The organism is Shewanella sairae, from assembly GCF_023283535.1.
Classification (GTDB): Bacteria; Pseudomonadota; Gammaproteobacteria; order Enterobacterales; family Shewanellaceae; genus Shewanella; species Shewanella sairae.
This window is the reverse complement of sequence record NZ_JAKILT010000014.1, coordinates 57,672-110,423: the sequence shown is the minus strand read 5'-3', so window position 1 is coordinate 110,423 and position 52,752 is coordinate 57,672. Positions and strand designations below refer to the sequence as shown.

Sequence of the window (52,752 nt, the reverse complement as noted above, 5' to 3'; positions counted from 1 at the left end):
TTAACGTTTAATAACAGCATGTTATTGAACGGTGACCTTCCTACAGAGGACTTTCACCTCATTAGTTCATGCCCATGCTGGGCGTACACAAGGCGTTTAAACGGAACTAAAACAGTGGGTTACGTTTCGCTTTGCTACACATTATAACCCACGATTTTAGTCCGCTTAACGCGGCGTTAGGCATCACGGAGGATCCATATGCATCTTGCACAATTAAATATTGCTAAAGCTAAATACTCTTTAGAGTCTCCTGAAATTAAAGAATTCGTAGATAACTTGGAACCAGTTAATAATCTGGCAGAATTAAGTGATGGTTTTATCTGGCGACTTCAAGATGAAAGTGGAGACGCAACCAATATTACAGCTTTCTCAGATCCCGATATAATCGTAAATATGTCAGTTTGGGACTCTATTGAAGCACTGAAAAACTTTATGTTTAGAACTCATCACCGTGACTTTCTTCGCCGTAAAAAAGAATGGTTCCATAACATCCCTGATGACAGTTATGTCTTGTGGTGGGTGCCAAAAGATCATGTTCCAACAGTCGAGGAAGCGATTGAAAAGTTAGACTTCCTTAGAAATAATGGTGATACACCATACGCATTTACTTTTAAAAGTAACTTTAGCGCTCAAGAGTTTGTAGCAAGTAATGCCTAACAAGAAAATCAACAAGGACAAAAAACAGTTGGCTTTTTCACTCCTTTCAACATTTTAGCCAACAATTTTAAGCCGCTTATTATGGGGTATACCAATTTTTAATCCAGCACCGAGCATGAGGCCAGTTAATGAAGTATGTGAAGTTAAATGAAACTGAGGTTAAACCAACAAAAGTAGTGTGCATTGGAAGAAATTATGTTGAACACATAAAAGAACTAAATAATGAAACGCCTTCAGAGCCAGTAATTTTTATTAAACCAAATTCATCAATATCAAATAACATTGAAACAAGTAAAACTGATGAAATCCATTACGAAGGTGAAATTTGTTTATTAATTAAAAACGGTGAAATTTCTGGTGTTGGCTTTGGCTTGGATCTTACAAAAAGAAACCTTCAAGCAACGCTAAAATCAAAAGGATTACCGTGGGAGCGTGCAAAATCCTTTGATAAATCAGCCGTATTTAGTGAGTTTGTAAAATGCGAAGATGATATACAGAATTATAAAATGGAATTGTATGTCAATGAGGAGATTAAACAGTTTGCTAATCATGATCTTATGATACATAAACCAGAAGCTTTAGTAGAAGAAGTTCAAAGTTTTATGACACTTGAAGATGGTGACATAATCATGACAGGTACCCCAAAGGGAGTTGGTGCAATAAATTCAGGTGAGATATTTACGGCTAAAATCTTTTGCCGTGAAAATCTAATAATTGAAAAGTCATGGGTAGCACAATAAAAATATAACCAATAAGGATAGGCCGCGCGCAGCCGCGTCCTTACCCCAAGTGTTGAACAAGCTAGCACAAAAGGGTCGGAGCGAATAACCAACATATAATGTTCTGCATTATGATTATAGCTCCGAATCCTCAGAGTAATGCTTGTCTAACCTTGTGCAGATGCGGCTGTGACCGTCCATGATCTGGTGAGAGATAACGAAGTTATCAAGCTATCGAACGAGAGGCAGGATGCCGAACTGGCTTTTAAACATGGATGTTGTTTGTTTTCGTTGAGCCCACATGGCCAATTCTGTTCCATACAGAATTTGGCATTTCCTCCATCCTTGGAGGTCCGATGTGCTTGCGGCGAACCTCAGAAGTATCTGCACATACGCCTGCCGCAGGCAATTAGATCCACTAATGGTTGATTTCAAGCAGTGCTTAAATAACTTTACATTGCCACGCTCCATGCGCAGATAGAAAGTTGCGTTATCAACTAACACCAATAAAAACCCAACAAAAAAGGCTACGGGAAAACTCCCATAGCCTCTTGAAATAGCCTTTTTGAATTATCCTTTGTGATCAAGCTTTTTAGCAAAAAGTTAAATTACACTATTTGCCAGCAATCACTGCCTTAATGCTGTTAAGCATCGAACGGTCAGTTCGCGCTTTCTTCAACTTACGTACACTTTCTTTAAGCGAAGCATCAGCTAGACGAGTGAAAATACCATTGTATTCTTTCTCGGCGATTTCATCGTCGGTCTCTGCCATATCAGCAATATCTTGCGCAACGCGGCTTAACTGGAACCATGCGTTAGCAATGTAGAAACCGTGGAAGTCTTCTCTTGGTAAAAGACCCTTTGCACTTGCAGGTAGCGCATCCCAACCCGCGCTGAATTTTGAATCTTTATCTTCAATAAGTTCATTGCAAAGGTTTGCGTAGGCTTCGAACAAACCTTCAGGAATGTCGTTCATCGGCATTACGGTGTTGCAAACATTTAATGCAACTTGCTCGGCGCGCTCTTTGTAAGCAGGAGTAACTTCTGACATCTCTTTCTCTCTAAATCTGTATGATTAAACTCAACTAGCGCTAAAACGTACCGCTAATATATAAACCGTAATTACCGTTACCCACTATTGGCGTAATGTTGATGCCTTGGTACGGGTCGGTAAAGTATAACCCTGATAACACCCCAATGGCAGCACCGGCTAGTACATCTTCAACATGATGTTTGTCGCTTTCAACCCGGGTATAACCCACATAAGCTGCGCCAATATAGGCAGGTATCGCCCACTGCCAACCATAACGTTGCTGCACAAAAGTGGCTGCGGCAAAACTATCAGCGGTATGGCCTGACGGAAACGAATCATTACCCGAGCCATCGGGCCTGTCTTTATCTATGCTGTATTTAAGGCCTTCGACCACTATGCGCGACACAACGCCAGTTTTAGCCAGCTGCCACGCACCTTGGTAATCCTCTTCATAAATCAAGCTGCCACCTAAGGCTGCTACAGGAATAAGTAAGTGTAAAATATCACCGGACTTTTCTAAATCAGATGCAGCAAATGTGTTGCAACTTGTTAGCGCCAGCACACAAGCAAACAGCTTTTTCATGATAATAACCTTAGCCGTTATCCATTAAAGGCGGTTGTTATACAGGCACCTTAGGGCAAATGCAAAAGACTTGTCTGCAAAGACTTTTATTTACATTATCAATGCATCAAAAAAGCGTCTCATTATTTATGTTTTAGTGTATGCTTAGCCATAGATATCAACGACTTCAATACTAAGCCGACGCTAAATGCCCAAGCCATTTTTACTGTTAAAGACCTTACTAATAGCAAACTTACTTTTAGTCAGTGGTTTACCCTTGGCAAATTCAGACAATACTCAAAGAGCGGATGAAATATTTAGCTTAATTGACAACGGCATCGCGATTAATGAGCATGAACGATATCTGGCACTTATCGATGAGTTAGATAGCGTTGTCGCTGAAAATGATACTTGGCGTCAGTTAAGAAAAGCCCGTGCACGCTGTTGGTCATTTGATATCTTTAAAGAAGGTGAAGTCGATAAGGCTCTGACATTTGTCGAGCATGCATTAACTCACCCGCTTCTTTCTCAATATCCGAGCCATAAACTCGATTTAGCCTTATGCCAAAGCTTCTATACCGAACAAGATGGTGACGTAGACCTCGCTCTTAAAGGCTACAATAAGGCCATTAATGATGCCTATGCATTAGAAGATTTACGCCTCGTTGCCGATGCCCGTTCTATCCGTGGCTACTTACATTCTTATCAAGGCAATTTCACCTTAGCACTTGAAGATCTCATCAGCGCTAAATCACTTTATCAAAATCTTAACCTGTCGGACTGGGCAAGACTCAATTTATATGAAATCGCCAACTCTTATCGCCGTTTTGGCGACCAAAAAAGTGCCATTCGCTATTTTAAACAGTTGGAAATGGATCGACTGAAAAACAACCACTTTGACGCAGCAACAAATATATCTACATCCATTGCCATTGCAGAGGAAGAACTAGGCAATCTTAATGAAGCCAAGTCTCGCTTTGAAAAAAGCTACCAATACTGGCGTACCAAAGGCAATGAGGTAGCGCAAGCGACCGTCGGGGTTAATATAGCAAGAACCTTAATACAACTCGGCGAGCTGGAACAAGCTAAGCAATATCTCGATTTAGCAAAACCCTTTATTCAGGCCAGTGATGAAGCCTTTTATGGTTTTATGCACCTATTTTATGGGCAAACTTACCTTGCTGAAGGCCAGTTTGAACAAGCACTTGAAAGCCTATCGCTGGCGCAAAATGCATTTGTCCGCGTCAAGAACATGAAAGGTCTTGCTGAGCAGCTAAAAATAAAAAGCGATGTTTTTGTTCAACAAGGCGATTGGCAACAAGCTTATGAGTCCCTCAATGCATATGTTCAACAGCACAATGAGCTCGATACTCAATTACTGTCAACCTATACCACAGAAATGCGCACGCGCTTTAATGCAGATCAAATGGAAGAAGAAAACCGCCACTTAATGAAAAACCAGCAGCTCAGGGAAATAGAGCTTGCCATCTTGGAACAAAACAAGCTGCAACAGTGGATCATTATTTTGCTCGGCGGTTTAATCACCATTATCATTTCTGTTTTTGCTTACAAGCAAAAGCAAAAGAATAAGCTTCTATCGGCACTCGCCTTGACCGATGATTTAACGCAACTGCCTAACCGCCGCGATATTTACCGCAAAGCGGAAGAGCAATTTGAACAAGCCATGAAGCAGCAAACCCCGCTATCCGTCATCACATTTGATGCCGATTACTTCAAGCAAATAAATGATAACTTTGGTCATGAAGTCGGTGATGACAGTTTAAAACTGTTGGCAAATATTTGTCGAAGCGTACTCGGGAGCAAATACGAAGCTGCGCGCACAGGTGGTGAAGAGTTTTTAATACTCTTGCCAAATACAGATAAAGATAACGCCTTTGAAATTGCACAAAACTTGGTAAATAAAGTTCGCACCGCCGACTTATCAAACTACCCTCAGCAATTTTCAATCACTATCAGTGCTGGTGTTGCATGTATTACTCGCACTGACGAAAAGCTGTCCCAACTGCTTAAAAGAGCCGATGACGCGCTTTACCTCGCTAAAAAAGAAGGCCGAGATCAAAGCCGCATGCTGTAACAGCTCTTTTTAAGCAACCAGTTATTTTGCCAAGCATAAATATTCAGCAACAAGATATCTAAAAAAGCAATTTAGATATCTTATTTTCAGCCAGCATAGACTACTTTTAAAACGAATAATCCGTTTAAAATCCCCTAGCGCAAAACCAACAGAAATAAAACATCAATAACTGTATTTATTGTTGAAAAAACCACAAAAAAGCAACCGTATTTCACATTATCTAGTGTATGCTCAACGCACAATCATCAATAAATGACTACCAAGAAACAGAACAATGACCAAGTCGTTTTGCCCTATCAAAGCAATTGTTTTCCTCTGCTTATTTTCAATGAGTTCACTAGGCTATGCTAACTCTATAGTTAACCAAGAAGCGGATGCTATCTTTACCCAAATTGAACGTGGAGATGCTATTTATGACTACCAAGTGTATCGCGATTACCTTTCTCAGTTAGATAACTTGATTACGAAAGCGGATATAGAAAGACAGATGCGCTTAAGCCGTGCCCGCTGTTGGTCCTTTGATATTTACGAACAAGGGCAACTCACAAAAGCCCTCAGCTTTGTAAAGCACGCGCTTACCAATCCAGAACTGGCTAACTACCCAAACCACAAACTTGGCTTACAACTATGCCAAACTTGGTACACTGAACGCACAGGTGATGTAGAAACAGCCTTGAAAGGCTATAATAAGCTGCTCAAAAAAGCTTATGCATTAGAAGATCTGCGCTTGATTGCCGACATCCGTGGTATGCGCGGCTATTTATACTCTTTTCAAGGCAACTTTACCCAAGCACTAGAAGATCTCATTACTGCAAAGTCTTTATATAAAAACCTCAAATTATCCATTTACGTTGAAATCAACCTGTACGAAATCGCTAAGGCATACCGCCGCTTTGGCGATCAAAAAAGTGCTATTCGTTACTTTAAGCAACTTGAAGAACTAAAAAAGAAAAGCAAAAACTATAATGCCGCTACCACCATGGTGGTCTCTATGGCGATAGCAGAAGAGGAATTAGGCAACCTAGAGCGCGCTAAGGAGCTGTTCGAAAAAGGCTATGCCTACTGGCAATCTAAAGGTGATGACTTATTGCGTTCAGGCGTTGGGGTCAATATGGCTGGCACTTTAATCAAGTTAAATGAGATTGAAAGCGCTAAAAAATATTTAACCCTCGCTGTGCCTTATATTCAATCAAGCGATGAAGGCTTTTATAGCTATATGCAGCTTTTTTTCGCCCAAGTCTATCTGGCTGAAAATAAGCTTGAACAAGCCCATGAAAGCCTCGCACTTGCACGCACAGCATTTGAGCGCAACAAAAATACCAGCGCTCTAGCCCAGGTACAACAAGTTGAAAGTCAGGTATATCTCAATCAAGGCAACTGGCAACAAGCCTACCTCGCCCAAAGCGAATATATAAAACTGCATTTAAAGCTCGATGACAAGCTACTATCAAGCTATACCACTGAAATGCGTACACGCTTTAATACCGAACAAGTAGAGCAAGAAAACCGACATTTGATAGAGAACCAGCAGCTCAGAGAAATCGAGCTAGCCATGCTTGAACAGAATAAATTTCAGCAATGGATCATCATTGTGCTTGGTGGTTTGATAACAATTATTTTGTCTGCATTTGCTTATAAACAGAACCAGAAAAACAAACTATTATCGGCTCTTGCACTCACTGATGACCTGACTCAGTTACCTAACCGGCGTTACATTTATAATCATGCAGATGAGTGCCTACAAGCAGCAAAACGCTGTGATATGCCATTATCAGTCATCGCTTTTGATGCAGATAATTTCAAAATAGTGAACGACACTTACGGTCACGAAGTGGGCGATATGGCATTAAAGTTATTGGCTAAGACCTGCCGTAAAACATTAGCAGCGGAGCATATTTCTGCGCGTGTTGGCGGTGAAGAATTTCTGGTTATCTTACCCAATATAGATAAGCCGCAAGCCTATAAAATTGCCTGTAATTTAGTTCAGCAAGTGGCAGAAGCTAATTTCAGTTCCTTCCCCTGCGGCTTTAGCTTAACCATTAGCGCTGGTGTTGCCTGCTTAGGTGATGATGGAGACGAGTTACATACAATATTAAAAAGCGCTGATGAAGCGCTATACAGTGCCAAGCATGAAGGTCGCAATCAAGCTAGAATGGCTAACTAACACCAAGTCAGTATCAGCAACACCGTCGCAATCTTGTCGGTGTTGCTCCTCCTTCTGTATCCAGTGTTCTGCGCAATGCATCCTTTCGATTTTGCCAACAATGAGTCCACCGCTATACCTATAACCGCCCAATAACTGCTATCATTAACGGTTAATCCAAGCCGTAAATAGATCTATGTCTGACTCAACTGCACAACCGACACCATCAACTCAACTTGCCCCGCTTCACTCTTTAACGCCAGCCCAGCTTGGCGAGTTAGCTGTGAACATTAAAATTTGGGGTAAGGAGTTAGGCTTTGCGCAAATCGGTATTTGCGATACCGATCTCACAGCAGAAGAACCAAAGTTACAGGCTTGGTTAGACAAAGGCTATCATGGCGAAATGGGCTATATGGCTAATCACGGCATGATGCGTGCCCGCCCACACGAGTTGCACCCCGGCACTAAACGGGTGATTTCAGCGCGGATGAACTACCTACCACCAGAAGCAGGCTTTGCCTTTAACCTTAAAGATCCCAATCTAGGCTATATCTCTCGCTATGCTGGCGGCCGTGATTACCACAAGATGATCCGTAATCGCCTTAAAAAGCTCGGTGACCGAATTGAAGCTGAGCTAAAAAACCTAGGTATAACTAAGCCAAACTCACGCCCTTTTGTCGATTCAGCTCCCATTTTAGAGCGACCACTTGCTGATAAAGCCGGCCTTGGCTGGACCGGAAAGCACAGCTTATTACTCAGTGAAGAAGTCGGTAGTTGGTTCTTTTTAGGTGAGCTGCTTATCGATTTACCACTGCCGGTCGATATTCCTGTAACTGAGGGCTGCAAAACCTGTGTCGCCTGCATTAAATCTTGCCCAACCAACGCGATTGTAGAACCTTATATTGTTGACGGTAGCCGCTGTATCTCTTACCTGACAATTGAGCTACAAGGCGCGATTCCACTTGAGTTTAGGCAAGCGATAGGGAATCGAATTTACGGTTGTGATGACTGCCAACTGGTTTGCCCGGTTAACAGCAAAGCACCAGTTACTGATGAAAATGACTTTCATACCAGAGCGTCACTTAAACAGCCGCAGTTGCTCGAACTGTTTGCTTGGACTGAGCTAGAGTTTTTAAAGTTAACAGAAGGCAGCCCTATCCGCCGCATTGGCCATGCTCGTTGGTTAAGAAACATTGCCGTAGCGCTTGGTAATGCCCCCTGTAGCGAGGCAATTATTACCGCCCTTAAAGCACGCAAATTCAGCGATGAAGCCAATGATATGGTGATTGAACATATTGATTGGGCACTCGCCGAACAAGCGGCTAAGCAAGACGCTATTGCTCAGGATGAACAAACGATAGCACTAGTTAACCGAAAAACTCAAAGGGTGATCCGCAGTGTCGAAAAAGGCCTACCGCGAGACGCCTAGCGCAAACGATAGATTAGAATCAGCCAGCTAAAATAAAAGTAGGTGCTAACTAAGTTAGCGCCTACTTTCTACTCAAGCCATTACTTATGCTTTAGAATCTAAGGTAAAGCCGACTTTAATGGTTACCTGCCAGTGCGCCACCATACCCTCTTCTAGGTGACCGCGGGTTTCAGTTACCTCGAACCATCTCAGATGTTTCAATGACTCATTCGCTGCTGCAATCGCATTTCTAATCGCTTCATCAGAGCTAATTGGCGACGATCCTGTTAGCTCAATAATCTTGTAGGTATGGCTCATTATAACTCCAACCGTGATTCTGAATAATGGTGTTTATCAGTATAGAACAACATCCAAGATTGCAGGGGAAAGGCCAGGTAATCGAGTCAATATTTTACGATTAAAGCAAGATACTATTAACTGCAGACTTCAAAGCTACCAACGCCAAAGTTGAAAGTTTTGGCTAAACGGTTCCAAGCATTTATCTGAATCGTCGCTAATGTCAGTTCACTGATCTGTTTATCTGAAAAATACTGCGTTAGTGCACTTGTAGCCTCTACTAAACGGGTTTCTTCGTAAGCCGTACTCGCTTGAGGTAAGTTAGTTAGCGCTTCCGCCCAATGCAACACTACGCGCTCTTTGTCAGTGTAATAAGGTGCCTCTCGCCAAATAGATAACGAAACTATACGTTGGGCGGTTTCACCAGCAGCAAGCGCCTCTTTAAAGTGCATATCGATACAGTAAGCACAGCCATTGAGAAGAGACACACGGTAACGGATAAGTTCAAGTAGCGTATGGTCAAGCCCACAACTATTGACGTAATTTTCAGTGTGTAACATACAGCCCATTACACCACTTGCTAACTGCGACGCCTCAAGAGCAGCTGTAATGGTAAGGTTGTGCTTAATCGTTTGAGTCATAATTTTGCCTATTAATGAAGAGTTAATTGAACAAACACTATTATCCACAAACAAGAAAAAGCTAGAATACATACATTAACTGCTTTACCTTTGCGTATAGCGCAAAAATAAAAAAGAGGTGGCAAATGTTAACTGCAATGCGGATCTTTATTAAAGTAATTGAACTAGGAAGCTTCTCAAAGGCGGCTGAGGTACTCAATATGGCACCATCAAGCGTTGCCCGTAATATTGACAACCTAGAACAGGACTTTAACACCACCTTACTCAAACGCAGTACTCGGCAATTGTCGCTCACAGAGGCAGGTGAGCTATTCCTAGAAGGTGCCCGCAAGCTGGTTAATGATGAGGATAATCTCAAAGCCTTACTGTCTGAAAAAGATACTGAACCTGAAGGAATACTACGAATTTCAGTATTTGAGGGTTTCGGCCGAGTCAAAATCTGCCCTATTTTACCGGGATTTTTAGCTCTATACCCCAAAGTGAAAGTTGAAATTGATCTCGATAATCAGCTAGTCGATTTGCATTCTGAGAATGTCGATATCGCCATTCGTATCGGTAATGCACAAGACTCGAGTCTACACGCCAGAATGCTAATGGCGAATCAGACTTCTCTATGCGCTAGCGCCAATTACCTCGAAAAATTCGGCGCTCCCAAAAAACCAGAAGATCTACAGCAACATAACTGTCTGCTACTTGACCGAGACAGACAACGTACCTACTGGCACTTTCGTAAAGGCAAGCTGTACAAAAAAGTGCCTGTCACTGGCAACTTAACTTCAAGAGGCGGTACGCCCATACTAGAGGCAGCAATACACCACGGCGGCATAGTACAGCTGTCGAGTTGGATGATGGATGATTTAATCCAAGATGGCACATTAGTGCACTGTCTACCAGAGTGGGCGCCCTCGCTGTCAGAGCAATCTAGCGGTGATATCTATGCGCTTTATCGTGGTGGTAAGCATATGCGCCCTGTGATCCGCGCCTTTATCGATTACTTAGTCACAGCGCTTAAGCTTTAACAGTAAAAAGCCGCATAAATTATGCGGCTCTTGGTTGAAATTAACTCGTGCGCTAAAAAAGGGTTAGAGCCTTTGTTAGGCCAATAACATTCGCCACCAGATCCCCGGTAAGCTAGTAAAACCACTGGTGTAGAAAGCCACCTTGCCCTGTTTTATCACCAACAGTGTGGGCGTCACCTGCATCGACCATTCACTTGATAGCTCGCCACGTGGGTCGTTAACCACCGTAAAGTCATAGCCTTTGTGCTGCAAATATTGCAGCATTTTTTCATCAGTGCCCGATGTCATTGCCACTGTTACCACTTGATATTGCTTGGCCGCCATATTCACCGACGGACTCACAAAGCTACACACCGGGCACCAGCTTCCCCAAAAGTACAGCAATACAGGCTCATCTTGACCCATTGCTTTTAGGTCAATTGGCTCACCTTGTATACTGAGCGCTTGAATATTGGGGATCTGTTCTTTTGGCACATCTCTGCCACGCCACACATCGAGCACAGCGGAAAATACCGTTAACAGTACCAGCATAAACGCGAGCTGTTTTAGCCAGCCAAACAGTTTACGAGCCAACGGTTTTTTAGCATTGCTGTCATCTAAGGGATGATTATCTGCCATCTTGCGCCTCCATAGCCTGCTGTACTTGTTGTTTTAGCTGCTCGAATGGCACAAGACCCGCAATGACCTGATCGCCAATAATCATGCTTGGTGTGCCGCCAATTCCCAATTTGCGCATTAGCTGCAAATTAGCAGACACTGCGCCAGCAACCTTCGAGTCAGTATTATCCAACCACTGAGTAGAATCTATCATCGCAGCCACTTTCGCGATTGTAGCGCTATCTAAACGGCGCGGCACTGCCATTAATGTTTGTTTGACCTTAGCGTATTTAGCCGGTTCATTTAACCAAACGGTTTGCGCTAAATCCACCGCTTCGACGGCACTTTGCCCTTGTAATGGCACCATCTTGATAATGATTTTTAGCTGAGGGAATTCAGCCATTAATTTATCCAATTCAGGTTCAAGCTTTTTACAGTAGGGGCAGTTAAAGTCGGTAAAGTACACCATGGTGATGTCAGGATTAACAGCCCCCTTCCACGGATCGGAAGGAGTATGGAACAGTGCTTGTTGCTCTGCAGCAATCACCTCTTTGACGCTCGTTTGCTGCTGCGCCATCTCACGCATTTGCATGGCAATAACCGCTTCTTTAAGTAATTCGGGATCCTTTAACAGCATCTCCTTGACGATGGCTTTGACTTGTTGTTGCTCGGTAGCATTTAAGCCAGCCTCCGCTTGAGCTGTTGCACTCATCAGCAATGAACCACTAAAAAAGGCCAGTGTAGTCAATGCTAAAAACGATAAACCGAGCGTAAATTTTTTAGCAAAAATGGCAGAGTTTTGATTGCTCATTACCGTGGATTGCGCTTTATTTTCAGCTCTAGCTTCAATGTGAGTTTGATTGTTCATGTTTATCTCTTAGAGCCGCCTACTGCGACTCATCTAAATTGGCTTATGTTAATAGTGATGGTTTAGCGCTTTACAGAGGCGCGCTCAATAGCATCAATCACTTCACTTGCCGACAAAATAACGGGCAGCTCAATACCGTCAGGCGCATTCGGGCCATAAACCACATTAAACGGCACACCAAAGCGGTTATGGCTTTGCAAGTAAGCAGTAATTGGCTTCGATGGTTTAGTCCAGTCGCCTTTCATCAAAATGATATTGTCTGCTTGCAAGCCGCTATAAACGGGATCTTGTAGGATCACCCCAACCTTGTTGGCTTTACAGGTAATACACCAATCAGCAGTCACATCAACAAACACCGTTTTGCCAGCAGCCACCTCAGTTTGAATTTGCGCTTCATTTAACGGCGCCCAATCAAGGTCGCTTGGCAAAGGCTGGGCCCATTTATCTGATGTGGCAAATGCCCCAATTGCGAGTGCTAAAACCCCTAAGCTAAAACTGGCGATTAACGCAGCCTTACCGTATAACCTGGTGATAAATAGCATGAAGACCAATACTAACAATGCAGCAATAATCCATAGGTAACTTGCCGCAATAAAGCTTGCCAACAAACTGATTAACCACAGGCTGGTAAGCAGCAATAGGCCAGAGAAAACCACTTTAACCACATTCATCCAACGACCCGGTTTAGGGAAGTACCCGGCAACTTGAGGGAATGCAGCAACAATTAGCCAAGGTAGTGCCATACCCACAGCCAGTGCAGTAAAGATCACCAATAAACTGAGTACGTCGGCACCGAGCGCAAAAGCTACAGCAGTACCCAAAAACGGAGCGCTGCACGGCGTAGCCAGTAAAGTGGCAAACATGCCCTGCAGAAAATGACCGCGATGATCGTTACCACCAGTGGTTGCCAACTTAGTTTGCAAGCTAGATGGCAAGTTGATCTCAAACACACCCAACATATTGACGGCAAACACAGCAGTCACTAGCGCCATAAAGCCAATAAACCAAGGGTTTTGGAACTGTACGCCCCAACCTATCGCCTGCCCGGTAAATTTCAGCGTTAAAATAAAGGCTGCCAGTAGCCAAAATGACACTAAAATGCCCAACGCTGAGGCGATAAACTGCTGACGAATTTGGCTTTTTTGCAGGTTAGGTGCAGCAATCACTGAACTAAGTTTCATCCCTAGCACTGGTAATACGCAGGGCATGACATTTAATATCAAACCACCTAATAGCGCGATAACTAACATACTCAGCAGTGAGTGACTGCTCGACTGAACAGTGGTCGCCTTGACCTTTGTAGCAAACTCCAGGCTGCGTTGATTATCCATCACGGTCAGATTAAGTGACTTACCCAATAGCTCTGGTTCACCTAACCAGCTTGTAGCATCAAAAATCGCCCGCAACTTGTCTTGACCGCTGTCAGCAGTATCACGCTCAAAACGTACAAATTTAAAGGTGGTATCTGGTTCGCCATCAATAATAAACTTTGGCAGTGTCCAACCGTCATCATTCATCACAACTTGCAGCTGTTGCTCTTTAGCATCCCAGCCCAGCTCAACGTCTTCACGTTGCAACTTAACCGGAACCATAGACACAGCCTTGTTGTAAGCAAACATGGCATCGACATCAGCGTTCAATACGCTAGGGTCGATATCTAAGCTAAGATTGTAGTCAGTGAGTACACACACGTTTGTGCAAGAAGACAGGGTAAATTTGCCCTGTAGATGGGTTGCCTGCTCAGTGTCATCGAGCTGCAGCTGCATAGGAAACGCAGCTTGATTGTGATAGCCAAACGTCTGCAGCCCAAGCAGTGAAAATTGCTCTGGTGCAGGCCAGCCCCAATCAACTTGATTTAAGTTACTTGAGCCACTCCAGTCGATACTTGGCGCAATACCGCCTTCACCTGGACTACGCCAATAGGTTTTCCAGTCGCCATCAAGCTCTACTTCAAGTACACCGGGCACAGTATTTGTCGCTTTGTCTAACTCACCGGTTAGCATAAACCTAACTTTAACCGGCGGATGATTGGGGTTTTCTAACCAGCCAGTTGACTGAGCAAAGAGCGGATTAGCAAGTGCAATTAACCACACAAGCATAATCAGTTTTAATATTTTCACTTTTTTTCTCCGCAAAAACGGATCGTCACCAAACCACTCATTTTTAGCTGTTGGTTGAACGATTAATAAACGCTGACGTAATTAGTTAGGTCAAGGTTTGCCTGCCGCAATATCACGACTAATGGATACTCACCTGACATAACAGTAATTTCAAAGAGGTACTACCTAGCAATCAATACTAAATAGCATAATCGCGAGTGCTTGAGCGTTTATTCTTGAAAGCGGCACAAAGAGAGATGAATACGCCTTGGCCTCGGTAACACAGGAACATTTAATGCTCGCTGCAGCACTCGAGAGACAAAGGGAATAATAGGAAAAGCAAACAGCAACACCAATAATAGCAACAAAGGGGGTTCGTCAAGGCAAGCTCGAATCGATTTCTCAGATAGCTCACATTGCTTAAATTCAGTATCTTGAATCTGGCTGTTACTGGTTTCAGCAACGCTGCCACTATTTATCACGGTATTAATAAGCACCGCATTAGTCGTGCTATTCAAGTGTTCGAAAATCTTAAATACGCCACTATTTTGCGCCAAGCAAAACAAGACTAATAGGCAAAAAGCCGTAACAGTCCAGTAATTGTTGGTTTTACTAAAACGCAAATAAGAGATAATTGACTCCGCTTAAAATAGTGAACTCTGACACATACAAAATAGCAACTTATAGGGTGTTCAAAGCATAAGACCGGGGTTTTGCAAAAATAGTTCATCAATCAAAAATATTTTGTCTCAACCGACGAAAAAAACACCAGCTTAGTTAAGAGCGAATGCTCTGCTAGCGTTATGCCTGCCATAATGAATGCGCGTCACATAGACCTCGAGATATTTCAACTAATTGAGAGTCCTTAACTTCTCTTAGCCAGTACCTCTCCCAAAAGAGATTACCTAGACGACTGTTAAGTACAAATCCCAAACTAAATAATTGCATACTGTATACCGTTCAATGTTAAGATGAACAAAATTCAGAGTTAGTGCCCATCAGAATGATATATAACAAAACAGATTGCTGGGCGTCTGGACGTCCAGAAGTTTATTATGTTAGCCTAGGTGTTCGCAATCGAAACAAATTTAAGCGCAACATGAGCAAATTTCATGTGGGGGAATAATGATAGAGCTTAGACATTTACGTACGTTAGTTGCCCTTAAAGAAAGCGGCAGCCTCGCTGGAGCTGCAAAAAAACGCTTTGTCACTCAGTCGGCACTCTCGCATCAAATTAAAGAACTTGAGACGCGAATTAACTCAGCGATTTTTGTACGAAAAAGTAAACCTCTGTCTTTTACCCAAGAAGGCGCACGCTTACTTAATCTTGCTGAAGATATTTTGCCTAAGGTTATTGAAACCGAATTTGATTTAAAGAAAGGCTTAGAGGACGGTGATAATCACTTAGGTGTGGGCATTGAATGTCATAGCTGTTTTCGTTGGCTTATGCCGGTCATTGAGCAGTTTAGGCAGCAATATCCGCTTGCTGATCTCGACTTATCCAGCCGTCATCTTTTCGATTCGCTTAACGCCCTCGAACAAGGCGAGTTAGATGTGGTGTTAACCTCTGATCCCGTTCCGGGACAAGCCATTGCTTATCAGCACTTGTTTGATTTTGAGGTTAGGTTAGTTGTCGCTAACGATCATCCGTTAGCCCAACAAGAATATGTCACACCTCAACAACTAGCAGAATTGCCCATTTTAAGTTATCCAGTATCGCTTGAGCGTTTAGATATATTCCGTCACTTTCTCGAACCCGCTGGCGTTAAACCTGGCCCGCAAGTTACCTGTGACTTAACCATGATGTTACTGCAACGCATTGCTTGTAAAGACGGTATCGCCGCCCTACCAAGCTGGTCTATCAGCGAAGCCCATGGTCTTAGCTTAACCAGCTTAAAACTCGGCGCTGAAGGTTTAAAGCGTCCATTATTTGGTGCGTACCGCCGCAACGGAGCCAACGCCCGCCTCGCGCAGCACTGGCTAGAGCTAGTAGCAAAAGAAGGTTTAGAAAAACAAAGGCTAAGCTAGTCTCAGAACTGAGCATAGCCAGAAACAAAAAAGCCTGCTAATTGCAGGCTTTTAATCAGACGCTCATATCGGCTTTAATAATAAGCCTCTTTTTGCTAGCACTCGCCTTAACACTAAGCCCGGTGAATTAACATTATGAGTTTGTCGCAAGTTATGGGCGATTAAAAACTCAGTCTGTAGCTCTTCATCCAGTCCTAGTGATTCAAAAGCCTCAAGGGTGAGGGCTTTTTGTTGGCCTTCAATAACCGACTTAAGCACACTGATTGGATATGCTTTTTCAAGCTCAGAATTCAAATAAGCAAATGCAGTTAATGCAATAATATCCCCAAATACGCTAAATAGAGCCAATGTTTGCACTTCATCAGGGTTAATATTCACCCCTTCGAGTTGATGAAGCTGATCAACAGCATCAATAGCAATAGCTTCGGTTAATGCCCAATAGCCTAAAACCAACTTCTTGTAAGGTTCATTTAGCTCATCTAAACGCTCTTTTAGATAAAAGGTAAATGCATAACGATAAATGTTTACCTGACCTAGTCTTACCAATGCGTCTTTTAGTGAGCGGTTTTTATTCGATTGTGGAGTAGCATGATCTGCGCTATTACTACGCCAAAGTAGGTGTGCTGATAAAGCAGGATCTGACGAAACGATATCGATAACATTACGAATATCACCGTCTGCAATAATGGCTTTTTTCAGCGGGATTAGAATCCCTCTACGACCAATTACCTGCTCTTCATTGCTGATAATGGCACGTACTTGAGTAAAAACTTGCTGCTCAAGATCTGTCATGTGAAACATTAAACCCTATGATATTTTAATAAAAAATTGTGCACTAAATTAGTGTAAATTAACCCACACTATGACGTTAAAGGTCAAGCTATATAGGCGACTACCTTAGCAAGATTCTGCTGTATTAATGATATTTATTTTCTTAAGCTGAATAATTCTGTGATTAAAGTGGCGTTCTCAAAATACACTTAAGCTTTGAATAGTTTAATAAACTACGTTCACATCATTTCACAGACAACTTAACTAGCTGTTAAAGCTGATTTTTTACCAAATTAAATAGCATCAAATATTGCCTTAGCAAGCGCTTGATAACCTATATCATTTAAATGGATCATATCGGATTTGTTGGCGGAGCTTTGTAATAAATCGCTCAGCGCATCTTCAACGATAACTAACTGATACTCTTCTGCCAACTCCAAATATAACGGTGAAGCCGATAAAAACAGCCCTTTTTGTGGTACGGCAACCAATAACACCGGAATATCCTTAGCCAGAGCTTGCTCAATCATATTGGCCAAATTAGCTTTAGTCTGCGCCTTAGATTGATTACGTAAAAAATCATTGCCCCCTTCGAGTAAAATCAACAACTCAGGATTATGCAGCGCTAATAACTTACCTAAACGTTGTTTTCCCCCTGATGTTGTCTCACCAGAAACACCTGCATTGATGACCTCAAAACCACTCATTGCAGCCAATTGACTCGGATAATCTTGACCTTTAGACGCCCCAACGCCAAAGGTTAAACTGTCACCAAATGCGAGTACGCGAGCATTATCAGATAAAGCTGGGATACTTGGTTCAGAACAAGCTTGCAGCAAACATAAAGGCAATATAATAATCAACTTAATCAATAATTGGCGCATAGATAAAGACTCTTAATCGGTTTGCTCAAAAAATAACATAAAAAAAACCAGACACAAGGTCTGGCTTTTCACATTCACGGCTTGAATCTAAAACGCTTGGTAACTCACGCTAACGTAAAACTCTCTGCCAGGACTAAAGTAGTTTTGCGCTGAAATAACCTCTTCATCGAATACGTTATTAGCTTTCAAACGTAAACTCCATGCGTCATCTAACTGATAACCTAAGCCCAAATCTAATTGATGAGTCGCATCAAAATACTCGCTGTAACCCGCGTAACGCTTACCTTGATAATGGTAATTAGCCAGCAGATCAAACTGCTGCCAAGTATAACTAAGCTGATAGTTAAACTCGTTTTCACTACGACCAATCAACTGCTCATCTGTTTGCTTGTTTTCCGCATCTAAATAGGTGTACGCAAGCTGATGGTCAAGGCTAAATAGGCTAAAGTTAGCGGAAAGTTCTACACCCTGAATTTTTGCTTCATTAATGTTAGCAGGCTTCCAGATATCCCAACCAAAATCGTCTTGCTCACCTGTTGGTGCCCAAGCAATTAGGTTATCGATGCTGTTTTCAAACACACTGATATAAGCACGAATATCGTCAGCTTGATAATGCAGCGTCAAATCATAGCTTTCAGCGGTTTCAGAAATTAAATCTGGGTTACCAGAATCAGGCCAGTATAAGTCGTTAAAAGTTGGAGCTTTAAACGCTGTACCTGTTGATGCCGCTAAACGCCACTGATCATTAAACTGATACGCAAGGCTAGCGTTGTAAGACACTTCGCTATCGATGTTTTCTACGTCATCATAACGTACCGCAACTTCAGCTAGTAATTTGCTCCACTGCTTTTGCGCCAATAAATACGCACCAAAAATGTCACGCTCATCCTGAGCGTAATCACCTTTAACCGTTTCGTTTGTCCAATCAATACCGCCAGTAAAAGTTAAATCATTAGTGGCTAAATACTGGTTACTCCAGTTAATTTGATCACGCTTAGTTACGAACTCTGAAACAGGTACGCTGCTATCATCACCACGGAAGTTTTCGTTAGCGTCACGAGACTGGCTCAGTGCCAACTTACTGGTAAATCGCGCATTGCTATACTGGGCAGCAAGGTTCCAAAGGTAGTTATCAAAATCAGACTCATCAGCCGAACCCGATGCATAAACATCATCGTATTGAGTATTGCCTTTATCGTATTGACCATTCCAAAGTGCTTGCCAATTTTGATTAATCTGCTGCGCGCCTTTTAACGACAGAGAAGTTCGCTTGTAACCGTCATCATCGTTTTCAACTGGGGCACCATTATAAACGTCATAACCATCAGACTGCTCATGGTTAACGGCAAGAGTAGTGCTACCATTACCATGGGTCATGCCTGCGCCAAACGAGCCACGAATGTAATCATTACTGCCGTACTCAGCGCCAGCAAACCATTCACCGCCTTTAAGTTGACGAGTAAAGATTTGAATCACACCGCCAATCGCATCGCTGCCCCAAACTGATGCACGGGGTCCTTTTAGTACTTCAATACGCTCAATATTCTCTGGCGATAAAGTATTAAAGCTCACCGTACCTAATGTTGCAGAGCCAATCTTGACTCCGTCCACCAGCACTAACACATGGTTTGAATTACTGCCACGAACGCTGATAGAGGTGGACTGCCCCGCCCCACCATTACGTGAAATACTGACCCCAGGAAGGGTTTCAAGTACATCTGCAACCGACTTTGGATTAAGACGCGCAATTTCTTCACGCTCAATGGTGTTAATGACGGTCAGTTGCTGATCTGCGCTTCTGTCAAAACGAGAACCGGTAACCGTAATGGTTTCGTCAACGTTTACAGCTGAGGTAGCGGCTTCTTCAGCAATAGCTGAAAATGCAGAAAGACTAAGAAGACTGCTAACTAGCAGTGCGATTTTTGATGGTTGTGTACCCATTTTACCTTTGACTCCTAAAAGGAAAACGGGGCAAAAACGTCACGGAAATACGATCCAATCAATGGGTAAGCCCATTATTTTCCTAACCGTATAATGCCGCATCTCGAGATCTGCCCGCCGAAATCATCGAAATCACTTTGCTGGCCGGTCTCCGGACTTAGGTTCTGTATTACGTGTAATACTCGAGTACAAGCTTTAAACGCCTTTCCATTAAGACGCACTTGTCTCTCACCATTCACCGTTGCGGGGGCAGTGTCAGAATTTAACTGACTTCCCGATTATCCTCAGTTACAGCAGTAACCTCAGCACCAATAAAGTTGACTAAAATATTCTTTTTATTAACTGTTTTTATGAGCTATTTATTATGAATAGCTCAATAACCAAAAGCTCAAGACAATAAGCTTTTCATTTTGAATAACATCATTTTAAGTACTACTTTTGGCAGTAGTATGTATTACACACACTCAAGCGTAAAAAAGCGCCACTAATGAGTGCGCGCATTATAGACGTCTATACGGTTAAATGTCTAACTTAACCTAAGATAAAACGACAGCATTGGCGGTGGGAATAACGCTTAAATTTGTTACAGATTAGAATACTTGCTTTAAAAGCAAATCTAAAAAGCAACTAAACAGAAAGATGCACTTATCAATGCAGGCTTAGCGGAGTAATACTCGATAAAAACTCTTGGTAGTTTTGCGCTTTGAGTGGCGGGTTGGTTTGACTAAAGCTATCACCACGCATCGATTTGTGGATCAAATACAGATCGGATTTGCCTTTAACCGCAGTGTAATGGCCAATTTCGCCTAAACCATGGTTGGCCTCATAAGCGGTAGTGCTATCAATCGCCTTAATATGTGAGTTTGGCATTTTAGTGCAGCCAATAATCGCGCTAGCAGTTTCATGACCATTTAATGGCTCACTAGGCAAACTTTCAAACACCATTTCACCTTGGCAACTTTCAAGGTACACATTAGCCATCGTTTCCAAAAATAGCTCAGGTTCAATGTCTTCAGCCACCCCTTTAAAGCCTTGAACACACACCATAGTTGACCAGTTTTGCAGCTCTTGGTCAGCAGGCAAAAACTCAGCTGAATACATGGTCTCTTGCTGCGCCGAGTAAGCTAATTTCCAATCGGTAGGTAAGCTAAAATTAAAGGTCTGCTCAAAAATAGCCAGCTGTTGCGGCATTTTGCCTGCAACGTTGGCTTTTACATAATTCGAGGCGTTATGACTGGCGGTCTGTTCATTAAGAAAGTTTTCATTAAGAGTGTCATTGGTAAGCGAATTAGCCAAGCTAGGCATAGCAACCACAAATAACACTCCAGCAGCAAAACGAAGTACTGCAGATGATAAAGAAAAAAGAGACATACCTTTACAATCCTTGTCTAGGCGATTTTTTATACTACACATTCTATCGGCGTACAAAGCAAAGTGGTACTTAAATATCACTTTAGTTAGCTTTCAAATAAACAAATAACAAAACATCCTTAATTAACAACGCCTTATATAAACGCCACCTACAATGGCTAATTTTCAAGCAACTTATTGCTTGCACAGTTGGATTACATGTGTAATCTTAATTGTGAATTACGAGTGTAATCGTTAGTGTGCTTACCACAAGCTGCGAATAAAAAATTTATAACAATAGGTGACCAATACAAGATGAAAGAGATCAGCAATGCAGAGCTATCGGTACTCAATATTTTATGGCAGTCATCCCCCAAAAGTGCAAGCGAGGTGATTAACCAATTATCTCTCAGCCATGACTGGCACGAAAAAACAATTAAAACGCTACTAAACCGTTTAGTCAAAAAACAAGCGATAGGCTTTGAAAAGCAAGGGCGCTCCTATTTGTATTCACCACTAATAGACCAAACTGAGTACCAACTCAAAGAGAGTGAATCCTTTATTGATCGTTTATTCTCAGGCAGAGTTGCGCCTTTAGTTGCCGGCTTTGCAAAGCAAAATAAGCTCAGCGCGCAAGATGTGGAAGAGTTGCAGCAGTTGATTGACACATGGCAAAAGGATAACAAGTCATGATGCTATGGATGGCGCAACAAACCCTATTACTCAGCCTTATTTGCACCACGCTACTGCTTGGGCACCATACGTTACAAAAATGCTTTGGCGCCCACAAAACCTATCACCTGTGGCTTGCGGTACCTACGTTATTAATCAGCTCAGCCATCGTCGCAGCTATGCCAAGTTTATTGGCAGACGCACAATCAAGCCAGCTGGCTCATTATAGTGTTATCGCGACCAAAACCCTTAGCGCAGTTAACACCACAGATTATGTTCAAATAATCGGTGCTATCTGGCTGCTTGGCATCATAGTCATGGCAAGCTTGTTAGCTCTGCAAGCATTAGCTTTACAGCGGCTACTCAATACTAGCACTCAGCTGTGCCATCCTTTTGCAGCCTTAGCGACTTATTGCCATCCAAAAGTGCAATCGCCCATGCTGGTCGGCATCATCAAAGCCAAAATATTGTTACCCACCAACTTTAGCCAGCTTAATAGCGACGAACAAAACGCCATTATTCGCCATGAACAATATCACCACCAGCGCCGCGATCTGCTTAGTAATCTGCTGGCTTACGCCATACTCAGCCTGTTTTGGTTTAACCCTATCTGCTGGCTCGCCTATCGCCGCTTTCGCGATGATCAAGAGCTAGCCTGCGATGCCTATGTGACTCAGTCACTCAGCAAGCAACAAAAAATCAGTTATAGCCAAGTGCTGTTGGCTTATTCACAGCAGGCCCAGCACGGCTTGCTACACACTCACTACGGAAATAAAAACATACTCAAGGAACGTATTATGCAAATGAAAACACAGCAAAAAGGCCAAAGCAGCATTGCAGTTATCGGATTAATCATGGTTTTAGGGCTTTGCGGCCTAATGCTCAATCAACAAGTGCAAGCAGGTGGCGTAGATAAACAATCAATCGTCTATCCAACCATGCGTGTTGAGCCTAAATACCCGGTTGAAGCAGCAAAGGCTAACCAAAATGGTTTTGTACAACTGCAGTTTGATATTACCCCAAACGGCGCAGTGACCAATGTTAGCGTAATCAAATCATCACCTGAGAAAGTGTTTGATCAAGTGGCTATTGCCGCACTAAAGCAATGGCAATACCAAAGTTCGGCTAAAGGCGTTCAAGGTTCAAAAGTACAACTCGATTTTGAAGTTGAAGCCCCTACCACAGATGTTGAGCGCATCAAGGTGACCGCGAAGTAACCCAAATACAATCATCAAGTCAACGAGTGGGCTTAGCTGCTAAGCCCACTTTTAATCAATACGCTGGCAGCCCCCCACACTATTTCGCTTTAACCTTATCTTTAGAAATAATTTACAATTGATTATCATTCTCATTGAGAGCGTTTTACCTTAGGATGCTTACGTCATTCACTATAATGAGAATTTATACTATGCGTACCCTAATCAAATTTGTTACCGCAACAGTCATGCTAACTGTTTCAGCTTTTGCTAGCGCCAACACTTGCCAACTCGATATTGATGCCACTGACGCTATGCAGTTTAGTCAGAAAGAACTGACACTACCTGCAGGTTGCACCGAAGTGACGCTTAATTTACACCACACTGGTACGCTGCCCAAAAGCGCAATGGGTCATAATTGGGTGCTAACAGAAACTGCCAATATGTCAGCGGTCGCCAATGAAGGCATGGCTGCTGGCGCGGCAAACAGCTACGTAAAAGCCGATGACCCACGCGTGCTGGCTCATACAGACATAATTGGTGGCGGCGAAAGTACTAGCATCACCTTTAGCACTGCCGATCTTGACCCAGCCAAGCAGTACAGCTTCTTCTGCTCGTTCCCAGGTCACTGGGCCATTATGCAAGGCAAGTTTATTATTGGTGCATAGCACCGTTTAGAGTAAGGTTAGTTTAAAACCAAAAAAGCTTTACAGTTCAATACTGTAAAGCTTTTTTATTTAGGCAATAATAAGTACTAAAACATCAGTGCTTAAATATAAGCATTAAATATCAGTACTAAACCTGCCTACTAATCATCAATACTAGGCCTTAACATTCACAACTAAAGTGCTTGTTTGTAAACTTTGCCGCCCTTCATAACAAAGCCCACATCCAGTAATGCGCTAATGTCGTTAAGCGGACTGATACTGGTCGCTATAATATCAGCCTGTTTACCGACCTCTAGCGTGCCTAGGCTGTCTGACATATCAATTAAGTCGGCACCATTTACCGTTGCCGACACTAATATATCGCTATTACTCATGCCAGCTTGATGCATTAGCACCGCTTCTTTAGCGTTATCACCGTGATGAGACACGCCACTGTCAGTACCATAAGCAATATTGACCCCAGCTTGATATGCACGCGTAAAGTTTTGCAGCATATCGCCGCCAACTCGAACCGCTTTGGATTTAATGGCTTCAGACATAAAATCTGAACTGCTTGCTAGCTGCACCACTGTGTCGCCAGCAAGCAAAGTTGGGACTAAATAGGCACCGTTTTTCTTAAATAGGGCAATGCTCTCTTCATTGGCATAGCTGCCATGTTCAATACTATCAACCCCAGCCCGCAGCGCGGCGTTAACCCCTTCAGCAGCATGGGCGTGACTAGCCACTTTTCGTCCAAGCGCATGGGCAGCATCAATCACCTCTTTAAGCTCATCATTGGCCATTTGCTGACCCGTGCCAGTATTGGTGTCAGACAGCACCCCACCAGTCGAGGTTATCTTGATCACGTCGGCACCAAACTTAATCGCTCGTCGTGTCGCACGGCGACAATCATACGGACCATCACAGATGGTTTTAGAGGTATACATATCCAATAAATCTGGGCTTTTACCGTCAACATCACCATGACCACCAGTCACCGATACCCCGCCCGATGCAATCACTCTTGGCCCGTCAATCCAACCTTTGCTAATACCATCCCTAAGCGCATAAATTTGTTCAGGCTTTGCGCCGAGATCGCGCACAGTGGTAAAGCCTGCCAAAAGTGTTTTCTTGGCAAAATAAGCACTTTGCATTGCCACATCGGCATCAGACATACGTAATGCTTCGCTGTCATTATTAGGGCCTAACTCGCCTTGCAGATGCACGTGCATGTCCATAAGACCCGGCAGCACAAAGTTATTCTTCAAGTCGATATACTCAACCTTGTCACTTACTGAGTTCGACTGAATAAACCCAGATTTTACCGCTGTTATTTTGCCATCTTCAATAATCAGCGACTGACGCTTAAGTGGCTTTTCACCCGGTATGACTAACAGCTCCCCCGCATGGATCACCGTAATATCTGCCGCAAGCGCACTAAAAGAGGTTAGCGACAAAGCCGCAAAAGCAAGCAAGCGGTTAAACTTAAACGGCGCAGAAATGGGGGCTGTATAGCTGAATCTTGGCATGATGTATCCTATTGTTATTATAGTCATTGGCTAAGTGGCGATAAACGCCATCAGTTGTCATAACACCGCCTTCTACGGTGGTAACTCGTTTAACAAACGACTATTAACCTGCCAAAACCAGCCAAATTATTCAAGACGTTACACGAATACTTACACTTAGCCGAACAGAGCTAAAACACAGCTACCAAGCTAGCCAAATGTGCTTATTGACTGATCGGCTTAGTCAATTAGATTCCCCCCATGGATTAACTATAGATGTCATTTTTGCTATAACTGGGCGTCGGTTAATTCGTCAGCCTCTCAATGATGGAATATGTATCAAACAATAAGGATATTTGGATGTCAGCCAGCCCTAAGTTAGGTTCAGTATCGCCGCGAACATTAAAAGTGCCGATAACTAACGTGTATGCCATGGGTGGCTATTGTGCACAGTTAAGATTTGGCGCTAATAAAACCCCAGCCAATCTGATTATTGATACTGGCAGTAGCACCTTAGTAGTGAGCGACAGTGATTATGACGACGAGCAAGACACTAGCTTAGTGGCCACCAGCTTTGCTCAAGAAGTATTATACGGTGCGGGCGGTTGGGACGGCCCAGTAGTGCATACCCGAGTCGGACTCAGAGAAGAAGATATCGATTTCAACCTAAGCGACGGTTATCAGTTAGAGCCAAATCCTGATGCCCACGCGCCCATAGTGCTTAACGATTGTCCGGTGGCGATAGTGTCGTCGATTAAACAAGAGGGCACATTTTTACACGCCGACGGCATACTCGGTCTTGCTTACCATCAGCTAAACAAAAGCTACAATCTCAAAGACTATTTCGACAAATACCAAATCAGTCCAGCGCTCACCTACCCTTGGCCGTTTGACACAGAAATGAGTATTTGCAGTAATGATTATCACGCCCACTTAAGTGCAAACCAAGTAGAAAATAGAGTCGAAAACAAGGCGGTTCACTCTGAGCAAGATTGCGATAATCGCTTTACCAGCGATGATTTACGCCAGTTTAAAGCCTTTTTAAAACAGCAGCCCACGCAAGATATTATTCCCTACTTTACTGAGCTCACTCAGCATGGCTTAACCGCCAATAAGTTTGCTTTTTATAGCCGCCGCTCAAGTGTTCACTTTACTGCAGATATTAACGCTGCCACCTTTAGTGCAAAAAAGAGCGCTGATAAAGCTGAAAAAACTGAAAAAACAGATAAGGCAACACAACAAGCACACTTCGCACAATTAAACCAAGACCCGCTCAATCAGGGTTGGTTAATTATTGGTGGCGGCGAAGAACATACCGAGCTTTATCAAGGCGAGTTCACCACTATCTCTGTGGTAGAAGACAAGTATTACAACGTTAACCTCATCTCTATCCAAGTCGGCGACCAAACCGAAATCGACAGCCTACTCACCGAGGAAATAGAGAACAGCCTTGAGCCTGCAAACAGCCTTGAGCCAGATAACAGCCTTGAGCACAATAAAGGTTCTGAGCCAATAAAAAACCAAGCAAGCCATGACCACGCCCTACTCTCAGCCATCGGCATGAACAAACAGCTGCGTGGTCGCAGTAACGCCATTATCGACACTGGTGTATCAGGCATAGTGTTTACCAAGCATTTATACAACGCCATGGTGGAACACTTCAGCGCGCTAAACCCCAAATTTGCGGCACTGATAAAGCCCTTTAGCGATATCGCCATGCAGTACCAAGGTATAGACATGAGCCAGTTAAACCTTGATGAATGGCCAACGCTCACCCTGCATTTTGTCGGCGAGCGTAATCACCATAGCCAACACACTCATAGCAGCAGTGGCAATACTAGTAAAAATACCAATGAAAATAGCTGTGACCATAGCAGTAAAAATAGCAGTGACAACAAGCAAAACAGCCCAGAAAAAGTCAGCCTTCACATAAAGCCCGAGCACTACTGGCAAACCAACACCCCAGCCAAGGGCAAGGCCTGTTTTAAGATATTGTCACAGCTTGCTGGGTGGCCCAATCAGTCGCTGCTTGGTTTACCGCTAATGAATGATCACTACGTGATTTTCGACCGCTCCGCCCATCAAACCGGCGTTATCCACTTCGCTAAACAGCGTTAATTAGAGAGACACCATGGCTAACTCAGCACACCAATTTGAAACCGAACGACTATCCATGCGCTTGCTCGATGAACGAGATAAAGACTTATATGCTCAGATTTATACCGATGAAAAAATAATGAGAAAAATTTCAGCGCCACTATCAGTTGAAAAAGCGCAAAAAAGCTTTGCTATCGCATTAAAAAAAAATGCCCAACCACAATCCCCTTTTTTAACTTGGGTCATCACCAATAAAACAACTAATGAAACTATTGGTATACAAGGTTTAACTCAACATAAAGAACAGCCTGCATTTGCAGATGTAGGCATCATGCTACTTCGTAACGCCCAAGGAAAACTGTTGCCGGAAGAGTCTATAAGTGGATTATTTTATTACGCATTCTCAAAACTAAATTATCTGCGTATATACGCTCATTATTCAAAAACTAACTATGCAACCCACAGGGTGACCCAGAAAATGGGCTTCACTCCAACCTCCTCTAGCACAGCAGAAAGTAACGCCTGTTTTTTAGATAGCAAATGGTTAGAAAAACAAGAACACACCCAACCACTTTACAATTCCAATACAAGTTCATAACTGATATCTTATTTCAGCATAAACAATGCATCTTCTGTAGATGGATGAACTGTAGGATCAGAGATACTCCTCTAACAACATAATAAAAATAATAAAGGGTAACCATGTCAGGTAGTTTAGCGTGTGTTGGGATTGGAATGACTTTAGGGGCACATATTTGCCCATTAGCAAAAAGCTATATAGAACAGGCCGATGTAGTGTTTTCTGGCATGTCTAACGGCATCGTTGAGCTCTGGCTACAAGAGATGCACCCCGATGTACGCTCGCTACAAGGCTTTTATCAGCCCGGAAAATCTCGCCATATTACCTACCGCGAAATGGTCGATGCCATTATGACCGAAGTGCGCGCCGGTAAAAAAGTCGTCGGTGCATTTTATGGTCACCCAGGGGTATTCGCCCACGCGCCACATAAATCAATCGAAATAGCCAAGGCTGAGGGTTTTCAGGCTGTCATGGTACCGGGCATATCGGCAGAAGATTGCCTGATTGCCGATTTAGGCATAGATCCTGGGCAATATGGTTGCCAACAGTTTGAAGCCAGTCAGTTTATGTTCTACCAGCGCCGCTTTGACCCCTCATGTTACCTAGTGCTGTGGCAAATCGGCCTAGCTGGTGATAAGAGCCTGACCAAGTTTGCTACGGGTGCGGCGCACCGCCAAGTACTGATTGAACTGCTGAGTAAAGACTACCCACTTGAGCATCAAGTGATTTTATATGAAGCCGCCGTACTGCCTATAGACACAGTACGTAAGCAAACCCTTACCCTAGCAGAACTGGCCGATGCAGATATTTACATGCACACCACTCTGGTAATTCCGCCCAGCCAAAAGATGCAACCTAACCAAGCGGTATTAGACCGCCTAGCGCAAATAGAAGCCCAGCTGCTAGCTGAGCAAAGTGGCTCACTTGCTGAAGCAAATAGTGAATAACGTAAATGCAGAAAGTGGATGAATAAAGTAAATCAACAAGTAGATAAAGAAACGGATAAGCAAAAGCTAAAAGGTCGGTCTCCGTAAGCAGGCAAGTCCTTCCTAAGAAAGAAAAAATAGAAAATAGAAAACCATAAACGACAATCAACAAGGAAATAGTATGTCAAACATCATTCAACTACTGGAACGTATGGGCCAAGATGCAAGTCTGCAAACAGCAGAGCAGTATAATTCAGCTATTAACGCTGCAGAATTATCTTCTGAACTAAAGCAATCTCTCCTAACAAAAAATATCCCTTCTTTAGAAAAACAATTAGATATTTGCCCTGATATTTATTGTGTCTTTCTTCCTGCTGAAGATGAAGATTCAACAGAAGAAAGCGATGAGCAAAACGATTCAGAACCAACATCACCTGAAATCACCTCAACCCTATATAAATGCGCGTAATTATAAAGCACCTAGGGTTAGTAAGAACACTAACCCTTATTATACTCCTAGTTACATTTTCCGCCTCTGCGCAAGATGCCACTGATAGGTTATTGGTTACCGCCGATAAACTCCGAAGTAGTGATCCGACAGAATTTAATACAGCCTTAAAGGAACTAAGCGTACATACATCAAGTATGAATACAGACCAATTGTATTACTTCAAATACTTGAGGGCTTACAAACTGTCCTTTCAAGGTGAATTTACTAAAGCAGTAGAACTTTACAAAGAAATTACCAACTCACAAGCCGAATCGACATTACGATTTAGAGCCAATTTATCAATCGTAAACTCTTATGCAATATCAAAAAACTGGGCAGATGGGTTAACCCACCTCGCTATAAACTTAGATATTCTCCCGCAAATTACTGAACCTGAATTTCAAGAATTAGGCCTGCTTATCGCAGCCATGTTCTACAACCAACTTGGTCAATATGAGCTAGGGCTAAAATACGCTAATCGCTTAGGCTCACAACTATCACAAGGGCGCAATTATTGCCTAGCTAAACAACTCGCCTTAGAATCCCAATTTAAACTGGGCCAGCTCAATGAAGACTCACCGCAAATAGCCCAAGGCTTGCAAGCCTGCCAGCAGAGCAACGAAGTGGTGATGGAAAGCGCCATCTATAGTTATTTAGCTGAACTATATTTAGATAACAACCAACCACTACAAGCAATCGCCACGCTAGAAAAGCAGCTAGTTGCCATCGAACAGACAAAATACGCGCCCATTCTTGCTCAATACTATGCTCTATTAGCAGACTCATATTTTCAAACCCAGTCATACTCTTTAGCGAGCGACTTTGCGTCTAAAGCAACTAGTCAGACTCAAAATATTGCTAACTCAAAACCAGAAGTCACCGCTTATAACATTCTATTTCAAATCGCTAAATCTCGTGGTGAGCACCAGCAAGCCTTGGCATACCACCAAGAGTATGCTGCGGCCGACAAAGCCTATTTAGATGAAGTCAAAACCAAACATCTCGCATTTCAGCTAGCGCAGCATCAGGCGACGGAGCAAAAAAACCAGATAAAGCTACTGGATGACCAAAACCGTTTACTGCGCTTGGAGCAAAAACTGAGCCGCAGTGAAACCGAAAATAACCGCTTGTTTATTTCACTGCTGACGGTGTCGATACTGCTATTGGCTGGCATGGTGTATAAATCACGTACCACTCAAAAGCGTTTAAAATTGCTGGCGGAGTATGATGCGCTGACTAAGGTACATAACCGCGGCCACTTTACCCAACAGGCATTAAATGCCATTGACTACTGCAGCAAGAATCAACAAGCCGCCAGTTGCATTTTGTTTGATTTAGATAAGTTTAAAAGCATTAATGACACCTACGGTCACGCGACTGGTGATTGGGTATTAAAACAAGTCGCTCAAGTCTGCCAAGCCCACAGCCGCAAAAGCGACCTGTTTGCCCGCCTTGGCGGCGAAGAGTTTTGTATTTTCTTACCCAGTTGTGACGTTAATACCGCCGCGCAATTGGCAGAAGAGTACCGTAAGTTAATTGCCGCTATCGACAGTAACGGTTCGGGCTTTGAGTTTGCGATTAGCGCCAGCTTTGGAGTAACAGACTTTAGCTTGTCGGGAACAAACCTAGATAAAATGATAGCCGACAGTGACCATGCTATGTATGTATCGAAAAAAACCGGCCGTAATCGAGTGACCATATTCTCAGATGGTATTGCTGAATTTAAACGCAATAAACAGGCTAACAGTGCCATGGGCAGCCAAACCACTGAGACAAGAGTATAACGCTTACCCTAAGACGGAAACTGCTGATAAAACAATAAGCCTGACATGATGTCAGGCTTATTTTTTGCTTAACGCTTTAGCGCTATTTCAAATTGCTTAGTGCTTCAAGCAGTGCTGATTGTAACTCTGGGTTACGTAGCGCCTGTGCTTCCATATCAAAGTTATCGAAAAAGCTTGGAATAGACAGGGTCGCTTTAACATCGGCCGCAAAATATGGCGCTGAACCTGAGGCTGCGGCCAATACTGTTGCCGCGCCGCCGGGCCCTGGTGAAGTGGCTAGCAATACCATAGGCTTGTTTTGGAACACTTTCATGTCGATACGTGATGTCCAGTCAAACAAGTTCTTGTAAGCCGCCGTGTATGAGCCGTTATGTTCGGCAAACGAGATAATAATGGCGTCTGCTTCACCCAACTTGGCAAAAAACTTTTGTGCTTGCTCAGGCTGGCCTAACTCTTCTTCGCGGTCTTGGCTAAAGAGTGGCATTTCGTAATCGTTGATATCGAGGATTTCAACGTCTGCTCCGGCAACTTGTGACGCAGCATAAGCGGCAAGTTGCTTGTTAATTGATTTAGTACTGCTGCTGGCTGCAAAGGCTAATAGTTTCATAATGGTCTCTCTATACTGTTATTACAGGTAAAGCCTGCAAAGATATTAGGTTCAATTGCCGTACTCTGCTGCAAGCTAAAGATTAACTTTTGAGCGACAACTCGATGTAGAGCAGTGTATATTGGTGACGAATAAAGATTAATAACCTAAAAAGATAATAACTATTTCCATACGACTGTTAATAGGCGGCATTGGTGACAATAAATAAACTGTTTGATGGCATAGTGATTTTTGCACAGGTGGTGAAAAGTGGCGGTTTTTCTGCCGCGGCAGAGGCTCTTAGTCACTCCACTTCTTATGTGAGCAAAGAGGTCAATAAACTGGAGACTCGCCTTGGCGTGCGTTTACTTAACCGCACTACCCGCTCGATAGGCTTAACCCCTGAGGGCGAGGCCTATTATCAACAGTGCTTGCAACTTATTAGCGACGCTGAACTGGCGGTAGGCTTAATTACCCAAGACAATGTTAGCCCTAAGGGGGTGTTAAAGCTCAGTTGTCCGGTGGGCTTTGCCCAAAACCACCTGCAAGATATTATCTCTGAATACATTAAGCGTTATCCCAATGTTAGCTTAGAGCTTGAACTTAGCGATCAACGCACCGATGTGATTGCCGATGGTTACGACTTAGCAATACGCGCCTCAGCCCACCTTGAAGAGTCGAGCCTTATTTGCCGTAAAATATATAGCAGCAAGGCTTATACGGTCGCTTCGAAAGAGTATATTTCGCGCCACGGTAAGCCACATCATCCTAGAGAGTTAGCCACTCACAACGGCATTTGCTATTCCAACTTAAAACAGCCTAGCCGCTGGGACTATGTTGATACTGACGGCAAGCCGTTTTTTGTTGATATACGCCAAAAAATACTCTGCAATAACGGCCATATGCAACTGGCTATGGTGTTAGCCGGCCACGGCATTGCCCGCCTACCCAGCTTTTACATGCAGGAGGCTCTTAACGATAATCGCTTGGAAATACTGTTTGAGAGCTGCCCCAATACCGAAATCGACGTTTACGTGGTTTACCCAAGCCGTAAGCACTTGTCGCCTAAAGTCAGAGCCTTTATTGATTTAGCCGCTGAACGACTAGGAGAAATACAAGCTGTTAAATAATATGCAGTATTTTTAACGATATCACTTTAAAGTTAATGGTTAGCAAACCTATAATAAATGCGAGTCATGTTTATTTTTGTGTTACTCCCTGCTAGCTACGAGCCTGCGCATTTAGACAAAAACAATAATTTAGGATGGAACCTGTGCTAAAAAAAGTCCTCGCGATGACCAGCTCAACCCAGATGTTAGTTGCCATGTTTGTTGGTTTTGGCGTTGGCTTGTTTTTTGGTGAATCTGTTGGCTGGATGGGCACCATTGGCACCAGCGTTATTTTGCTGATGCAGATGACGGTTCTGCCCTATATTGTGGTATCGCTGGTTGGCGGTATTGGTAAGCTGCATAAAAGCACCGCCAAACTGATATTTAGCCGCGCGGGACTGATAATGTTGCTGCTGTGGCTACTCGCTATGGTGATGGTTGCCCTGATGCCGTTGTCATTCCCTATCGTTGAATCTGCCTCTTTCTTTAGTACCAGCAGCATTGAGCCTATCACCCCGATTGATTACTTTAAGCTGTATATTCCCTCTAACCCGTTTGAGTCGATGGCTGACGGTTATGTGCCTGCTATGGTGGTGTTTAGCATCGCTATGGGTCTTGCGCTTATTGGTATGCAGGGCGAGCATAAACAGCAAATACTGACCTTTATGCATACCAGTTCGGAGATCTTCTCCCGCATTACTCTAGGCCTAGTTAAAATTCTACCGATTGGTATTTTCGCCATGTCAGCTTCTGCGGCTGGCACCATGGGCGTTGATGAATTTGCCAGTATGCAAGTGTATCTAATTAGCTATTTTGTACTGTGCTTGCTACTGACTTTTTGGGTACTGCCTTGGATTGTTGCATCACTCACCCCAATTACCTTTGCACAAGCACTGCGCATTTCTAAATCTAGCTTAGTAACCGCCTTTGCCACGGGTAATATTTTTATTGTTATTCCGGTGATTGTTGAAGAGTGTAAGCAGGTGATGCGCGAGCACGATGACCTTTGTGAAGACGGCGCCACCTTAATTGAAATTCTGGTTCCCATTGCGTTTACCTTCCCAAATATTGGCAAGTTAACGGTGATTTTATTTGTGTATTTTGCTGGCTGGTTTAACGGCACGCCGGTGGATATTAGCAGTATTCCGTCACTATCAATTAGTGGCTTATTGGCATTATTCGGCAGTGTCTATGTGGCGATTCCATTTATGTTGGACTTGGTAAAACTGCCCGCGGATCTATTCCAGCTATTTGTAATGTCGGGCTTTATTACCGGTAAATTCACCTCTATTGCGGCGGTAATGAACCTGTTTGTACTCACCCTACTTACTGCCTCTTTATTTCAAAAGTCGCTTAAACTGCGCCCACCACAGCTGCTGAAAATGAGTATTGGCATTGGCGCTAGCGTAATTGCCACTATTTTGGTTTGCCGCATTGCTATGGGCATGTTTATCCATAGCCCAGAGATCACCAGTGGCGTGATCGCCAATATGCAAGTGGCTGACAAAGTGCCCACTAAAGTAAACAAGCAGTTTCCTGTTGTGGGTAAAACGCCAAGTACGCCAATACGCAGCGTGCAGGCGATCCGCGATGCAGGCACATTAAGAGTGGGTTACATACCGAGTAATGTGCCGTTTAGTTACTATAACAATGCTGGTCAATTAGTTGGCTTTGATACCGCGATGGCGAATAAACTGGCTGAGGACTTAAAGGTCAAAATTGAGTTTATTCCCTTTAAGAAAGATAAATTAGCCGCATCGCTCAAAGCAGGATTCTTTGATATTGCCATGTCTGGCTTGGCGATGGACATAGAGCAAATGGACGCCCTCAGTTATGCCAACCCAGTGCTTGAGCTTAATATTGCCATTGCCACTCGCGATCACTTGGTTAACGAGTTTAAAACTAATGACAGCATAAAAGAGATGCAGGGCATGACCATTGCCTATGTTGAACATGGTGATGCCATTGAAGAAGCGAAGAAAATGGCGCCCAATATCAAGTTTGTAAAAATTGAAGGCTATAAAGACTTTTTCAGACAGAAAAAGCATAAGTACGATGCGGTGGTGATTAGCGCGCAAGCGGGCTCGGCTTGGACCTTGTTCTTCCCGGGTTACGGTATTGCGCTACTCGAGAACAAATCACATTACCCAGTGGCTTACGCGGTGGCGCAATCGAACCAGTCGCTACTTAACTACATCAATAACTGGCAACGCCTGCGCAAAGTCGATGGCACCCAAGAGCAAATTTACGATTATTGGATGCTAGGTAAAGGCGCTGAAAAAGTGGAGCCGCGCTGGTCGATTATCCGCAATGTGCTGCACTGGGTTGATTAAGCCTTATCTACTCATCGATTGCTCGACTAGCAAAACGCCCGCTTATTAGCGGGCGTTGTTTATTGTCATGGAGATACTTAAGTTGGCGTTGGCGTTGCTAACAATGCCACTTCATCAACTGTTAAGTGACGCCACTGCCCCACTGCAACATCAAGCTTTAACGCGCCGATTTGCTCGCGGTGCAAACCATTAACTCGATTGCCAATAGCGGCAAACATACGCTTTACTTGGTGATATTTGCCTTCGGTGATGGTTAATAACGCCTCTGTAGGCGTCACCAGTTCAAGTTTAGCGGGCAGAGTTAATGCCTTTTCGTTTTGTAGTTGTAAGCCTTGGGAAAATCTTGCAATAATTTCAGTTGAGTTATCAGCGGTGATTGGGTCACGCAATGTTACTCGGTAGGTCTTATCGCACTTTTTGTCAGGGCGAATAATATCAAATGACCAACGACCATCGTCGGTTAATAATACTAAGCCTGTGGTATCGGCATCGAGCCTGCCGACAATATGCAAGTCTTCAACCCGATCAAGCTCAATGCAGTTAAACAAACTGGGGTAATCGCCATCCACGTTAGAGCTTAAGGTATGCATAGGTTTATGCAGCATGATGTAACGCGACGGCCGCGCAATCAGCTTTTGCCCATCTAGGGTTATACAATTAGTCTCATGCACTTGAAAGCCCACATCGGTAACCGTATTGCCATTGACGCTGATTTGCCCAGCCTCGATACACTCACTCGCCTGGGCACGATTAAGTGCGGTGCTTTTACAGATGAACTTGTCTAAACGCATGTCTCTTTTAACTACTTATTACTGTCAGTGGGCGGTTACAATCAGCAAAGTAACATAAATGGTATTGTTAGGCGTTGATATATTGTGTCTTATGCATCTTCAGCTATTAAGCGCCGGCGATTTCAGGCACAATAGCGCCCTAAGTAAAAGCTTATAAAAAGCTGACGTATTTTGTCGTAAACGCTTAGGAACCTACAATGACGCAAATCACCCTACTTACTCCTGACGATTGGCACCTTCATTTTCGCGATGGCGATATGCTACAAGAAACCGTTCCGGCAACGGCACGCTTGTTTCAACGCGCAATCGTAATGCCAAACCTATTGCCACCTGTTACCAATGCCCAAATGGTCACCGAGTATCGTGAGCGTATTTTAGCGGCGCGCCCAGCAGGTTCGACTTTTGAACCGCTAATGACAATTTTCTTAACCAACAACACCACAGAGCAAGACATCATTGATGCTAAAGCGGCTGGCGTTGTTGCTGCTAAGCTTTACCCAGCGGGTGCAACCACTAACTCTGATGCAGCAGTTAAAGCGCTTGATTCGCTATTCCCTGTATTTGAAGCCATGGCTAAGCACGGTATGTTGCTATTGGTTCACGGTGAAGTCACTGAATCTCACATCGATATTTTCGACCGTGAAGCTATGTTTATTGAACGCTACCTAGCACGTATTGTGGCGTCTTTCCCAACATTGAAAGTGGTATTTGAGCATATCACCACTAAAGATGCGGCTGACTTTGTCATGGAAGCAGCTGACAACGTGGCAGCAACTATTACCCCACAGCATTTGCTACTTAACCGTAATGATTTGTTAGTCGGTGGCGTACGCCCACATAACTTCTGTTTGCCAGTACTTAAGCGCAGCACTCACCAAGAAGCACTGCGTGCAGTAGTTGCCACAGGTTCGAGCAAGTTCTTCTTAGGGACAGATTCGGCGCCGCACGAGAAGCACCGTAAAGAGTCAGCTTGTGGTTGTGCCGGTTGTTACAGCGCATGGAGTGCACTAGAGCTTTACGCACAGGTATTTGATGACCTAGGCGCACTCGATAAGCTTGAAGGCTTTGCCAGCAAGCACGGCCCTGATTTTTACGGCCTGCCGCGCAACACCAGCACTGTGACGCTAGTGAAAGAAAAGTGGACAGTACCAAGCGAGATCATCTTGCCAAACGGTAGCCCGATTGTGCCTTTCTTTGCCGGTGAAGAAGTTAACTGGAAAGTGAAAACAGCTTAAATCTGTTAACTAAAAATCCTTAATCAAAAGCCCGCTATTAATAGCGGGCTTTTTTGTTCATTCGCTCTATTTTCTTAATATCCCCTATTTATCGAGGCCAATACACACTCTGTTACCTCGAGACATCAACTGAATTAAGAAAAAAATAAAGATACATTTGAATACAAAGTTCTCACATATTTATTGATGACCATGCGCTTAAATAGCTCCATGCAAACGCATAACTTAACTCTATGTTAAGTCCCACACGCAAGGAGCAACCGATGAAGAAAATGATTACATTAACCGCTATGGTACTCACCTCTATCACTTTTAATGCATCAGCAGCAATGGACCCATCAATGGAAAGCAAGCTCGTCGCAGTCTGCAAAACAGGCTTAAGTGACAACATCTCGCTATATAACCGAACCATTCGGGAAAACAACATAAACAAGCGCCTGATTTTTCCCAAACTCGTGTGTAATGGTCAAAGCTTCCATGACTTTGCACTCTCTAACGGAGCCAATAAAATCGCCCAAAAGATAGCCCCTTATAGCCCAGGTACAACATCGATTACCGATCTAGCGATGACCAACACCAAAGAGCATAGCCACTCAGTGAATTTCTAATCACTTTTATCAGATTTAAAGGACTGCAGCCTTTTCATCTGATTTATCGTCACACGAATTATTCACGCCCCAGCGCATCGCCTAATGGCTCAAAATAGTTAATCAGCGCATCGAAGATCTGCGCTCTATGCTCAAGTGTTGGGTAGCCGCCCGCATCAAACAGCGGTGACTTTAAGGTTTCATCGACCAAATAGGGATTGGTAATATCGGGGTAAGATTCGATACACGACTCAAAAGCACGTGCCATTAGTTCGGTAGGTCGTGAAAAGTATTGGCTATTATGTTGTTTATCCAGCGCTATCGCCCGATTAACATAATCATGACCATCCTCACCGTTTTCGTTTAGCAGCGCGATTTCAAATACCTGCTCTAATCGCTGATTTAGCGGATGCTTTATCGGTTTTACATCGGCAAGCCAACTGTGACTCGCAAAGGAAATGCCATTAGGAGAAGTACGATATGATTTGGGCGCAATGTAGTGATCAAACGCATGCCAAAACTCGTGGGCCAGTGCGCCCGCTCCAGCATTTTTAGCTAACGCTAGCTCGCGCTTATGTGGCGCATAATGAGCTTGCACACCTTTTTGGCCGCCACTACCAAAAGCGAGATTTAGGGTTTCACGCAAGCCGAGTGCTTTAGGCGGCAGTTTTAAGATAAAGGCTAAATCTGCTAATGAGTCAAAAATCAGGTTAGCGGCTTTATCGCGCTCTTCGTTTTCGACCCATTTACCTAAACGAATATGTCCAAGGCCAAACACTTGCTTTATATCAACAAAGCTCACTTGCTCGTCAAAACGGTAATCAGGGCCGATGCGGCGATAGCTTTTACTTTTTAACACAACAACCCACCTCAAACCGGCACATTCATACCGCATATTCACAGCAGTCAAACACCAGCATCAACCAATAAAACAGCTGCTGATTATAAAACTATACCGCTAATTTAGATATCAATAGCCCATAGACTAGCCTGACAATAGCCATAACCGTTATAATGGCGTCAATTAGTTTCAAGCACATTAGGCTCCACCATGGCGCGCACCGCAGCAGCATTACACATATTAGTTAAGCACCAAACACTTGCTGAAGATATCATCAAGCAACTGAATAAAGGCGCCAAGTTCGACGTACTTGCTAAAAAGCACTCAACTTGTCCATCAGGTAAGAAAGGTGGCAGTTTAGGCGAATTTAAGAAAGGCCAGATGGTGCCGCAATTTGATAAGGTTTGTTTTACTGGTGAGTTAATCACTCCGCACTTAGTTAAAACTAAGTTCGGCTGGCATGTGATAAAGGTTTTGTATCGCACTTAGGCTAAATTATATTGAAAGGCCAAATTGGTATCCCCACAAGTATTTGATAAGGTTTATTTTACTGGTGAGTTAATCACTCCGCACTTGGTTAAGACTAAGTTCGGCTGGCATGTGATTAAGGTGTTGTACAGAACATAAACCAACCTGCCAAGTTACTGGCAATGATTACGTTTATCGCACTTAGTGCGCTTAGCTACAAGAGCGGGTTTCGCCCTTGTAGCAAGGGCACGAGCTTGACGGGCTAAAGCCCGACCTACAAAGAACAGCACTGCTTTGCTTTTCCTTGAGCGTGAGTTCCAACCTTTACCGCTTAAGCTTATATAAATTGCCGCTGTCAGTACTGAAATAGATATCACCTTTTGGGGTGACCTCGATATCACGAATGCGTTCACCTAACTCAGCCATAATCCTTTCTTCTGCAATCGCTTTTCCTGCATCGTTAAGCGTTATCACATTAATATGAGTTAACTTTAATGCCCCAGCTAAAAGCTTGCCATTAAACTCTGGAAACTTATCGCCGCGATACAGTGCTAAGCTGCCAGGCGCAATTGACGGAATATAGACTTTAACGGGTGGCTCAACGCCCTCTTTTAGTTTGCCATCGCCAACACTGATTGGCCCCCAATATTCTTTACCATGAGAGGTGATCGCCCAGCCATAATTGGCGCCAGATTTGATGAGGTTAAGTTCATCGCCGCCACGGGGGCCGTGCTCAATCGACCACAATTTTTGTGTTGGCACGTCGTAAACCAAACCTTGAGGATTACGGTGGCCGTAACTCCAGATCTCATCTAATACGGCTTCATCTGCTATAAATGGGTTCGTAGCTGGCACGCTGCCATCGGGGTTTAAACGTAAAATAGTTGCGGCGTGGGTTAAGGTATCTTGACCATTGTCGCGCACACCACGATCGCCAATAGAAAAATAAACATGCTTATCATCAAAGGCTATGCGGCTACCAAAGTGCCGACCTGTATCTGAGCGAGAGTTTGAAACAAACACATCTTGCCAGTTGGCAAGCTTCCCCTCTTGATAAGTCGCTTTAGCAAGGGTGGTCGCACCCTCGCCTTCGATATCTTTGCTGTAAGTGAAGTAAAGGGTATTGTCTGCAAAAGGCGATACGGCAATATCGAGCAGACCGCCCTGTCCCTCAGCCCAAACACCTTTAGGCGTAAACAGAGTTTGCTGCTTACCCGTTTCAAGGTTTACCTGTTTGATGACGCCTTGCCTCTCTGTCACCAGCATAGTTTGAGCATCTATATAGGCCAGCCCCCAAGGGATATTCAGCCCTGTCGCTACTTTCTCAGCCTCATATGCGTTAGCATGACTTAAGACCAACATACTCAAGATCATTAAAGTGATTCGCTTAATCCTTATCATCTGCCTATCTCCTCTAACGCCATTAATTTTGGCTTGGTTAATGATGTAATCACTCTTCAAGCTGTTTAATTAATCTACCATGATAAAGCCTGTAAGCTAATAAAAGACATAAAAAAACGCCTTATTCCGTTAAGAGTAAGGCGCTTTATTGCGACTTATCGAATTGCCGAAATAAGATAATCAATTACCGCGGTTTCAGGTGTTGATTTATGTTGCAGCTCAAATAACGGCACTGGACGCTCTAACATATTTCGCTCTACCATTTCGCTGACAATTGGCATGTCCAATATGCCTGCTTTACCTGCCAGTAAATTATCTAACGGCGTGGTTTTACTTAAGTTAACTATGTCTCTAAAGCCTTTTAAGTACAGGAAGTCTTTAGTGAATCCACCGCCGCGATACACACGTGTGGTTAGGATGAATGCTTGCTCCGTTGTTTGGTCATATTCACGCTTAAGCGTTTCAAAGGTCATCGAGAAGTCACGCTGCTCTAGCATTAAATTCACTGCTATCACGCGCATAGCTAGAATTTTCAGACGGTTTAAGGTCAAGTTACCTGAACAGTATTCACTATAGATAGCCACACCTTCTTGGGTATGGGTATTACCCACTAAGCCTAGTGACATTACGCGCAACTGTTGGCGACGAGCGTTAACGGTTGTCAGCATATGTACGCCGAGTTCATGGTAAGCAAAAGCCACTAACTCTTTGCTAGTGAACATGGCGTCTTTATTAATCATCAAGCTACCACGGGCACTATTAACCATCGCCTTTGCTACAATGCGCGATGACTTTTCAACCTTACATTTAAGGCCCCAGTCATCGGCATACTTTTGGAATGACTTAACCGCATAAGCCGCATCATAGATAGGCTCTTCGTCATCGCCCTCAATTGCTGGTGCACGTAGTAAAAACTCGGCATTAGCAATATCTTCTTTGTCTGGCTGGCCATAATACTTAAGCGAGTTGTAGACAAACTCATCGGTGCCTATTGAGCACAGTAAATCAATTCTAGTTGCTAAGTTATCAATCACGTGACGATAAAGCTGCTGAATATCGGCGTCCATAATATTCGACACTGGTAGCTTATAAAGCTGTTCACGAAATTGATATGGATTAATGTTTAGCTGCTTATAACTAAACTCTGGGGCAACCGCACCTTTGCGCGCTAAAAACTTTTTACGCTCGCTAGCAATGTTTACTGGGTTGATATATTTCAGCGTTGCTACGTTACTTGCTAGCTTATATAAGCTCTTATCTAACGATAGGATCTCTGGCGGCAAAGTCGATGACAGTAAGTCAACGTTTCTTAATGACTTACGCTTACCAAAACGGCGCATAAAGTACGCAGCAGACTCAGAAATAGCCTGTTTGACGCCACCTTTTAGCTCTTCTAAAACCAGTGGGTATAGCTCACCAGTGGTTTCGTCCATAAACACCTTTTTCACTTCCAGTGGCAAGACTAAAGTGTGGTCAAAATGGGCGTTAACATGCGCAATTAAATAGCCGCGACCTTGAAATACTTCATCGCGTGCAGCGCGCACAGCAATGTTTGGCAGCTCAATTTTATTAAGCTGCTTTTCAAAGTTCTGGCAGGTGGTGCCCCAACGTTCGATATCGATCTGGCTAGTGCCAATATTAAAGGTTGGCGTATCAGCTTCAATTTGCTGATAGTTAAACGAATGCACATCAAATACGATGCTGTTTTTAAACTGCTTTTCTAAACGTGCAACCAATGCACTCAGTACGTTGTAAAAAGACTGATGCTTTGCATGGCTTTCATTACGCTGCTTAGTGGTTAATGGCTTTTTCCACGCTGTTTTGTAATGCGTTGAATGTGCTTTAGGTCGATTTAAGTCATATTCAAAACGTGAGTCATTGCCCGTCAATACAATTGGGAATGATGACAGCATGTCTGCGGTATATGGCGCCTCAGCAAAACGACGTTCCTCATCAGTAAGGCGGCAGTTATTTTGCAAATCTTCACGCAGGCGGTGGCCATTATGAATAGCGGTACACACAAATGGTGAGTACTCATCAATTTTTACGGTAAAGGCGCCCGCTTCCACTTCTGCATGAAAACACTCGCCTTTATTTATTAGTGCAATACATTCTTTTTCAGATAACTTGAGCATCTTCAATCGCCTTTCTAAATTCTGTTTTTCTGGTGCTTAACGCTTCTTTGGCTTGGATTACGCTTTCAATAAAATCGATAACTTTACGCTGTAACTTTACGTTGTTTAATTTATTGATCCGCATAATGCCGCCAGGGCTTTGCACGTTTACTTCAATCAACTTTTCGTTGATCACATCAATACCGACAAAGAACAAACCGTCGCGCACTAGCTTAGGGCCAATATGCTTACACAGTTCTTTCTCTTTTTTGGTTAGCACATGCTTTACTACACTACCACCAGCATGAATATTTGAGCGAACTTCACCCGCTGCAGGTACGCGCTTCATCGCGCCAATAGGCTCGCCATTTAGCATTAAAATACGCACATCGCCTTCATCTGCGCCTTCAACATATTCTTGTAAAATTACGTAATTACCGCCCTTACCACTATTGATGTAAAACTGTAGCAATGAGTGGAAACTCTTTTGCGCGGCTTTTTCAACCATGATGACACCTTGACCACCAAAGCCGTCGAGTGGCTTCATGATCATCTTATCGGTCTTGGATTCACGCAACACTTGCTCTAAATACTCAGGTGTTTTCGACACATGAGTAGAGGGAATAAAAGTATTGTTTGGATCGTCAAATGACGCGGTATAGAGCTTATTATTAGCAATACGCAGCCCGTCAATATCATTCATGATAAACACTTCATCACGCACTGAATCTAAGAAGTTTAGCGCAATAGGGTCCAGCGGCGGGCTCGCCCGCATGAAGATGCTATCAAAGCCTGCCAATGGTAACTGCAGCTTTTTAAACTGAGCTTTTTTATAAAAAGCAACGATATTATTCGGTGTTGTCTGCTCTTTACTAAACACTTGGCAAAATGCACTGGCTTCAGAGTCGCGCATGGTTAAATTGCTAGTGGTTGCTACTGCAACAGTATGGCCCCTTAAAACACACTCATGGATTAACCGCAATGTGGTGTCGGTTTCAGGTACGATCGTCGACCACGGGTACATCAAAAATAAAATATTCAATGGGATCTCTTTATAAAACGGAATGCTCTAAAGATCTTGGGCCAGATGGTGGCTTGGGGAGGTGTAGAGTATTCAAAATAAATAACACACAGGCTTAGGTTAATTGTCACCAAAGCCGACAATGGCATCTATCTATCAATACAAGTTGTACTAGATATGGTTGCGCTAATTTACACCATAATTTGAAATTGGAATATAAAAAAATAACCACAAAATAAAATAATTTTAGTCACTTTAAAACCCATGAATTAACAATCTATTAGGCACTATTTTTAGGTGATAACCTCGCCGATAGAGTTATAACATGACTGAAATTAACAGTTTGGGCGCCATTTACTACTAGGTAGCGAAAAACGCAGCCATAGGCTGCGCTTTCAATAACATGGACTAAGCGATTGTTAAGTTTGTCGCTTCAACATTAGCCTGCTGTTTTTGCGAATGATTAAGCCGACTTACCAACAAAAGCCCTGTGATAATCAACAGTAACATCGCAACCTCAACACCGATGATCCCATAGAAGCCTTGCTGGATTAATTGAGGGATCTCACTTGCAAACAAATACCAATCAGCAACTAATGTGGCAGTAAGAAACAACGTGCTAGTCAATATCATCTGGCTTAAGTATTTACGCTTGTTGCTAATCCTGTAGCTCAACACCATAGCGATAACTAAGGTTGCGATGAAGCTATACACCAAGTAATCAGCTCTAGCTTGTAGGCTTGCAGGTAATACTCGCTCAACAAAAAAAGCGACCGTGGTAGCAACAATTAAACCGCCGCAGCCACCTAAGGTTAATCCCCTTACAATACTTATGCTGCGGGGCGATACATTTTGCTGCAAGGTGCGCTTATCAAGCCACAACATATTGCCAATAACGATCATCGCACATATCGCAATCGAGAGAATAAAATACAAAATACGCACATCTACACCTGCAAAATCGCCAAAGTGTAGGGTTGCAATAATCTCTCGACCTTTACGAAATACATTATAGTTTTCAATGTCGGTCTTATTGAGTAATTCACCTGTGTTTACCCGATAAAAGAACTCATCTTTTTGTGAAAAATGAGCTAAATCATTGCCACGTAATTGGATAATGGCTGACTCATCGCCGTAATTATAAAAGATAACGTTTCTTAGATAGAAATCAGGCTGCTGACGTGCTTGCTCAATAATCGTATAAGCATTACTCATATCAATACTTTGTTCAATTCTAGGCTCATCAAATAAGGTAAAACCAGCGTCTTTAAATAATGTGTCTTGATCGCCTTGATAGATAAACACCACAAAGGCAATTTGGTAAACAATGGCCAAGTTAAACACTAATCCACTTAATGCATACATAAGGGTAAATGGCAGCGTCATCACGCCAACGACATTATGTAAATCTAGCAGTTGGTCACGGCGATTTTTATCATTGCGATATAAGAAAAAGTGTTTAAATAACTTTTTAGCGTGAATAAACACACCAGATACCAAAGCAAAAAAGAAGAACAGACTAATGATGCCAATTAGGTAGGTGCCACCAGGCAAATTTAAGTCGTAATGTAGCCGGTAGATAAAATCACCAAGAAAAAAGTCATCTCTATTGGCCACACTAGCGCCAGTATTAGGGTCGATGAGCAAAGACACCACTTCACCATGTTCATCTTCCATGCCCTCTTCACTAACGAGATCTAAAAACACCTTATAGTAAGGATCATGTTCAGATGGCATTTGCACCATAAGGTGCTCTTCATAATCAAAATCGTGCTGTGCCAGCTTATCTTCGACTATTTGCTGCAACGGCATTTCTGTTTGCTCTATTGCTACCGGAAATTGCGGCACCACAGCCCACTGCTTTACCTCTTCGTAAAACAGCGTAACAGCACCAGCCCAAAAGATAACAAACAGCAAAGGAGAAATAATTACCCCTATCCAGCTGTGAGATTCCGTTAGATTTTTAACCCACTGGCTTCGCGGATTTTTACTTGTAGTAGCGTACATAGATTGAGTATTCATAGAAGGGGCTGATACCAAAAAAGAAGACAGTTGACTGCCACAGAAAACAGTAAGAATTTGCCACAAGCCAAAGCACTGGTTTTCGCGCTATTGAAGCTATAGTAATAGATCATGGATGCTACCCAGATGATAAAACCTGCCAACAGTCCCACTAACAATTTTATATCTATCGCGATAGGTAACAGTAAATACAAACTTAACATCATACTGACAGACAGCAATAAACCACCCATAAAGGCGGTCAGAGTTTTAGGCCACATGGTTAATGACCCCCTAATAAAAAGAGACTTGGAAACAACATTGTCCCAAGTAAGAAAATCAACACGCCTCGCTCCCTTGCGTGTGACGACACCACAACTAACAGCAACCACATGACCATGGTCAGCAATAAGCTAATGAGTACCGAAACAAGCCAGCCTAATGGTATCGACAAAGCAAAGATTGCCAATCCAAGAGTAAGCATATAAGCCAACCACGCTACAAACTTAGACGTGGACTTATAAATAAGTTTTTGTTTATTAGAAGATAAATAGCTGAAAAAGCAACCTACCCACAATAAAAACACACCAACGAAAATCATAAAACAACCAACATAAATGTAAATGATAATAATTTGTATTAATTATCGTAAATAAGTTATCAGATTACAAGATGATTGTGTTAGCATCGCCGCGATTAAAAATAACAACCATTATCATTTGGACGATAAAACATGCGATCTCCTAAGTTAACCCCTATTACCAGCGCAATTCGCTTTGGCTTACTCATTCCGGCCTCACTAACCTGTTTATCTGCTGCAGCAGATAATGCTACCGATACCAGTGATATTGAGCGGATCATGGTTACTGGTCAGAAAATAGCCCGCACTGTACAAGAGACTACAACCAGTGTTGCTGTGCTTACCGAAAAGCAGTTAGAGCAAGAAAATATTAATGATTTTCGCGATGTAATAATCAATACCGCAAACGCTCAAGTTACTGGTAACCGTAGCTTTAGCATTCGTGGTATTGACGGCTTTAACGTTTCAGGTGGTGGCAACAGCTTTTTAGCAAGCGTGTATGTCGATGGCGCCCCTTTGCCTGAGCGGATGATTTATGGCGGCGGGTTTTCTACTTGGGATGCTAAACAAATAGAAATTTTACGAGGTCCACAATCGACGTTGCAAGGGCGTAACGCGTTAGCAGGTGCCGTAATCATGACCACCCAAGCACCGACTCAAGACTGGCAAGGAAAGTACCAGTTAACAGTGGGCGAATACGGTCAACGGGAAATTGGCGTCGCCATTGGCGGAGGTCTTATCGAAGATGAGCTTTCGTTCCGCTTTAGTGGTGAAAAGAAAGAGACTGACGGCTATATTGAAAATCGAGTCCGCAATGAACCTGCCGACTATCGTGACGACGGCACTTATCGACTAAAGCTCTTGTATCAACCATCAGCACTGCCTGAGTTTTCAGCTCAACTAGGCTATACCCGCAGCAATAGTGATTATGGCCATACCGCGGTAGAAATTGCTCAAGGTCAAAACCCATTTGAAAATCGCTATGTCTACAATAACGATGAAAGAAAAGAGACCGTCGATGCCGACATATTAGTATTGGAGCTAAATTACGACTTAAACGATTATTGGTCGCTAGGCTCATATACAACTTGGTCTAGTGTCGATACTCGCTTTACTTGGGATTCAGACTTCTTAGAGATAGAGGGCAGTGAATTTCCTGAAGATACTGGCAGTATTTCTAACTACAAAAATACCACTGACTCACTCAGCCAAGAGCTAAGACTGACTTTTGAATACGATGACTTTAGCGGTATTATCGGCGCTTATTACTTCAATACTGATGTCGATGACCAGTCTAACGGCTTAAGTAATTTGAAGCTAAACCGTTTAGGTCTCACCAGCGATATATTGCAAGCAAGATACGGGCTCAGCCAACCTATTGCAGATTTAGTGGTTGGCCAATATGCCGAGTTTAATCCTGCTCACACAAGTGCGTTAACCTCGTCACAGCAGACGATTTCAAGCTACGCGCTATTTGCCGATGCGGTTTGGAATATAACGGAAAAGTGGGACATTTTTGGCGGTATCCGCTTTGACCATGAAAAACAACAAACACAAAATGATGCGCAATACATCATCTTGAATGCAGATAAAATACCCGATCCAGCCAGCTATATTGGCACACCTTATGAAGGCATCGCGCCGTTAATCGCTGGTATTAATCAGCAATTTTATGATTTAGCCGCTAGTGCCTCATCTGCAACGCCAAAAATCGAAAATGACTTTAATACTATCTTGCCTAAGCTAGGTGTGAGCTATCACTGGACAGAAGACTTCATCACTAGCTTTTCATACCAAAAAGGCTATCGCTCAGGTGGCGTAGGCATAAATAATGCTCGTGGCGATGTGTTTGAGTACGACCCTGAATACACTGATAACTATGAGCTATCGCTGCGCTCCACTTGGTTAGACGGCGACCTCATTGCCAATGCTAACCTGTTTTATGTCGACTGGCGTGACCAACAAGTGAACGTGCAGCTCTCACCTAACCGTTATGACAATGAAACCGTCAATGCAGGTCAATCAACCGTGCAAGGTTTTGAGCTTGAGCTGAACTACCAAGTCACTGATGAGCTCACGCTATATGCTGCAGTGGGCCAATCAAAGACCGAGTTTACTGACTTTGTGATCACTATTCCTACTGAAACGACACCGATAGTTAATGACTTATCCGGTCGTCAATTTACCGCACCAGAGTGGACAGGTAATGTTGGCGCTACTTACAGCGCTGACAATGGTATTTTTGCTAACGTGAATGCCAACTATGCCCAAAGCGCCCCGGTTAAGGTTGATCCATACCGTGAAGGTTACAAAGAGGGGGATGAACTATTTGATCCTTACAATGACAGCCGCACTCTGGTCAATATGCAGATTGGTTACGAGTGGCAAACAGTGGGAGTTTACCTACAAGGTAACAACTTATTTGATGAAGAGTATATTACCAATAACTTTACCCGCACCCCGGCTTTAGGCGAACCAAGGCAGTTTGCATTAACGGTACGTGGTGAGTTTAGTTTGTAGATAAAATAAGCTTATTAAAAAAACAAAGAGACCAACAAGTTGTTGGTCTCTTTGTTTATTGGAACGTAGCTAATAAAAAGGCTTAGAGGCGTACAACTTTGTTGGCGTAAAACTCAGCAGGATCGCTAACCTTAATTTGATCTCTTCCCGCTTGCTTCGCCATATATAACGCCGTGTCTGCACGCTTTACCCAATATTCGCTGTCTTCATTTTCTATTGACTCTGCAAGACCAATACTTAAGGTGACCGACTGAATATTGGGGCACTTTTCAGCAAGACCAATCACCACTTGTTGACGAATATTTTGCGTAATATTTAAGGCATGTTCCAGCTGAGTATTATCGAACAAAAGTAAAAACTCATCTCCGCCTAAACGAAATAGTAGATCCGTTTGCCTGCTATTAACATTAACGAGCTCCACCACCGACTTGATGACTTTATCGCCGACATCATGCCCATGCTGGTCATTCACTGCTTTAAAGTAATCAATATCAATTACCGCGATGCATGTCCCCGCTCCTGCAAGTGTTCTCTGACTTGCTGCCTGCAGACTAATCTCCATTTGATGCCGATTAAAAGCGCCGGTTAACGAGTCTCGGGTCGATAAATAACTTAAGTTACCTTGCAGTTTTCTCACAGCTTCAATGACGCATTGGGTAATAGCAGTACAAATCATTAGCGCCAAACTAAAACGTAAAGTCACCATCACTGGTTGGTGAGGTAACGCTGCTATTGTTGTCGCGATAATAATTACGCTATTAACCCCAATAGCCATTCTTTTCGGCACTAACAACACTATGGCTGTCACGATGGGAAATACCCAATACGTCGCCAAGGTGCCAAAAATATGCACGCTTAATACAATGCAAATAACTAACAGAAATAAGGGAGATTGGTAACCGATTATTTTGTGCTTCAAGCGCAGCACACCGTAAATTTCAATAATCAAGCTAAGCTCGAACGCAAGTAAGAAGCTAGCAAGTAGCGATTCACCTACAAGATAGTTTTTGATGATTAACGGTAAAAAGGTCAGCAGCGACACCACGAGAATAAAGCTTAATACTCGCTTACGGCTGTATAAATCAAATAAACCCTCATCTAATGCCTTGCCTGTAAAACGCAATTTATCCATAAATCGGCCTTTTATCATTCTTGCCTGTGGATGCACCTTCAAGTTACCAACCTACTTAGCTTAAAAATAAAAACAAGTAATTACTCTAAAAATCAGCAAAACATGCATTTCAAATACCAAATTAATACTTAAGTATAAGTAATTATCATAAAAAAGCTGGGGGTTCTGACATGCAAGCAAGAAGGCTTTTATTGAGATTAAATATCTGTTTAACAAACATAAAAAAAGGACTGCACTTTGCAGTCCTTTATCGATAAAGATAGCGATTAAGACTCGCTAACCACCTTACGCTTATTGTGCGCCATGATTAGGCCGATTAAACACACTACGCCCACAGCGATACCTACAGGTTGACTGAGTGATTGCGGCAAGCCTAAACCAATACCTGCGGTGACAATATAAGATACCGTGACACAGGTACCCACAATAGCAGGAAGGCTTACTATCCAGTGGAACGCGCCCCTGTCAAACAGATACTTGGTAGCCAACCACAACACACTGGTTGATAGCAGCATGTTTGAGAATGCAAAGTAACGCCAGATTAATGAGAAATCAATCTTAGTCATGAAGTATGCAATCACCAAGATTGGGATAGCTAACAACAGACGGTTACGTAAGCTTTGCGGGATTTTGAACGCATCAATAATGGTTAATCGCAGCGAACGGAATGCGGTATCACCAGAGGTGATAGGGAAAATCGCCACCGCGATAATCGCCATAATACCACCAGCAACACCTAAGTATGTGGTCGCCACTTGGTTAACCACAAGACCTGGACCACCCGCATCTAAAATGCTTTTCAGCTCAACATAGCCACCAGGGAAAGCCGCAATACCCGCTGTTGCCCATACACATGCAACAATACCTTCAGACATCATTGCGCCGTAATAAACTGGACGCACATATTTTTCGTTAGTTAAGCAGCGCGCCATAATAGGTGCTTGAGTCGAATGGAAACCACTAATGGCACCACAGGTAATGGTGATAAACAGTAATGGCCATACTGGTAAGCCATCAGGGTTTGGCGCTAATAAATCGTTGTCGTAATGACTATGGTCAAAGTAGGCAAAGATATCGCCTATCTCTGGCAGTTGCGGCGCACTAATTAGCAGTGCCACGGCAATCGATACCGTCATAACAATCATCAATAGACCAAAAATTGGATATAACTTAGTGATGATTTTGTCGATTGGCAGCATAGTTGCTAGAAAGTAGTAACCTAAAATAACCAATACCCAAAAGGTATTGTTAGCAAGTATGGTTCCTTCAAAATAATCAAGGTTACTCAATAAACCTGCCGGGCTCATAATAAATACCACGCCCACAAAAAACAGCAGCATGGCAGTAAATATCAGCATCACGCCTTTAAAGTAAACATTGAAATAATGCCCAGCGATTTCCGGCAAGCTCTTCCCGTCTTCTTTAATACTTAATACACCAGAGAAGTAATCGTGTACCGCACCGCCAATGATGTTACCAAGCACAATCCAAACTAATGCTATTGGGCCATACAAGGCGCCTAATATCGGACCGAAAATCGGGCCAACACCAGCAACGTTTAAAAACTGAATCAGGTAGGCTTTAACCGGGTGAACTTTGACGTAGTCAACGCCATCTTCAAATCGTGCTTGTGGTGTTTTTGCACTTGGGTCTATTCCTGCTTGGCGCTCTACAAAGGGGCTGTAGAACTTATATGCAAGCAGCAAGGCTGCAATACAAATTAAGAATATTAGCATTTTTATAATCATCCATATTTGTAGGGTATATGTTGAGCATCGAGTGTTGTTCACTTAAGGGTTTTGGTCAAGTAACAACTTGTTATACTAAGGTCTAGCTTATCTCCTATTTATCCTTATTTAAAGCAGACTTACCTAGCAGTATCGCTCTAAAATCATTCAAGATGTGCGCTTTTAGTCACAGCTTTTGACACTTAACCACAAACAATGTGGTAACAACGCCGAAACACACCACCAAGCGCACAACAAATCACACATAAAAACCAACTGAAACTAGCAATGAGAAGTGGGATATAGATATAGAACATTCAAGGAGGATCATTAAGGAAAAGGAGAGCATTCATAAGGTAAAAATGGGTTTAATCAAGCAGACTTGAATGCTAATAGAGAATAAAGCCAGCATAAGCTGGCTTTAACATGATTAAATCACTTTTAAATTGAGGTCCCAGCCATTAGTTGTAACAACTTCAATCAAGGCTTTATGCAGCTCACCATTACTAAACCTGACTAACTGAGCACTACTGTCTAACAAAAAGATTTGACTCAATACGTAACCGGTTTGTGCACTCATATTGAATGAAAAACCACCCACACCCAATACTGCAGAGCTTGAAACTAAGTGATCTTTAAAGCGGACTAGATTTTTACCTTCATCAAACCAAAGCTTCATGTAATAGGTTTTACTGATACTTTGTGCCTGAGACAACGAAATAAAATTAGCGTCCATATATGGAGATGTGAGCACTAGATAGTCATCGTGTTGCTCGGCAGTAAATAAGCAATCTTTAATTTTAAGCTTTGAAATCTGTGTTACCAATTCGCTCTTAGCTATTGGCTGCTTATTCTGAGCTGGAAACCTAAATACCTTACGCGACACAAATAACATTAGCGGGAAAAAACCAATAACAAATGCGATGACCACAGCAATAATGAACGAGTCGGGCAACATAAACGTTTCCCGCATGATCAGTGCGATTGGAAATGGGATTAATAAATAACTGACAATAACCCCAAATGCGGTGAAAAACTTCCCTATCATGATAACGCTCCCTGAAGATCATTAACGACTTCCATGCTGTTTAAGCTTTATCGTTAATATTAATTAGTAAAGTGATTTAGCCTAACTGCAATCGATGCAGCTAATTAGCTATTTTACCCAATTACCATCTGCGTGACCTAATCGATTTGGTCTAACTAATAGCCATGCGATAATAATCTTTAGAGTGGACTGTAGCATTAACGTCCTATGTTGCTGTTCAGATAAGAGGTTGCAGCATCAAACTAC

The 52,752-nt window shown here is 43.1% G+C and carries 45 protein-coding genes and 1 riboswitch; of the genes, 21 read left to right on the top strand and 24 right to left on the bottom strand.

The features are described from left to right. Positions 1-198 precede the first annotated feature (198 nt). Both L2748_RS08325 and L2748_RS08320 read left to right on the top strand, forming a co-directional pair. Positions 199-657, top strand: coding sequence for a DUF3291 domain-containing protein (locus L2748_RS08325; RefSeq protein ID WP_220779103.1), 459 nt, complete (start codon positions 199-201; stop codon positions 655-657). Positions 658-785: 128 nt separating this feature from the next. Then, the gene (locus tag L2748_RS08320) at positions 786-1,397 is read left to right on the top strand and encodes a fumarylacetoacetate hydrolase family protein (protein WP_220779105.1); all 612 of its coding nucleotides are present in this window, start codon (positions 786-788) and stop codon (positions 1,395-1,397) included. Positions 1,398-1,989: 592 nt separating this feature from the next. Here the strand turns inward: L2748_RS08320 and L2748_RS08315 are convergent. Beyond that, entirely contained in the window at positions 1,990-2,427 is a 438-nt protein-coding gene (locus tag L2748_RS08315) for a DUF3069 domain-containing protein (protein WP_220779107.1), read from the bottom strand. Between the two features lie 40 nt (positions 2,428-2,467). Then, entirely contained in the window at positions 2,468-2,992 is a 525-nt protein-coding gene (locus tag L2748_RS08310; RefSeq protein WP_220779109.1) for a phosphatase PAP2 family protein, read from the bottom strand. A 187-nt stretch (positions 2,993-3,179) separates the two neighbouring features. On the opposite strand from L2748_RS08310, the gene L2748_RS08305 reads away from it, so the two are divergent. The 3 genes from L2748_RS08305 (at position 3,180) to queG (ending at position 8,638) form a co-directional block, all read left to right on the top strand. Then, positions 3,180-5,066 carry a diguanylate cyclase gene (locus L2748_RS08305; RefSeq protein ID WP_220779110.1) on the top strand — a complete coding sequence of 629 codons (1,887 nt, stop codon included), beginning with the start codon at positions 3,180-3,182 and terminating at the stop codon, positions 5,064-5,066. 274 nt (positions 5,067-5,340) lie between these two features. Continuing rightward, entirely contained in the window at positions 5,341-7,230 is a 1,890-nt protein-coding gene (locus L2748_RS08300) for a tetratricopeptide repeat-containing diguanylate cyclase (protein ID WP_220779112.1), read from the top strand. Positions 7,231-7,405: 175 nt separating this feature from the next. After that, positions 7,406-8,638, top strand: coding sequence for a tRNA epoxyqueuosine(34) reductase QueG (queG, locus tag L2748_RS08295; protein ID WP_220779113.1), 1,233 nt, complete (start codon positions 7,406-7,408; stop codon positions 8,636-8,638). An 84-nt stretch (positions 8,639-8,722) separates the two neighbouring features. Here queG and L2748_RS08290 read toward each other — a convergent pair whose 3' ends face one another. Both L2748_RS08290 and L2748_RS08285 read right to left on the bottom strand, forming a co-directional pair. Next, complete coding sequence (locus tag L2748_RS08290; protein WP_220779114.1) at positions 8,723-8,935, bottom strand: dodecin; 213 nt, start codon at positions 8,933-8,935, stop codon at positions 8,723-8,725. 116 nt (positions 8,936-9,051) lie between these two features. After that, positions 9,052-9,555 carry a carboxymuconolactone decarboxylase family protein gene (locus L2748_RS08285; RefSeq protein WP_220779117.1) on the bottom strand — a complete coding sequence of 168 codons (504 nt, stop codon included), beginning with the start codon at positions 9,553-9,555 and terminating at the stop codon, positions 9,052-9,054. A gap of 125 nt (positions 9,556-9,680) precedes the next feature. Between L2748_RS08285 and L2748_RS08280 the strand changes: the two genes are divergently transcribed. Continuing rightward, a complete protein-coding gene (locus L2748_RS08280) occupies positions 9,681-10,574 on the top strand; it encodes a LysR family transcriptional regulator (protein ID WP_220779118.1) in 894 nt (297 codons plus the stop codon). 75 nt (positions 10,575-10,649) lie between these two features. On the opposite strand, the gene L2748_RS08275 is transcribed toward L2748_RS08280, so the two are convergent. The 4 genes from L2748_RS08275 to L2748_RS08260 all read right to left on the bottom strand — a co-directional run bounded on the left by L2748_RS08275 (position 10,650) and on the right by L2748_RS08260 (position 14,656). Further along, positions 10,650-11,192: a protein disulfide oxidoreductase gene (locus L2748_RS08275; RefSeq protein ID WP_220779119.1), complete on the bottom strand. Its 543-nt coding sequence runs from the start codon at positions 11,190-11,192 to the stop codon at positions 10,650-10,652. Beyond that, positions 11,182-12,039 (bottom strand): DsbA family protein, encoded by an 858-nt coding sequence (locus L2748_RS08270; protein WP_246616078.1) that lies wholly within the window; start codon positions 12,037-12,039, stop codon positions 11,182-11,184. The genes L2748_RS08275 and L2748_RS08270 overlap by 11 nt, the downstream gene beginning before the upstream one ends. 62 nt (positions 12,040-12,101) lie before the next feature. Further along, on the bottom strand, positions 12,102-14,138 hold the full coding sequence (locus L2748_RS08265) for a protein-disulfide reductase DsbD family protein (protein WP_276521559.1): 2,037 nt from the start codon (positions 14,136-14,138) through the stop codon (positions 12,102-12,104). A 230-nt stretch (positions 14,139-14,368) separates the two neighbouring features. Next, a complete protein-coding gene (locus L2748_RS08260; protein WP_246616079.1) occupies positions 14,369-14,656 on the bottom strand; it encodes a hypothetical protein in 288 nt (95 codons plus the stop codon). A gap of 607 nt (positions 14,657-15,263) precedes the next feature. Between L2748_RS08260 and L2748_RS08255 the strand changes: the two genes are divergently transcribed. Beyond that, positions 15,264-16,166 (top strand): LysR family transcriptional regulator, encoded by a 903-nt coding sequence (locus L2748_RS08255; protein WP_220779122.1) that lies wholly within the window; start codon positions 15,264-15,266, stop codon positions 16,164-16,166. A 63-nt stretch (positions 16,167-16,229) separates the two neighbouring features. Here L2748_RS08255 and L2748_RS08250 read toward each other — a convergent pair whose 3' ends face one another. From L2748_RS08250 to L2748_RS08235, 4 genes are all read right to left on the bottom strand, one after another. Continuing rightward, positions 16,230-16,958: an HDOD domain-containing protein gene (locus L2748_RS08250; RefSeq protein ID WP_220779244.1), complete on the bottom strand. Its 729-nt coding sequence runs from the start codon at positions 16,956-16,958 to the stop codon at positions 16,230-16,232. Positions 16,959-17,230: 272 nt separating this feature from the next. Further along, positions 17,231-17,821: a GDSL-type esterase/lipase family protein gene (locus tag L2748_RS08245; protein ID WP_220779123.1), complete on the bottom strand. Its 591-nt coding sequence runs from the start codon at positions 17,819-17,821 to the stop codon at positions 17,231-17,233. A gap of 87 nt (positions 17,822-17,908) precedes the next feature. Then, the gene (locus L2748_RS08240) at positions 17,909-19,762 is read right to left on the bottom strand and encodes a TonB-dependent receptor domain-containing protein (RefSeq protein WP_220779124.1); all 1,854 of its coding nucleotides are present in this window, start codon (positions 19,760-19,762) and stop codon (positions 17,909-17,911) included. Positions 19,763-19,887: 125 nt separating this feature from the next. After that, positions 19,888-20,090, bottom strand: a riboswitch (cobalamin riboswitch). Positions 20,091-20,410: 320 nt separating this feature from the next. Continuing rightward, positions 20,411-21,133, bottom strand: coding sequence for a hypothetical protein (locus L2748_RS08235; protein ID WP_220779125.1), 723 nt, complete (start codon positions 21,131-21,133; stop codon positions 20,411-20,413). A 294-nt stretch (positions 21,134-21,427) separates the two neighbouring features. Between L2748_RS08235 and L2748_RS08230 the strand changes: the two genes are divergently transcribed. From L2748_RS08230 to azu, 3 genes are all read left to right on the top strand, one after another. Beyond that, positions 21,428-21,805 carry a BlaI/MecI/CopY family transcriptional regulator gene (locus L2748_RS08230; RefSeq protein ID WP_220779127.1) on the top strand — a complete coding sequence of 126 codons (378 nt, stop codon included), beginning with the start codon at positions 21,428-21,430 and terminating at the stop codon, positions 21,803-21,805. Continuing rightward, positions 21,802-23,001 carry a M56 family metallopeptidase gene (locus tag L2748_RS08225; protein ID WP_220779129.1) on the top strand — a complete coding sequence of 400 codons (1,200 nt, stop codon included), beginning with the start codon at positions 21,802-21,804 and terminating at the stop codon, positions 22,999-23,001. The genes L2748_RS08230 and L2748_RS08225 overlap by 4 nt, the downstream gene beginning before the upstream one ends. A 191-nt stretch (positions 23,002-23,192) precedes the next feature. Beyond that, complete coding sequence (azu, locus tag L2748_RS08220; protein WP_246616080.1) at positions 23,193-23,648, top strand: azurin; 456 nt, start codon at positions 23,193-23,195, stop codon at positions 23,646-23,648. Positions 23,649-23,821: 173 nt separating this feature from the next. Here azu and L2748_RS08215 read toward each other — a convergent pair whose 3' ends face one another. Next, positions 23,822-25,156: a metal-dependent hydrolase family protein gene (locus tag L2748_RS08215; protein ID WP_220779133.1), complete on the bottom strand. Its 1,335-nt coding sequence runs from the start codon at positions 25,154-25,156 to the stop codon at positions 23,822-23,824. Positions 25,157-25,495: 339 nt separating this feature from the next. On the opposite strand from L2748_RS08215, the gene L2748_RS08210 reads away from it, so the two are divergent. The 5 genes from L2748_RS08210 to L2748_RS08190 all read left to right on the top strand — a co-directional run bounded on the left by L2748_RS08210 (position 25,496) and on the right by L2748_RS08190 (position 31,012). Beyond that, the gene (locus tag L2748_RS08210; protein ID WP_220779135.1) at positions 25,496-27,253 is read left to right on the top strand and encodes a pepsin-like aspartyl protease; all 1,758 of its coding nucleotides are present in this window, start codon (positions 25,496-25,498) and stop codon (positions 27,251-27,253) included. Positions 27,254-27,266: 13 nt separating this feature from the next. Next, on the top strand, positions 27,267-27,830 hold the full coding sequence (locus tag L2748_RS08205) for a GNAT family N-acetyltransferase (protein ID WP_220779136.1): 564 nt from the start codon (positions 27,267-27,269) through the stop codon (positions 27,828-27,830). 104 nt (positions 27,831-27,934) lie between these two features. After that, positions 27,935-28,759 (top strand): SAM-dependent methyltransferase, encoded by an 825-nt coding sequence (locus L2748_RS08200; protein WP_220779137.1) that lies wholly within the window; start codon positions 27,935-27,937, stop codon positions 28,757-28,759. Positions 28,760-28,919: 160 nt separating this feature from the next. Beyond that, entirely contained in the window at positions 28,920-29,207 is a 288-nt protein-coding gene (locus L2748_RS08195; RefSeq protein ID WP_220779138.1) for a hypothetical protein, read from the top strand. A 176-nt stretch (positions 29,208-29,383) separates the two neighbouring features. Continuing rightward, complete coding sequence (locus L2748_RS08190) at positions 29,384-31,012, top strand: tetratricopeptide repeat-containing diguanylate cyclase (RefSeq protein ID WP_220779142.1); 1,629 nt, start codon at positions 29,384-29,386, stop codon at positions 31,010-31,012. An 82-nt stretch (positions 31,013-31,094) separates the two neighbouring features. Here L2748_RS08190 and L2748_RS08185 read toward each other — a convergent pair whose 3' ends face one another. Further along, positions 31,095-31,619, bottom strand: coding sequence for an NADPH-dependent FMN reductase (locus L2748_RS08185; protein WP_220779144.1), 525 nt, complete (start codon positions 31,617-31,619; stop codon positions 31,095-31,097). Between the two features lie 194 nt (positions 31,620-31,813). Here L2748_RS08185 and L2748_RS08180 point away from each other — a divergent pair, with 194 nt between their 5' ends. Both L2748_RS08180 and L2748_RS08175 read left to right on the top strand, forming a co-directional pair. Further along, the gene (locus tag L2748_RS08180; protein WP_220779146.1) at positions 31,814-32,728 is read left to right on the top strand and encodes a LysR family transcriptional regulator; all 915 of its coding nucleotides are present in this window, start codon (positions 31,814-31,816) and stop codon (positions 32,726-32,728) included. Positions 32,729-32,862: 134 nt separating this feature from the next. Next, positions 32,863-35,040, top strand: a complete 2,178-nt coding sequence (locus tag L2748_RS08175; RefSeq protein WP_246616081.1) for a cation:dicarboxylate symporter family transporter — start codon at positions 32,863-32,865, stop codon at positions 35,038-35,040. Between the two features lie 77 nt (positions 35,041-35,117). On the opposite strand, the gene L2748_RS08170 is transcribed toward L2748_RS08175, so the two are convergent. Next, positions 35,118-35,831, bottom strand: coding sequence for a pseudouridine synthase (locus L2748_RS08170; RefSeq protein ID WP_220779149.1), 714 nt, complete (start codon positions 35,829-35,831; stop codon positions 35,118-35,120). 197 nt (positions 35,832-36,028) lie between these two features. Here L2748_RS08170 and pyrC point away from each other — a divergent pair, with 197 nt between their 5' ends. After that, positions 36,029-37,066, top strand: coding sequence for a dihydroorotase (pyrC, locus tag L2748_RS08165; protein ID WP_220779151.1), 1,038 nt, complete (start codon positions 36,029-36,031; stop codon positions 37,064-37,066). A gap of 263 nt (positions 37,067-37,329) precedes the next feature. Beyond that, positions 37,330-37,674, top strand: coding sequence for a DUF3718 domain-containing protein (locus L2748_RS08160; RefSeq protein ID WP_220779152.1), 345 nt, complete (start codon positions 37,330-37,332; stop codon positions 37,672-37,674). A 58-nt stretch (positions 37,675-37,732) separates the two neighbouring features. On the opposite strand, the gene L2748_RS08155 is transcribed toward L2748_RS08160, so the two are convergent. Next, positions 37,733-38,512 (bottom strand): CLCA_X family protein, encoded by a 780-nt coding sequence (locus tag L2748_RS08155; protein WP_220779153.1) that lies wholly within the window; start codon positions 38,510-38,512, stop codon positions 37,733-37,735. A 192-nt stretch (positions 38,513-38,704) separates the two neighbouring features. Here L2748_RS08155 and ppiC point away from each other — a divergent pair, with 192 nt between their 5' ends. Then, entirely contained in the window at positions 38,705-38,983 is a 279-nt protein-coding gene (gene ppiC, locus L2748_RS08150; RefSeq protein ID WP_012156435.1) for a peptidylprolyl isomerase PpiC, read from the top strand. Positions 38,984-39,286: 303 nt separating this feature from the next. Here the strand turns inward: ppiC and L2748_RS08145 are convergent, their stop codons facing one another. The 5 genes from L2748_RS08145 to L2748_RS08125 form a co-directional block, all read right to left on the bottom strand. Further along, positions 39,287-40,363, bottom strand: a complete 1,077-nt coding sequence (locus L2748_RS08145; RefSeq protein ID WP_220779156.1) for a PQQ-dependent sugar dehydrogenase — start codon at positions 40,361-40,363, stop codon at positions 39,287-39,289. Positions 40,364-40,518: 155 nt separating this feature from the next. After that, positions 40,519-42,498: a flavohemoglobin expression-modulating QEGLA motif protein gene (locus tag L2748_RS08140; RefSeq protein ID WP_220779157.1), complete on the bottom strand. Its 1,980-nt coding sequence runs from the start codon at positions 42,496-42,498 to the stop codon at positions 40,519-40,521. Continuing rightward, on the bottom strand, positions 42,482-43,519 hold the full coding sequence (gene gshB, locus L2748_RS08135; RefSeq protein WP_220779158.1) for a glutathione synthase: 1,038 nt from the start codon (positions 43,517-43,519) through the stop codon (positions 42,482-42,484). Before gshB ends, L2748_RS08140 begins: the two co-directional genes overlap by 17 nt. Positions 43,520-43,906: 387 nt before the next feature. Continuing rightward, positions 43,907-45,520 (bottom strand): PepSY-associated TM helix domain-containing protein, encoded by a 1,614-nt coding sequence (locus L2748_RS08130; protein WP_220779160.1) that lies wholly within the window; start codon positions 45,518-45,520, stop codon positions 43,907-43,909. Further along, on the bottom strand, positions 45,517-45,780 hold the full coding sequence (locus tag L2748_RS08125; RefSeq protein WP_248957681.1) for a hypothetical protein: 264 nt from the start codon (positions 45,778-45,780) through the stop codon (positions 45,517-45,519). Before L2748_RS08125 ends, L2748_RS08130 begins: the two co-directional genes overlap by 4 nt. Positions 45,781-46,232: 452 nt before the next feature. Here L2748_RS08125 and L2748_RS08120 point away from each other — a divergent pair, with 452 nt between their 5' ends. Beyond that, positions 46,233-48,599 carry a TonB-dependent receptor gene (locus L2748_RS08120; protein ID WP_220779161.1) on the top strand — a complete coding sequence of 789 codons (2,367 nt, stop codon included), beginning with the start codon at positions 46,233-46,235 and terminating at the stop codon, positions 48,597-48,599. A gap of 82 nt (positions 48,600-48,681) precedes the next feature. Here L2748_RS08120 and L2748_RS08115 read toward each other — a convergent pair whose 3' ends face one another. The 3 genes from L2748_RS08115 to L2748_RS08105 form a co-directional block, all read right to left on the bottom strand. Next, positions 48,682-49,731 (bottom strand): GGDEF domain-containing protein, encoded by a 1,050-nt coding sequence (locus L2748_RS08115; RefSeq protein WP_220779162.1) that lies wholly within the window; start codon positions 49,729-49,731, stop codon positions 48,682-48,684. Positions 49,732-49,997: 266 nt separating this feature from the next. After that, a complete protein-coding gene (locus L2748_RS08110; RefSeq protein ID WP_220779163.1) occupies positions 49,998-51,467 on the bottom strand; it encodes a carbon starvation CstA family protein in 1,470 nt (489 codons plus the stop codon). A gap of 421 nt (positions 51,468-51,888) precedes the next feature. Beyond that, entirely contained in the window at positions 51,889-52,506 is a 618-nt protein-coding gene (locus L2748_RS08105; protein ID WP_220779165.1) for a hypothetical protein, read from the bottom strand. Positions 52,507-52,752 lie beyond the last annotated feature (246 nt).

Coding starts and splice junctions, on each gene's coding strand:
- L2748_RS08325 (WP_220779103.1), top strand. CDS start 199: ATGCATCTTGCACAATTAAATATTGCTAAAGCTAAATACTCTTTAGAG.
- L2748_RS08320 (WP_220779105.1), top strand. CDS start 786: ATGAAGTATGTGAAGTTAAATGAAACTGAGGTTAAACCAACAAAAGTA.
- L2748_RS08315 (WP_220779107.1), bottom strand. CDS start 2,427: ATGTCAGAAGTTACTCCTGCTTACAAAGAGCGCGCCGAGCAAGTTGCA.
- L2748_RS08310 (WP_220779109.1), bottom strand. CDS start 2,992: ATGAAAAAGCTGTTTGCTTGTGTGCTGGCGCTAACAAGTTGCAACACA.
- L2748_RS08305 (WP_220779110.1), top strand. CDS start 3,180: ATGCCCAAGCCATTTTTACTGTTAAAGACCTTACTAATAGCAAACTTA.
- L2748_RS08300 (WP_220779112.1), top strand. CDS start 5,341: ATGACCAAGTCGTTTTGCCCTATCAAAGCAATTGTTTTCCTCTGCTTA.
- queG (WP_220779113.1), top strand. CDS start 7,406: ATGTCTGACTCAACTGCACAACCGACACCATCAACTCAACTTGCCCCG.
- L2748_RS08290 (WP_220779114.1), bottom strand. CDS start 8,935: ATGAGCCATACCTACAAGATTATTGAGCTAACAGGATCGTCGCCAATT.
- L2748_RS08285 (WP_220779117.1), bottom strand. CDS start 9,555: ATGACTCAAACGATTAAGCACAACCTTACCATTACAGCTGCTCTTGAG.
- L2748_RS08280 (WP_220779118.1), top strand. CDS start 9,681: ATGTTAACTGCAATGCGGATCTTTATTAAAGTAATTGAACTAGGAAGC.
- L2748_RS08275 (WP_220779119.1), bottom strand. CDS start 11,192: ATGGCAGATAATCATCCCTTAGATGACAGCAATGCTAAAAAACCGTTG.
- L2748_RS08270 (WP_246616078.1), bottom strand. CDS start 12,039: ATGAACAATCAAACTCACATTGAAGCTAGAGCTGAAAATAAAGCGCAA.
- L2748_RS08265 (WP_276521559.1), bottom strand. CDS start 14,138: ATGCTTGTGTGGTTAATTGCACTTGCTAATCCGCTCTTTGCTCAGTCA.
- L2748_RS08255 (WP_220779122.1), top strand. CDS start 15,264: ATGATAGAGCTTAGACATTTACGTACGTTAGTTGCCCTTAAAGAAAGC.
- L2748_RS08250 (WP_220779244.1), bottom strand. CDS start 16,958: ATGACAGATCTTGAGCAGCAAGTTTTTACTCAAGTACGTGCCATTATC.
- L2748_RS08245 (WP_220779123.1), bottom strand. CDS start 17,821: ATGCGCCAATTATTGATTAAGTTGATTATTATATTGCCTTTATGTTTG.
- L2748_RS08240 (WP_220779124.1), bottom strand. CDS start 19,762: ATGGGTACACAACCATCAAAAATCGCACTGCTAGTTAGCAGTCTTCTT.
- L2748_RS08235 (WP_220779125.1), bottom strand. CDS start 21,133: ATGTCTCTTTTTTCTTTATCATCTGCAGTACTTCGTTTTGCTGCTGGA.
- L2748_RS08230 (WP_220779127.1), top strand. CDS start 21,428: ATGAAAGAGATCAGCAATGCAGAGCTATCGGTACTCAATATTTTATGG.
- L2748_RS08225 (WP_220779129.1), top strand. CDS start 21,802: ATGATGCTATGGATGGCGCAACAAACCCTATTACTCAGCCTTATTTGC.
- azu (WP_246616080.1), top strand. CDS start 23,193: ATGCGTACCCTAATCAAATTTGTTACCGCAACAGTCATGCTAACTGTT.
- L2748_RS08215 (WP_220779133.1), bottom strand. CDS start 25,156: ATGCCAAGATTCAGCTATACAGCCCCCATTTCTGCGCCGTTTAAGTTT.
- L2748_RS08210 (WP_220779135.1), top strand. CDS start 25,496: ATGTCAGCCAGCCCTAAGTTAGGTTCAGTATCGCCGCGAACATTAAAA.
- L2748_RS08205 (WP_220779136.1), top strand. CDS start 27,267: ATGGCTAACTCAGCACACCAATTTGAAACCGAACGACTATCCATGCGC.
- L2748_RS08200 (WP_220779137.1), top strand. CDS start 27,935: ATGTCAGGTAGTTTAGCGTGTGTTGGGATTGGAATGACTTTAGGGGCA.
- L2748_RS08195 (WP_220779138.1), top strand. CDS start 28,920: ATGTCAAACATCATTCAACTACTGGAACGTATGGGCCAAGATGCAAGT.
- L2748_RS08190 (WP_220779142.1), top strand. CDS start 29,384: ATGAATACAGACCAATTGTATTACTTCAAATACTTGAGGGCTTACAAA.
- L2748_RS08185 (WP_220779144.1), bottom strand. CDS start 31,619: ATGAAACTATTAGCCTTTGCAGCCAGCAGCAGTACTAAATCAATTAAC.
- L2748_RS08175 (WP_246616081.1), top strand. CDS start 32,863: ATGGAACCTGTGCTAAAAAAAGTCCTCGCGATGACCAGCTCAACCCAG.
- L2748_RS08170 (WP_220779149.1), bottom strand. CDS start 35,831: ATGCGTTTAGACAAGTTCATCTGTAAAAGCACCGCACTTAATCGTGCC.
- pyrC (WP_220779151.1), top strand. CDS start 36,029: ATGACGCAAATCACCCTACTTACTCCTGACGATTGGCACCTTCATTTT.
- L2748_RS08160 (WP_220779152.1), top strand. CDS start 37,330: ATGAAGAAAATGATTACATTAACCGCTATGGTACTCACCTCTATCACT.
- ppiC (WP_012156435.1), top strand. CDS start 38,705: ATGGCGCGCACCGCAGCAGCATTACACATATTAGTTAAGCACCAAACA.
- L2748_RS08145 (WP_220779156.1), bottom strand. CDS start 40,363: ATGATAAGGATTAAGCGAATCACTTTAATGATCTTGAGTATGTTGGTC.
- L2748_RS08140 (WP_220779157.1), bottom strand. CDS start 42,498: ATGCTCAAGTTATCTGAAAAAGAATGTATTGCACTAATAAATAAAGGC.
- L2748_RS08130 (WP_220779160.1), bottom strand. CDS start 45,520: ATGAATACTCAATCTATGTACGCTACTACAAGTAAAAATCCGCGAAGC.
- L2748_RS08125 (WP_248957681.1), bottom strand. CDS start 45,780: ATGTGGCCTAAAACTCTGACCGCCTTTATGGGTGGTTTATTGCTGTCT.
- L2748_RS08120 (WP_220779161.1), top strand. CDS start 46,233: ATGCGATCTCCTAAGTTAACCCCTATTACCAGCGCAATTCGCTTTGGC.
- L2748_RS08115 (WP_220779162.1), bottom strand. CDS start 49,731: ATGGATAAATTGCGTTTTACAGGCAAGGCATTAGATGAGGGTTTATTT.
- L2748_RS08110 (WP_220779163.1), bottom strand. CDS start 51,467: ATGCTAATATTCTTAATTTGTATTGCAGCCTTGCTGCTTGCATATAAG.
- L2748_RS08105 (WP_220779165.1), bottom strand. CDS start 52,506: ATGATAGGGAAGTTTTTCACCGCATTTGGGGTTATTGTCAGTTATTTA.